At 67.7% G+C, this 56,214-nt stretch carries 53 protein-coding genes and 1 tRNA gene (2 of these 54 cut by a window edge); 38 read left to right on the plus strand and 16 right to left on the minus strand.

Translation table 11 applies throughout. The features are described 5' to 3' along the window. The 11 genes from ACIHA7_RS28325 to ACIHA7_RS28375 all read left to right on the plus strand — a co-directional run. Nucleotides 1–249 carry the 3' end of a 3-oxoacyl-ACP reductase gene (locus ACIHA7_RS28325; RefSeq protein WP_397293987.1) on the plus strand. The gene continues 654 nt to the left of window position 1, outside the view, so 249 of the gene's 903 nt are visible here — the last part of the coding sequence; its start codon lies off the left edge, out of view; the stop codon is at nucleotides 247–249. Between the two features lie 342 nt (nucleotides 250–591). Further along, the gene (locus tag ACIHA7_RS28330) at nucleotides 592–1,356 is read left to right on the plus strand and encodes an ABC transporter permease (RefSeq protein WP_107653933.1); all 765 of its coding nucleotides are present in this window, start codon (nucleotides 592–594) and stop codon (nucleotides 1,354–1,356) included. Nucleotides 1,357–1,360: 4 nt separating this feature from the next. Beyond that, complete coding sequence (locus ACIHA7_RS28335; protein ID WP_397293988.1) at nucleotides 1,361–2,212, plus strand: MlaE family ABC transporter permease; 852 nt, start codon at nucleotides 1,361–1,363, stop codon at nucleotides 2,210–2,212. A gap of 6 nt (nucleotides 2,213–2,218) precedes the next feature. Then, nucleotides 2,219–3,415: an MCE family protein gene (locus ACIHA7_RS28340; protein WP_397293989.1), complete on the plus strand. Its 1,197-nt coding sequence runs from the start codon at nucleotides 2,219–2,221 to the stop codon at nucleotides 3,413–3,415. Continuing rightward, nucleotides 3,412–4,434 carry an MCE family protein gene (locus ACIHA7_RS28345; RefSeq protein ID WP_397293990.1) on the plus strand — a complete coding sequence of 341 codons (1,023 nt, stop codon included), beginning with the start codon at nucleotides 3,412–3,414 and terminating at the stop codon, nucleotides 4,432–4,434. The genes ACIHA7_RS28340 and ACIHA7_RS28345 overlap by 4 nt, the downstream gene beginning before the upstream one ends. Next, entirely contained in the window at nucleotides 4,434–5,498 is a 1,065-nt protein-coding gene (locus tag ACIHA7_RS28350) for an MCE family protein (RefSeq protein ID WP_397293991.1), read from the plus strand. The genes ACIHA7_RS28345 and ACIHA7_RS28350 overlap by 1 nt, the downstream gene beginning before the upstream one ends. Continuing rightward, nucleotides 5,495–6,751 (plus strand): MCE family protein, encoded by a 1,257-nt coding sequence (locus tag ACIHA7_RS28355; protein WP_397293992.1) that lies wholly within the window; start codon nucleotides 5,495–5,497, stop codon nucleotides 6,749–6,751. The genes ACIHA7_RS28350 and ACIHA7_RS28355 overlap by 4 nt, the downstream gene beginning before the upstream one ends. A gap of 71 nt (nucleotides 6,752–6,822) precedes the next feature. Beyond that, on the plus strand, nucleotides 6,823–8,049 hold the full coding sequence (locus ACIHA7_RS28360) for an MCE family protein (RefSeq protein ID WP_397294539.1): 1,227 nt from the start codon (nucleotides 6,823–6,825) through the stop codon (nucleotides 8,047–8,049). Beyond that, nucleotides 8,046–9,473, plus strand: coding sequence for an MCE family protein (locus ACIHA7_RS28365; protein ID WP_397293993.1), 1,428 nt, complete (start codon nucleotides 8,046–8,048; stop codon nucleotides 9,471–9,473). The genes ACIHA7_RS28360 and ACIHA7_RS28365 overlap by 4 nt, the downstream gene beginning before the upstream one ends. After that, nucleotides 9,470–10,408 carry a hypothetical protein gene (locus ACIHA7_RS28370; RefSeq protein ID WP_397293994.1) on the plus strand — a complete coding sequence of 313 codons (939 nt, stop codon included), beginning with the start codon at nucleotides 9,470–9,472 and terminating at the stop codon, nucleotides 10,406–10,408. Before ACIHA7_RS28365 ends, ACIHA7_RS28370 begins: the two co-directional genes overlap by 4 nt. Then, complete coding sequence (locus ACIHA7_RS28375) at nucleotides 10,405–10,890, plus strand: h domain protein (protein ID WP_397293995.1); 486 nt, start codon at nucleotides 10,405–10,407, stop codon at nucleotides 10,888–10,890. Before ACIHA7_RS28370 ends, ACIHA7_RS28375 begins: the two co-directional genes overlap by 4 nt. Nucleotides 10,891–10,915: 25 nt before the next feature. On the opposite strand, the gene ACIHA7_RS28380 is transcribed toward ACIHA7_RS28375, so the two are convergent. From ACIHA7_RS28380 to ACIHA7_RS28395, 4 genes are all read right to left on the minus strand, one after another. Continuing rightward, a complete protein-coding gene (locus ACIHA7_RS28380) occupies nucleotides 10,916–12,283 on the minus strand; it encodes a sensor histidine kinase (protein ID WP_397294540.1) in 1,368 nt (455 codons plus the stop codon). A 121-nt stretch (nucleotides 12,284–12,404) separates the two neighbouring features. Then, complete coding sequence (locus tag ACIHA7_RS28385) at nucleotides 12,405–13,139, minus strand: response regulator transcription factor (protein WP_397293996.1); 735 nt, start codon at nucleotides 13,137–13,139, stop codon at nucleotides 12,405–12,407. Nucleotides 13,140–13,205: 66 nt separating this feature from the next. Further along, nucleotides 13,206–14,762 carry a trehalose-6-phosphate synthase gene (locus ACIHA7_RS28390; protein WP_397294541.1) on the minus strand — a complete coding sequence of 519 codons (1,557 nt, stop codon included), beginning with the start codon at nucleotides 14,760–14,762 and terminating at the stop codon, nucleotides 13,206–13,208. A gap of 91 nt (nucleotides 14,763–14,853) precedes the next feature. Beyond that, nucleotides 14,854–15,024: a hypothetical protein gene (locus tag ACIHA7_RS28395; protein ID WP_397293997.1), complete on the minus strand. Its 171-nt coding sequence runs from the start codon at nucleotides 15,022–15,024 to the stop codon at nucleotides 14,854–14,856. A 164-nt stretch (nucleotides 15,025–15,188) separates the two neighbouring features. Between ACIHA7_RS28395 and ACIHA7_RS28400 the strand changes: the two genes are divergently transcribed. From ACIHA7_RS28400 to ACIHA7_RS28410, 3 genes are all read left to right on the plus strand, one after another. Beyond that, a complete protein-coding gene (locus tag ACIHA7_RS28400; RefSeq protein ID WP_397293998.1) occupies nucleotides 15,189–16,022 on the plus strand; it encodes an alpha/beta fold hydrolase in 834 nt (277 codons plus the stop codon). A 171-nt stretch (nucleotides 16,023–16,193) separates the two neighbouring features. Next, nucleotides 16,194–16,436, plus strand: a complete 243-nt coding sequence (locus ACIHA7_RS28405; protein WP_011207082.1) for an MbtH family protein — start codon at nucleotides 16,194–16,196, stop codon at nucleotides 16,434–16,436. A 113-nt stretch (nucleotides 16,437–16,549) separates the two neighbouring features. Beyond that, nucleotides 16,550–16,621: transfer RNA gene (locus tag ACIHA7_RS28410), tRNA-Thr, on the plus strand. A gap of 35 nt (nucleotides 16,622–16,656) precedes the next feature. Here ACIHA7_RS28410 and ACIHA7_RS28415 read toward each other — a convergent pair. Continuing rightward, nucleotides 16,657–16,824, minus strand: coding sequence for a hypothetical protein (locus ACIHA7_RS28415; protein ID WP_397293999.1), 168 nt, complete (start codon nucleotides 16,822–16,824; stop codon nucleotides 16,657–16,659). Between the two features lie 363 nt (nucleotides 16,825–17,187). Here ACIHA7_RS28415 and ACIHA7_RS28420 point away from each other — a divergent pair, with 363 nt between their 5' ends. Further along, complete coding sequence (locus ACIHA7_RS28420) at nucleotides 17,188–17,880, plus strand: hypothetical protein (RefSeq protein WP_397294000.1); 693 nt, start codon at nucleotides 17,188–17,190, stop codon at nucleotides 17,878–17,880. Nucleotides 17,881–18,047: 167 nt separating this feature from the next. Here ACIHA7_RS28420 and ACIHA7_RS28425 read toward each other — a convergent pair whose 3' ends face one another. Then, nucleotides 18,048–18,473, minus strand: coding sequence for an HIT family protein (locus ACIHA7_RS28425; protein WP_397294001.1), 426 nt, complete (start codon nucleotides 18,471–18,473; stop codon nucleotides 18,048–18,050). A 45-nt stretch (nucleotides 18,474–18,518) separates the two neighbouring features. Continuing rightward, on the minus strand, nucleotides 18,519–18,896 hold the full coding sequence (locus ACIHA7_RS28430) for a PH domain-containing protein (RefSeq protein WP_107659982.1): 378 nt from the start codon (nucleotides 18,894–18,896) through the stop codon (nucleotides 18,519–18,521). A gap of 159 nt (nucleotides 18,897–19,055) precedes the next feature. Between ACIHA7_RS28430 and purD the strand changes: the two genes are divergently transcribed. Continuing rightward, nucleotides 19,056–20,369: a phosphoribosylamine--glycine ligase gene (gene purD / locus ACIHA7_RS28435; RefSeq protein ID WP_397294002.1), complete on the plus strand. Its 1,314-nt coding sequence runs from the start codon at nucleotides 19,056–19,058 to the stop codon at nucleotides 20,367–20,369. Nucleotides 20,370–20,465: 96 nt separating this feature from the next. On the opposite strand, the gene ACIHA7_RS28440 is transcribed toward purD, so the two are convergent. Continuing rightward, a complete protein-coding gene (locus ACIHA7_RS28440; RefSeq protein ID WP_397294003.1) occupies nucleotides 20,466–21,455 on the minus strand; it encodes a M23 family metallopeptidase in 990 nt (329 codons plus the stop codon). Nucleotides 21,456–21,569: 114 nt separating this feature from the next. On the opposite strand from ACIHA7_RS28440, the gene ACIHA7_RS28445 reads away from it, so the two are divergent. From ACIHA7_RS28445 to ACIHA7_RS28470, 6 genes are all read left to right on the plus strand, one after another. Then, nucleotides 21,570–22,691, plus strand: coding sequence for a pyridoxal phosphate-dependent aminotransferase (locus tag ACIHA7_RS28445; protein ID WP_397294004.1), 1,122 nt, complete (start codon nucleotides 21,570–21,572; stop codon nucleotides 22,689–22,691). Nucleotides 22,692–22,816: 125 nt separating this feature from the next. Next, nucleotides 22,817–23,461 (plus strand): TetR/AcrR family transcriptional regulator, encoded by a 645-nt coding sequence (locus ACIHA7_RS28450; RefSeq protein ID WP_107653948.1) that lies wholly within the window; start codon nucleotides 22,817–22,819, stop codon nucleotides 23,459–23,461. Between the two features lie 6 nt (nucleotides 23,462–23,467). Then, nucleotides 23,468–24,889 (plus strand): adenylosuccinate lyase, encoded by a 1,422-nt coding sequence (gene purB, locus ACIHA7_RS28455; protein ID WP_397294005.1) that lies wholly within the window; start codon nucleotides 23,468–23,470, stop codon nucleotides 24,887–24,889. Nucleotides 24,890–24,953: 64 nt separating this feature from the next. Further along, complete coding sequence (locus ACIHA7_RS28460) at nucleotides 24,954–25,487, plus strand: hypothetical protein (RefSeq protein WP_397294006.1); 534 nt, start codon at nucleotides 24,954–24,956, stop codon at nucleotides 25,485–25,487. Nucleotides 25,488–25,760: 273 nt separating this feature from the next. Beyond that, nucleotides 25,761–26,183, plus strand: a complete 423-nt coding sequence (locus ACIHA7_RS28465; RefSeq protein WP_397294007.1) for an HIT family protein — start codon at nucleotides 25,761–25,763, stop codon at nucleotides 26,181–26,183. Between the two features lie 127 nt (nucleotides 26,184–26,310). Next, nucleotides 26,311–27,270, plus strand: coding sequence for an alpha/beta hydrolase (locus tag ACIHA7_RS28470; protein WP_397294008.1), 960 nt, complete (start codon nucleotides 26,311–26,313; stop codon nucleotides 27,268–27,270). A gap of 4 nt (nucleotides 27,271–27,274) precedes the next feature. Here ACIHA7_RS28470 and ACIHA7_RS28475 read toward each other — a convergent pair whose 3' ends face one another. Further along, the gene (locus ACIHA7_RS28475; protein ID WP_397294009.1) at nucleotides 27,275–27,940 is read right to left on the minus strand and encodes a response regulator; all 666 of its coding nucleotides are present in this window, start codon (nucleotides 27,938–27,940) and stop codon (nucleotides 27,275–27,277) included. Then, nucleotides 27,937–29,142, minus strand: coding sequence for a sensor histidine kinase (locus ACIHA7_RS28480; RefSeq protein ID WP_397294010.1), 1,206 nt, complete (start codon nucleotides 29,140–29,142; stop codon nucleotides 27,937–27,939). Before ACIHA7_RS28480 ends, ACIHA7_RS28475 begins: the two co-directional genes overlap by 4 nt. Nucleotides 29,143–29,307: 165 nt before the next feature. Between ACIHA7_RS28480 and ACIHA7_RS28485 the strand changes: the two genes are divergently transcribed. Then, entirely contained in the window at nucleotides 29,308–29,541 is a 234-nt protein-coding gene (locus ACIHA7_RS28485; protein ID WP_397294011.1) for a hypothetical protein, read from the plus strand. A gap of 41 nt (nucleotides 29,542–29,582) precedes the next feature. Here ACIHA7_RS28485 and ACIHA7_RS28490 read toward each other — a convergent pair whose 3' ends face one another. Next, a complete protein-coding gene (locus ACIHA7_RS28490) occupies nucleotides 29,583–30,452 on the minus strand; it encodes an alpha/beta fold hydrolase (RefSeq protein WP_397294012.1) in 870 nt (289 codons plus the stop codon). Between the two features lie 146 nt (nucleotides 30,453–30,598). Between ACIHA7_RS28490 and ACIHA7_RS28495 the strand changes: the two genes are divergently transcribed. Both ACIHA7_RS28495 and ACIHA7_RS28500 read left to right on the plus strand, forming a co-directional pair. After that, nucleotides 30,599–32,773 (plus strand): S9 family peptidase, encoded by a 2,175-nt coding sequence (locus tag ACIHA7_RS28495; RefSeq protein ID WP_397294013.1) that lies wholly within the window; start codon nucleotides 30,599–30,601, stop codon nucleotides 32,771–32,773. A 90-nt stretch (nucleotides 32,774–32,863) separates the two neighbouring features. Beyond that, nucleotides 32,864–33,565, plus strand: coding sequence for a DUF2334 domain-containing protein (locus ACIHA7_RS28500; RefSeq protein ID WP_397294014.1), 702 nt, complete (start codon nucleotides 32,864–32,866; stop codon nucleotides 33,563–33,565). A 46-nt stretch (nucleotides 33,566–33,611) separates the two neighbouring features. Here the strand turns inward: ACIHA7_RS28500 and ACIHA7_RS28505 are convergent, their stop codons facing one another. Continuing rightward, nucleotides 33,612–35,009, minus strand: a complete 1,398-nt coding sequence (locus tag ACIHA7_RS28505; RefSeq protein WP_397294015.1) for a glutamate decarboxylase — start codon at nucleotides 35,007–35,009, stop codon at nucleotides 33,612–33,614. A 252-nt stretch (nucleotides 35,010–35,261) separates the two neighbouring features. On the opposite strand from ACIHA7_RS28505, the gene ACIHA7_RS28510 reads away from it, so the two are divergent. Continuing rightward, nucleotides 35,262–36,626, plus strand: coding sequence for a dipeptidase (locus ACIHA7_RS28510; protein WP_397294016.1), 1,365 nt, complete (start codon nucleotides 35,262–35,264; stop codon nucleotides 36,624–36,626). Nucleotides 36,627–36,686: 60 nt separating this feature from the next. On the opposite strand, the gene ACIHA7_RS28515 is transcribed toward ACIHA7_RS28510, so the two are convergent. Next, complete coding sequence (locus ACIHA7_RS28515; protein ID WP_397294017.1) at nucleotides 36,687–37,331, minus strand: MBL fold metallo-hydrolase; 645 nt, start codon at nucleotides 37,329–37,331, stop codon at nucleotides 36,687–36,689. 128 nt (nucleotides 37,332–37,459) lie between these two features. On the opposite strand from ACIHA7_RS28515, the gene purS reads away from it, so the two are divergent. Then, nucleotides 37,460–37,696 carry a phosphoribosylformylglycinamidine synthase subunit PurS gene (gene purS / locus ACIHA7_RS28520; protein ID WP_194833883.1) on the plus strand — a complete coding sequence of 79 codons (237 nt, stop codon included), beginning with the start codon at nucleotides 37,460–37,462 and terminating at the stop codon, nucleotides 37,694–37,696. Continuing rightward, entirely contained in the window at nucleotides 37,693–38,370 is a 678-nt protein-coding gene (purQ, locus tag ACIHA7_RS28525; protein ID WP_397294018.1) for a phosphoribosylformylglycinamidine synthase subunit PurQ, read from the plus strand. Before purS ends, purQ begins: the two co-directional genes overlap by 4 nt. Before the next feature lie 75 nt (nucleotides 38,371–38,445). Here the strand turns inward: purQ and ACIHA7_RS28530 are convergent, their stop codons facing one another. Next, entirely contained in the window at nucleotides 38,446–39,522 is a 1,077-nt protein-coding gene (locus tag ACIHA7_RS28530) for a substrate-binding domain-containing protein (RefSeq protein ID WP_397294019.1), read from the minus strand. Between the two features lie 52 nt (nucleotides 39,523–39,574). Here ACIHA7_RS28530 and ACIHA7_RS28535 point away from each other — a divergent pair, with 52 nt between their 5' ends. From ACIHA7_RS28535 to ACIHA7_RS28550, 4 genes are all read left to right on the plus strand, one after another. After that, nucleotides 39,575–40,006, plus strand: coding sequence for a MarR family winged helix-turn-helix transcriptional regulator (locus ACIHA7_RS28535; RefSeq protein WP_107653959.1), 432 nt, complete (start codon nucleotides 39,575–39,577; stop codon nucleotides 40,004–40,006). A gap of 324 nt (nucleotides 40,007–40,330) precedes the next feature. Then, entirely contained in the window at nucleotides 40,331–41,506 is a 1,176-nt protein-coding gene (locus tag ACIHA7_RS28540; RefSeq protein WP_397294020.1) for an alpha/beta fold hydrolase, read from the plus strand. A 309-nt stretch (nucleotides 41,507–41,815) separates the two neighbouring features. Continuing rightward, the gene (locus tag ACIHA7_RS28545; protein ID WP_397294542.1) at nucleotides 41,816–42,838 is read left to right on the plus strand and encodes an alpha/beta hydrolase; all 1,023 of its coding nucleotides are present in this window, start codon (nucleotides 41,816–41,818) and stop codon (nucleotides 42,836–42,838) included. Nucleotides 42,839–43,079: 241 nt separating this feature from the next. After that, nucleotides 43,080–43,928 (plus strand): class I SAM-dependent methyltransferase, encoded by an 849-nt coding sequence (locus tag ACIHA7_RS28550; RefSeq protein ID WP_397294021.1) that lies wholly within the window; start codon nucleotides 43,080–43,082, stop codon nucleotides 43,926–43,928. Nucleotides 43,929–44,807: 879 nt separating this feature from the next. Here the strand turns inward: ACIHA7_RS28550 and ACIHA7_RS28555 are convergent. After that, the gene (locus ACIHA7_RS28555) at nucleotides 44,808–45,242 is read right to left on the minus strand and encodes a hemophore-related protein (protein ID WP_135234614.1); all 435 of its coding nucleotides are present in this window, start codon (nucleotides 45,240–45,242) and stop codon (nucleotides 44,808–44,810) included. A 455-nt stretch (nucleotides 45,243–45,697) separates the two neighbouring features. Between ACIHA7_RS28555 and ACIHA7_RS28560 the strand changes: the two genes are divergently transcribed. From ACIHA7_RS28560 to ACIHA7_RS28575, 4 genes are all read left to right on the plus strand, one after another. Then, complete coding sequence (locus tag ACIHA7_RS28560) at nucleotides 45,698–46,549, plus strand: ABC transporter ATP-binding protein (protein WP_397294543.1); 852 nt, start codon at nucleotides 45,698–45,700, stop codon at nucleotides 46,547–46,549. Continuing rightward, nucleotides 46,546–47,766 (plus strand): ABC transporter permease, encoded by a 1,221-nt coding sequence (locus tag ACIHA7_RS28565; protein ID WP_397294022.1) that lies wholly within the window; start codon nucleotides 46,546–46,548, stop codon nucleotides 47,764–47,766. The genes ACIHA7_RS28560 and ACIHA7_RS28565 overlap by 4 nt, the downstream gene beginning before the upstream one ends. Nucleotides 47,767–47,872: 106 nt before the next feature. Continuing rightward, the gene (locus ACIHA7_RS28570; protein ID WP_397294023.1) at nucleotides 47,873–49,336 is read left to right on the plus strand and encodes a S1 family peptidase; all 1,464 of its coding nucleotides are present in this window, start codon (nucleotides 47,873–47,875) and stop codon (nucleotides 49,334–49,336) included. A 28-nt stretch (nucleotides 49,337–49,364) separates the two neighbouring features. Next, on the plus strand, nucleotides 49,365–50,660 hold the full coding sequence (locus ACIHA7_RS28575; protein ID WP_397294024.1) for a M18 family aminopeptidase: 1,296 nt from the start codon (nucleotides 49,365–49,367) through the stop codon (nucleotides 50,658–50,660). Here ACIHA7_RS28575 and ACIHA7_RS28580 read toward each other — a convergent pair. Beyond that, nucleotides 50,612–51,931 carry a glycosyltransferase 87 family protein gene (locus ACIHA7_RS28580; RefSeq protein ID WP_397294025.1) on the minus strand — a complete coding sequence of 440 codons (1,320 nt, stop codon included), beginning with the start codon at nucleotides 51,929–51,931 and terminating at the stop codon, nucleotides 50,612–50,614. The genes ACIHA7_RS28575 and ACIHA7_RS28580 overlap by 49 nt on opposite strands. A 274-nt stretch (nucleotides 51,932–52,205) precedes the next feature. Between ACIHA7_RS28580 and purL the strand changes: the two genes are divergently transcribed. Further along, on the plus strand, nucleotides 52,206–54,500 hold the full coding sequence (gene purL / locus ACIHA7_RS28585) for a phosphoribosylformylglycinamidine synthase subunit PurL (protein WP_397294026.1): 2,295 nt from the start codon (nucleotides 52,206–52,208) through the stop codon (nucleotides 54,498–54,500). Nucleotides 54,501–54,610: 110 nt separating this feature from the next. Further along, nucleotides 54,611–56,214: the 5' portion of an alpha/beta hydrolase gene (locus ACIHA7_RS28590; RefSeq protein ID WP_397294027.1), read on the plus strand. Its footprint extends 97 nt past the window's final position; the window shows 1,604 of its 1,701 coding nt (coding positions 1–1,604); it begins with the start codon at nucleotides 54,611–54,613; the stop codon falls past the right edge of the window.

Consider the following 56,214-nt stretch of genomic DNA (forward strand, 5'->3'; position numbering starts at 1 on the left):
TCGCCCGACCATGTGGCCAGGTTGGTCGCCTACCTCGCCTCGCCCGCCGCCGACGCGGTGAACGGTCAGCTGTTCGTGGTCTACGGCGCCATGGTGGCGCTCATGGCGGCCCCCGTCGTCGAGCAGCGGTTCGACGCGACCGGTGGCGCCTGGTCGGTCGGCGACCTGGCCGGCGCACTCGGCGGCTATTTCGCCGAACGCCCTGTGGGGCAGACTTTCTCGGCCTCTACCCTGCTGGATCTCGACTGAGTTCTGTGCGGTGGATCCGACACGGTGAAACAAGCGCAGCGGGGATCGGCTTCCGCAAGCCCCGCTGACAATAAACTGCTGATCAGCCGTCCAACTGTTGATCAGCGGTCGGGCAGTTGGTAGATATTGGGGGTCGAGACGTGGGCCACCGCACAAAGGTGGGATCAATCTCCTGACACTCGTTCCAAATTCATATGCCGATGCAAAGAAAAAGTGCAGTTCAAAAGTGGCAAACATCTACCGGCAGCGTAGTGAACGTGTTCTAATCGTGGAGGCGGTGCGGCCTCGGTGAAGAATCGTGCCGTGTGGGCGTACGCAGGTTCTGAGCAAGGAGGTTCATAGATGAACGAGGTCCTTGCTGTGCCATTGCGGGCAGTCGGCGGGTTCTTCGAACTGACGGCCGAAGTAGCGCGAGCCAGTGTGCGCAGGCCATTTCAATGGCGCGAGTTCATCGACCAGTCCTGGTTCATCGCCCGCGTCTCGATCGTGCCCACGCTGTTGGTCGCGATTCCATTCACCGTATTGGTGAGCTTCACCCTGAACATCTTGTTGCGCGAGATCGGCGCGGCCGATCTCAGCGGCGCAGGCGCGGCTTTCGGCGCGGTCACTCAGGTCGGGCCGATCGTCACCGTGCTGATCGTCGCGGGCGCGGGCGCCACCGCCATCTGTGCTGACCTGGGCGCCCGCACGATTCGCGAGGAAATCGACGCGATGCGGGTGCTCGGCATCAATCCGGTGCAACGACTGGTGGTGCCGAGGGTGCTCGCGTCGATGTTCGTCGCGCTGATGCTCAACAGTTTGGTGTGCACCATCGGTATCGTCGGCGGATTTCTGTTCTCGGTCTTTCTGCAGGATGTGAACCCGGGCGCGTTCGTCAACGGCATCACGCTGCTGACCCATTTGCCCGAATTGGTCATCTCGGAGGTGAAGGCCGGATTGTTCGGGCTGATCGCCGGGCTGGTGGCCTGTTATCTGGGTCTGAATGTCAAAGGTGGTCCCAAGAGTGTCGGTGATGCGGTGAATCAGACCGTCGTCTTCGCCTTTATGGCCTTGTTCGTAGTGAACGTGGTGGTCACCGCCGTTGGTATCAAGTTCACGGCGCGGTGACCGCATGGCCTTCGTGATCGAATCCCGCTTCCCGCGTACCGTGCGACGAGTGCGTCGGATGTCGGACTCGCTCGATTCAGTCGGTAAACAGGCTGTGTTCTTCGCACAGGCCCTGGGCGCTATTCCGCGTGCCTTGACGCACTATCGGACCGAAACCATTCGGCTCATCGCCGAAATCAGTATGGGCAGCGGCGCTTTGGCGGTGATCGGCGGCACCGTGGTGATCGTCGGCTTCCTTACGCTGTTCGCCGGCGGCACCATCGCCGTGCAGGGTTACAGCTCGCTCGGCAATATCGGCGTCGAGGCGCTCACCGGCTTCTTCGCGGCCTTCATCAATGTCCGCATCGCGGCGCCGGTGATCTCCGGCATCGGCCTGGCCGCCACCATCGGCGCAGGCTCGACCGCGCAGCTGGGCGCGATGCGGGTGGCCGAGGAGATCGACGCGCTGGAGTCGATGGCGATCCGGCCGGTGCCCTATCTGGTCGGCACCAGGGTGCTCGCCGGGATGATCGCGATCGTGCCGCTCTACGCGCTGGCGGTGATCGCGTCGTTCCTGGCCAGCCGGTTCGCGACGGTGGTCATCTACGGCCAGTCGGCCGGCGTGTACGACCACTACTTCTCCACCTTCCTGATCCCGAGCGACATTCTCTGGTCGTTCGCCCAGGCGATCTTCATGGCGCTGGCGGTCATGTTGATCCACACCTATTACGGCTTCAATGCCGCGGGCGGACCGGTCGGCGTCGGCGTCGCGGTCGGCAATGCGGTGCGGGCCTCGCTGGTCGCGGTGGTCACGGTGACCCTGCTGATCTCGCTGGCCATCTACGGCACCTCCGGCAACTTTCATCTCTCCGGGTAAAGCGATATGGCGGATTCGAAGCAATTGCGCGCTGCAGCGGGTTACAAGGTGGCCGGTGCCGCGATGGTGCTCGTGCTCGTCGCGATCGTGGCCGTCGCACTGGTGATGTTCGTAGGGGGGTTCACCCCGACGGCCACCGTCACGGTCGACGCGCCGCGCAGCGGCCTGGTGCTCGATCCCGACGCCAAGGTGAAGGTGCGCGGGGTGGAGATCGGCCGGGTGGTCGCGATCGATCAGACCTCCGACGGCGCCAGCCTGAAGCTCGCGCTCAATCCTGATCAGCTGAAGCTTGTTCCGGCCAACGCGGGCGTGGATATCCGCTCCACCACCGTGTTCGGCGCGAAGTACGTGAACTTCACTGTGCCCGAACAGCCTTCGTCGGCCTCGCTGCAGCCTGGCGCGCGGGTGGCGGTCCAGCATGTGACCGTCGAGTTCAACACGCTGTTCCAGCATCTTTCCGACGTGCTGGCCAAGGTGGAGCCGGAGAAGCTGAACGCGACCCTGTCCGCGCTCGGCACGGCGCTGCAGGGCCGCGGCGAGAAGCTGGGCGACCTGCTCGCCCGCAGCGACGCCTACCTACGCGACATCAACCCGTATCTGCCTACGCTGCAGGAGGATCTGGTGCGCACCGGCGCGGTGACCGACCTGTACGCCGACACCGTCCCCGACCTGCTGCGCACCGTCGACAACGCCACCGGCACCAGCCAGACGCTGGTCGACGAGCAGCAGAGCCTGGACACCATGCTCGCCAACCTGACCGGCCTCGCCGACACCACCGGCTCGGTATTGCGGGAGAACGAAGGCGATTTCAGCACTGCGCTGGATCTGCTGCGCCCCACCACGAGCCTGCTTTTCGAGTACGCCCCCGCGCTCGGCTGCATCATCAACGGCCTCGGCCCGATGATGCCGCTGGCCGAGGACGTGTTCGGCGGCAAGCTGCCGGGCATCGGGATGAATACCAACTTCATGTTCGGCGCCCAGCCGTACAAGTACCCGGACGACCTGCCGAAGGTGAACGCGACCGGCGGCCCGCAGTGTGCGGGCGTGCTGGATCGGGTGCCGGGCAGTCACGCCGACTACGTCGTCACCGACACGAACGAGGGAGCTCCGTACGTGCCGAACACGGGTTTCACGAAGCCCAACGAGGCGCCGAAGGTGTTCCAGCTGCTGTTCGCCGGGCTGCCGGGGGTGGGCAAGCTGTGAAGAACACCGCGACGACCGTCAAGCTGGTCATCTTCACGCTGGTGATGGCACTCGTCTTCGCCGGACTGGTGGTGGTGTTCAGCCAGATGCGCTTCGCCAGAGAGTACGGCTACCACGCCGTGTTCACCAGTTCGTCGGGCATGCTGCCCGGCTCGAAGGTCCGCATCGCCGGGGTGCCGGTCGGTTCGGTCTCCTCGGTGAAGGTGGGCAAGGACCACCTCGCGCACGTCGAGTTCGATGTCGACCGCAAGTACCGGCTGCTCACCAGCACCCGCGCCACCATCAGATACGAAAACCTGGTCGGTGACCGATATCTGGAGCTGCTGGAGGGCCCCGGCTCGACCGAGGTGCTGCGCGACGGCGGCACCATCGGCACGGACAAGACGGCGCCCGCGCTGGATCTGGACATGCTGCTCGGCGGGTTCCGGCCGCTGCTGCGCGGTCTGGATCCGGCGCAGGTGAACGACCTGACCAGCGCGCTGCTGCAGATCTTCCAGGGCCAGGGCGGCACGCTGGTCTCGCTGCTCAACAGCGGCGGCTCGTTCGCCAAGACGCTGGCCGACCGCGACGAGCTGATCGGCAACGTGATCAACAACCTGAACACGGTGCTGCAGACCATCGATCAGCGTGGCGATCAGTTCGCCACCACGCTCGACGAATTGCAGCGCCTCATCAGCGGTTTGGCCGCCGAGCGCGACCCGATCGGCGACGCGCTGCCGCGGATCGCCGGGGCGACCCGCGACCTGACCGGGCTGCTCCAACAGGCGCGGCCGGACCTGCGCTCCACCATCGAGCACACCGGGCGGCTGGCCACCAACCTCGACGAGGGCTCGGACACGCTGCAGTGGGTGTTCGACAAGCTGCCCGAGACCTACAAGAAGCTGATCCGCATCGGCGCCTACGGTTCGTTCCTGCAGCTCTACATCTGCGGGACCAACCTGGTCGTCGACGGTCCCGACGGACAGCCGATGCAAGTGAACCTGCCGGGTAAGCAGACGACCGGAAGGTGCACGCCCTGATGAACGAGCGATCACGTGTCGTCACCATCGGCATCGTCGGCCTGGTCGTCGCGGCGTGTGTTGCCTTGTCCGCCTTGCAGTTCGACCGGCTGCCGTTCATCCGCGGCGGGGCGAGCTACACCGCGTACTTCGCCGACGCGGGCGGGCTGGTGCCCGGCGACCCGGTCCAGGTGGCAGGCGTGCGAACAGGCCGGGTGGACGACGTGCAGTTGGCCGGGGCGAAGGTGCTGGTCCGGTTCACCCTCGACGAGTCGATCGTGCTCGGCCAGAAGTCTTCCGCCGCGATCAAGACCAATACCGTGCTCGGCCGTAAGTCGCTGGAGGTGACCCCGGTCGGGTCGGGCGCGCTGCGGCGCGACGACACGATCCCGCTGGACCGCACCACGTCGCCGTACTCGCTCAACGACGCGCTCGGCGATCTCGGCCGCACGGTGCAGGACCTGGATCTGGCGCAGGTGGACAAGACGCTGGACACCCTCTCGGCGACCTTCGCCGACACCCCGGCCCCACTGCGGGCGGCGCTGGACGGCGTTACCGCGTTGTCGCGCAGCATCAATGCTCGCGATCAGGCGCTGACCGAGCTGCTGGGCAGGGCACAGAACGTCACCAAGATCCTGGCCGACCGGAGCAACCAGATCAACGCGTTGCTGTTGGACGGCAACGACCTGCTCGGCGAGCTGGATCGGCGCCGCGCCGCGATCGGTCAGCTGATCGTCTACGTGAACGAGGTGTCCAAGCAGCTGTCCGGCCTGGTCTCCGACAATGAGCCGCTGCTGAAACCCGCACTGGACAAGCTGAATTCGGTGCTCGGCCTGTTGCAGCGCAACCGGCAGAACCTGAACGACGCGCTCGACGGCCTCGGCCCGTACGCCGCGGCGCTCGGTGAGCAGGTCGGCAACGGCCCGTGGTTCAACGCCTACGTCGTCAACGCCTCCAGCACGGAACTGCAGCCGCTCGTCGACGCGCTGGTGTGGCCGGAGCACCTGCCCGAAGACCTCCGCAACATCTTCACCAACCCGGCACCGCCGTCGATCGGGCCCGCCCTCCAGGAGCCACCGCGATGAACATGCTGGACAGAGCCCGCAACCTACCGCGATGGGCGCTGATCGCCGCGGGCGTACTGGTCGCCGCGCTCGTGCTGGCCGGTGCCTACACCGGCGTCACCCGGATCGGAAAGACCACGATCACCGCGTATTTCCCGTCGACCTCCGGGCTGTACGAGGGCGACGAGGTCCGGGTGCTCGGCGTCAATGTCGGCCGCATCGACTCGATCGAGCCGGGCAAGGACCAGGTCACGGTGCGGATGACGATTGATCGCGGGGTCGACATCCCGGTCGACGCGCGCGCGGTGATCATCTCGCCGTCGCTGGTCTCGGCGCGGTTCATCCAGGTGGCGCCCGCCTACGTCGGCGGCCCGAAAATGGGTGACGGCGCGCGGATTCCGCTCGAGCACACGGCCGTGCCGGTGGAATGGGACGACATCAAGGCCGAACTGTCCAAGCTGGCAACGACTCTCGGGCCGGTCGGCGACGACACGCAGGGTTCCTTCGGCCGCTTCGTCAATACCGCCGCCGACAACATGGACGGCAACGGCCAGAAACTGCGCGATACGCTGCGGGAACTGTCCGCCACGTTGAACACGCTGTCGGACGGGCGCACCGATCTGTTCGGCACCATCCGCAATCTGCAGAAGTTCGTCGACGTGCTGTCGGCGAGCAACGAGCAGATCGTGCAGTTCGGCGGCAGGCTCGCCTCGGTGTCGTCGGTGCTGGCCGGCACCTCTGCGGAACTCGGTGCGGGACTGGATAATCTGGATACCGCGCTCGGTGACGTCAAACGTTTCCTCGAGGGCAGCGGCGCCGAGCTCACCGAAGGCGTGCAGCGACTGGCCGACGTCACCCAGCAGCTGGTGGACAAGCGGCCCGAACTGGAGCGGGTGCTGCACTCCGGGCCGACGGCGCTGGTGAACTTCTACCAGATCTACAAACCCGCCCAGGGAACCTTGGCCGGTGCGGTGGCGCTCAACAACACCGCCGATCCGCTCAGCTTCCTGTGTGGTTCGGTGCGGGCGTTGGAGGCCAACGATTCCGATCGCTCCGCCGATCTGTGCGCGCAGTATCTGGCGCCGGTGATCAGCTCGCTCGCCATGAACTACGCGCCGATCATGCTCAATCCGGCCACCGGTGTGCACGCGTTCCCGGATCAGCTGAAGTACAGCCCGCCGAGTCTGGCCGGGCAGGTGGCGCCGCCGGGGCCGCCGCCGGTCACCGTGCCGGACGGCATTGCCGGACTTGCTATCCCAGGAGGAGGGCGATGAAGCGGCCTCGCGTATTCGCGGCGCGCTCGCGCTGCGCGCAGCCTCGGGAGACCGCTGTGCGACCGCGGCGGATGGCGACGGTGGTGGTGGGCCTCGCACTGGCGCTCGGCGTATCCGGCTGCGAGTGGGACGGTTTGAACTCGCTGCCGATGCCGGGCACCGAGGGCACCATGGACGGCGCGTACCAGGTGCGCATCCAGATGCCGAATGTGACCACGCTGACCAGGAATTCGCCGGTCCGGGTCGACGACGTGACCGTCGGGACGGTGTCGAACATCGAGGTGGAGGGCTGGCACGCGCTGGTCACCGTCACCCTGAATCCGAGCGTGCGGTTGCCCGCCAACGCCGTCGCCAAGATCGGGCAGACCAGTCTGCTCGGCAGCAACCACGTCGAACTCGCCGCGCCGAACGACACCGCGCCGCAAGGGCAATTGAAGGGTGGCGACGTCATCCCGCTGGAGCGGGCCGGCGCCTTCCCGACGACGGAGCAGGTGCTGTCGTCGCTGTCGGTGGTGCTCAACGGCGGTGGCATCTCGCAGCTGGAAACCATTACCCGCGAACTGAATTCGGCGCTGAGCGGGCGAGAGAACGACATCCGCGACCTGCTGCCGCAGCTCAACGAGCTCACCACGAACCTGGACAAGCAGCGCAACGACATCATCGCGGCGATGAGCGGCCTCGACCGGCTCGGCGGCCAACTGGCCCAGCAGCGTGCCGTGGTCGCCGCCGCGATCGAGCGGATCCACCCCGCGCTCACCGTGCTCGCCGACCGGACGGCGAACATCACCGCCACGATCAGCGCCCTCGGCGACCTGAGCGACGTCACCGACCGGCTCATCGCCAGCAGCGGCGACAACCTGAAGGCCAACCTGCGCAGCCTCGCGCCGGTGCTGGAGACGCTGGCCGACACCGGGGTGAACCTCGTCGAGGCGATGAAGATCATTCCGACCTTCCCGTTCCCGATGAAGAACCTCGACAAAGCGATCATGGGCGACTATTTGAACCTGTTCATCACGGTCGACCTGACCGGCAAGCGGTTGGACAGCAACTGGCTGACCGGCACACCGCTCGGCGGTCGGTTCGGCGGCGTGGAGGGCGTGATCGGCAGTTTCGCCCCCGATACCGCGACACAGAGCGGCAACCCGGCCACCGGGCCGCTGCAGCCCGCCCCCGATGCCGGTGCGCAGCCGACGCCGACCATTCCCGGCCTGCCGCCGATCCCCGGTCTGCCCGCCATCCCCGGGCTGACCGTGCCGTTGCCAGGAGCCACTGCGCCACAAGGGGGTCCGGGCCGATGACGCTCACCCGATTCGTCCGCGTCCAGCTGTCGATCTTCGCCGTGCTGACGGTGATCGGCCTGGTGGTGATGGGCGGGGTGTATGTGAAGGTGCCCGCGATGCTCGGCATCGGCCGCTACGACGTCACGGTGCAACTCGAGGCCACCGGCGGGCTCTACCCGACCGCCAACGTCGCCTACCGCGGCACGAATATCGGTGTGGTGCAGGATGTCCGGCTCACCTCCGGTGGCGTCGAGGCGCAGCTGTCGATCGACAGCGACTACAAGATCCCCGCCGATGTCACCGCGTGGGTGCGCAGCGTCTCCGCGGTGGGCGAGCAGTACGTCGACCTGATCCCGGCCGAGCGCCCCGCCGGCGGCAACCTGGCCGACGGTGCGGTGATCCCGGTGGGGCGCACCAAACTTCCGCAGGACGTCGGCTCGCTGCTCGATCAGTCCGACCGGCTGCTGTCCAGCGTCGCCGACACCCGGCTGCGCCAGGTGATCGACGAGGCGTTCCAAGCCTTCAACGGTGCCGGACCTGATCTGCAACGATTCATCGACTCGGCCTCGCTGCTGGTGCAGGAGGCGCAGAACAGCGCGGAACCGACGAAGAAGCTGATCGACCAGATCGGGCCGCTACTGGACACGCAGATCGAGTCCGACGCGGCGATCCGCTCGTGGACCAGCGACCTGGCCACGGTGACCGATCAACTGCGCGAACACGATCCGTCGCTGCGCAACGTGCTGCGCGACGGGCCCGCCGCGATGCAGCGGGTCACCGCGCAGTTCGAATCGCTGCGACCGACGCTGCCGCTGCTGCTGACCAATCTGGTCAGCGTGGGCCAGGTCGGTGTTACGTATCACGCTGGGCTGGAACAACTCCTGGTGGTCTTCCCGCCGTTGATCGCGGCGCTGAAGACGATCATCCGTGGTCCGGCGGAATACGGTGCGATGGTCGACTTCATGGTGGTGGTCAACGACCCGCCCGCCTGCACCACCGGCTTCCTGCCGCCCAACGAGCGGCGCTCACCCAGCGAGCTCGACTCGATCCCCTCGCCGCCCGGTCTGTACTGCAAAGTGCCGCAGGATTCACCGATCGCCGTGCGCGGCATTCGCAACACGCCGTGCGCGGAGTTCCCCGGCGTGCGAGCGCCGACCCCCGAGCTCTGCCGGACCGGCTTCGTCCCCCAGGGCAACAACCCTCCGTTCGGCCCGCCGCAACCGGTACCGTCGGCGTCCGCGCCGGTCGACCCGAGTACGGCACCGGTGGCACCCGCCGCGTACGGCACCGGAACGCCGGCTGCCGCGAGATCCTATGACCCGTCCACCGGCCAGTACATCGGCCCGGACGGCCGCACCTACCGACAGGGCGATATCGGACCGGGCGGTTCGGGCACGGTACCGTCGAGCTGGCAGGCGATGCTCGAGGAGCAGCAACGATGACTGAGAACAACGGAGATCGGCACCGTACGCGGCGACGCGCGGTGCGCTCGGTGGGTCCCCCCGCCGAGGAAATCGCGAGCACCGGCGTGACGTCGGTTCCGGTCGAGCATGCCGGTACAGCGGCGACGACCGCCGTGCCGCTGGGCAAGCAGGCGCCCGGTGATGCGGACAGTGCCGTGCCGTCGAGCGCCGGAAGTCCGGCCGCCGCAGCAGATTCCAAGACGGATGCGGCAACAGGCACCGCTCCGGTCGAGGCAGACGCCGCTGTGGCCGACGCTCGGACCGATGCGGACACTCCTGCCGCTGACACGGAGACCGCTGCCGCTGACACGGACACCGCGGTGATCGATGCTGACACTGCCGCCGATGCCGATGCTCCGGCGGGCAGTCAGCTTGTCGATCTCGACAAGGCACCCGCCGATGTCCAGAACGACGAGAAGCCGAAGAAACCTCCCCGCCGCCTGACCACCCTGGCCGCAGCCGCCGCCCTGGTACTCGCACTGCTTATCGCGGCCGCCCTGTCCACGGTGGTGCAGGCCCACTCGCTCGACACCCGCGACGCACGCCGCGCCGAGTACGTGCAGACCGCTCGGCAGGCCATCCTGAACCTCACCACCATCCGCGCCGACTCGGCGAAGGAGGACATCGACCGGATCCTCGCGGTGGCCTCCGGTCAGTTCAAGAACGAGTTCGATGGCCGGGTGGACCCGTTCATGAACATCGTGCAGCAGGCCAAGGTCGTCTCCAACGGCGAGATCGTGGAGGCGGCGATCGAGAGCGACGAGGAGGACTCCGCGAAGATTCTGGTCGCGGCCAAACAGACGTTGACCAACGCGGGGCAGGAGGGGCCGCAGACGCGGTTCTACCGCTTCCGGGTCACCGTGAGCGACGGCGACTCCGGTCTGACCGTATCCAAAGTGGAGTTCGTGGCATGACAACGCGGAGCAAGATTTTCCTGGCGGCAGCGAGCATCGTCGCGGTCGCGGCACTGATCGTGCTCGGCGTCAACGGATTACGGATCTGGAACGACCAGCAGGCCGAGCAGGCGCGCAAGGACGCGGTGGCCGCCGCCGACCGGACGGTCACCGCCATGTTCACCTACGACTATCAGACGGTGGACCGGGAACTGCCCAAGGCGGCCGACAACCTCTCGCCGAAGTTCCGCGAGGACTATTTGAAGCTGATCACGCAGGCCATCGCCCCGGGCGCCAAGGACAAGCAGCTCTCGGTGAAGGCGACTACTCAGGCGGCGGGCGTGGTCTCGGCCGACAAGTCACACGTCGAGGTCCTGCTGTTCCTGAATCAGGTGACCACCAGCAAGGATTCGCCGCAGGGCACCACCAGCGGCAGCCGGGTCCGGGCTACCGTGAACAAGGACGGCGACCGCTGGCTGGTCGACCAAGTCACCCCCGTCTGAGCGAAACCGATTGTCACGCAGCGGTTCAGCGAGGCAGCCGAACGATGAAGGTGCTGCCTTCGCCCTCGACGCTGCGCACGTCGACGGTGCCGCCGTGCGCGGTGACCAGCGCCTGCACGATGGACAACCCGAGGCCCGTGCCGCCGCTGGTGCGAGTGCGTGAACTGTCGGTGCGGTAGAAGCGTTCGAAGATGCGCTCGGCTTCGTCGGTGGGTAGGCCGGGGCCGGTGTCGGCGACCTCCAGCAAGACCTCGTCGGCGGCCGGCGTGAGGCGGACGACCACCGCGGCGTCCGGCGGGGTGTGCGTGAGCGCGTTGTTGAGCAGGTTGCTCAGCACCTGCCGGAGTCGGGTCTCGTCGCCGATCACCTCCAAAGTGCCCTCACCGGAATGTATTTCGAGTTCGATCGAGCGTCGGGGCGCGTCCGGATTCGCGGCCGCGGCCATGGCGCGCGCACTGTGCACGGCATCGCTGGCCACGGCGAGCAGGTCGACCTGGCGCCGCTCCAGTGGACGCTGTGCGTCGAGCCTGGCCAGCATCAGCAGGTCCTCGACCAGGATGCCCATGCGCTGGGACTCGCGTTCGATGCGGTCCATGAACAGGTCTGGATCGGTGGTCGCACCCTGCCGATAAAGCTCGGCGAAGCCACGGATGGTGGTGAGCGGGGTGCGCAGTTCGTGGCTCGCGTCGGCGACGAACTGGCGCATCTTCGCCTCCGAATGCTTGGCCGCGGCCTCCGACGCCTCGGTCTTCGCGAACGCCTGCTGGATCTGGGCGAGCATGCCGTTGAGCGACCTGGACAGCCGGTCCACCTCGGTGTTGTTGCCGCGCACCGGCACTCGGCGATACAGGTCGCCGCGGGCGATGGCGGCGGCGGTGTTCTCCACCCGAAGCAGCGGCCGCAGGCTGCGCCGGATCACGAAATACGCGGCGACGGCCAGCGCGCTCAGCACGAGCAACCCGACGACCAGCTCCAGCATGACCAGGCGTTGCACGATGTCGTAGTTCTGGTTGAGCGGCAGCGCCACCGTGGTGGTGCCGTCGGGCACGCGGACCGTCAAGATCCGCCACTCGGTCGGCCCGCCGCCGTACGAACCCACCGTCATCGGCCCGATCGGCGGCGACTCGGGCAGCGCGGGTTCGGCGTCGACGCCGAACGCCTTGATGAAGTAGATCCGTCCGTCGTCCTGCACCGAGCGGACGTAGAACTGGCTGGTGTGGCGCGGATCGCCGGGCAGGCTCGGCGGCGGCGGCACCCGGCGGCGCGACCATTCGATCGCGCCGTTGCGCAGCTGCTGGTCGGTGCGGTCGGTCAGCGAGCGTTCCAGGCCCGAGGTGACCACCATGCCGGAGATCAGCAGGCCGAGTCCCGCGGTGGCGACGAGAATCAGCATCAGCGTCACGCGCAGCGGGATCGCCGAGAGCGCGCCTGCGGCCTTGGCGCGGATCGCGGCGATCTTTCCCGCGCTTATGACCCCACCTCGCCGCCGCGTGGCAGTGTCACGACCCGGTCGATCATGTGGCCGACCGGGTGCGGCTCGGCGCGCGCATGACATAGCCGACCCCGCGCAGGGTGTGGATGAGGCGCTCCTCGCCGGTGTCGACCTTCTTGCGCAGATACGACACGTAGGTCTCGACCACCCCGACCTCGCCGCCGAAGTCGTAGCGCCACACGTGATCCAGGATGCGCGGCTTGCTCAGCACGGTGCCCGCGTTGACCATGAAATAGCGCAGCAGGGTGAACTCGGTGGGGGACAGCGCGACCGGCTCGCCCGCCTTCCACACCTCGTGCGTGTCGTCGTCGAGCTCGATGTCGGCGAACCGGAGCCGGGAACTCTCCGGGCGCGGTGCGGCGTGGCCCGCCCGGCGCAGGATCACCCGCAGCCGGGCCACCACCTCCTCCAGGCTGAACGGCTTGGTGACGTAGTCGTCCGCGCCGAGGGTGAGCCCGGTGATCTTGTCCTGCACCTCGTCGCGCGCGGTCAGGAACAGCACCGGCGCGTCGATGCCGTCGGCGCGCAGCCTGCGCAGCAGGCCGAAGCCGTCCATGCCCGGCATCATCACGTCGACGATCAGCGCCTGCGGCCGGAAGCTGCGCGCCTTGTCCAGCGCCTGCGCCCCGTCCGCCGCCGTGTCGACGGCGAAACCCTGGTACCGCAGGCTGACCGCGAGCAGCTCCACGATCATCGGCTCGTCGTCGACCACCAGCACCCGCGCCTCGGGTGCCTGCTCCGCAGGCGCACCACTCATGGCTTCATGGTCCGCTATGCACCTGCGAACTCGCTGGACGTTATCTGGGTGATTCCTGTGAACGATTTACCTGGATGGCTGGCGTTCCTCCGGATAGACGTCGTCGTCGGTGAGCAGGGCGCTGCCCGCGACCTGGTCCTGGGCGAGGGCCTCGAGGAAGGCGCGGGCCCAGCGGTCCACGTCGTGGGCGAGCACCTGGCGGCGCAGCGAGCGCATGCGGCGGCGCTTGGTGTCGCGATCGTCCTCCAGCGCGGAGACGATGGAGTCCTTGACGCTGTCCAGGTCGTGCGGGTTGCACAGGTAGGACTGACGCAATTCGGCTGCGGCGCCCGTGAATTCGCTGAGCACCAGGGCGCCGTTGAGACCGCTGTGGCAGGCGACGTACTCCTTGGCGACCAGGTTCATGCCGTCGCGCAGCGGCGTCACCAGCATGACGTCGGCGGCGACGAAGAAGGCGATCAGCTCGTCGCGCGGGATCGGCCGGTGCAGATAATGCACCACCGGGTGGCCCACCTGGGCGAACTCGCCGTTGATCCGGCCGACCTGACGCTCGATGTCGCCGCGCATCTGGATGTAGCTCTCCACCCGCTCGCGGCTCGGCGTGGCCAGCTGGATCATCACGGTCTCGGCCGGGTCTATCCGCTCTTCCAACAGCAGCTCTTCGAGCGCGTTGAGCCGGATGTCGATGCCCTTGGTGTAGTCCAGGCGGTCGACGCCGAGCAGGATATTCTTCGGATTGCCCAGTTCCGCACGGATTTTCGTGGCCCGCTCGCGGATGGAGCGGCGCCGGGAATGCTCGTCGAGCTCGGCCGAGGAGATCGAGATCGGGAACGCGCCGACTCGGACCGTCCGGAAGCCGACCTGGACGACACCAAGCTTGGACCGCACCCCGACGGTGCCGCGCGAGGTCGGCTGGCCGGCCAGCCTGCGCGCCAAGTACAGGAAGTTCTGCGCGCCGCCGGGCAGGTGGAAGCCGATCAGGTCGGCGCCGAGCAGGCCCTCCACGATCTCGGTGCGCCACGGCATCTGCATGAACAGCTCGACCGGCGGGAACGGGATGTGCAGGAAGAAGCCGATGGTCAGGTCGGGGCGCAACATCCGCAGCATCTTCGGCACCAGCTGCAGCTGGTAGTCCTGCACCCACACGGTGGCGCCCTCGGCGGCCACCTTCGCGGTCGCCTCGGCGAAGCGCCGGTTCACCGTGACGTAGGCGGCCCACCACTTGCGGTCGTACACCGGGCGCACGATCACGTCGTGGTAGAGCGGCCACAACGTGCCGTTGGAGAAGCCCTCGTAGTAGTCGGCCACTTCCTGGGCCGTCAGCGGCACCGGATGCAGCTCCAGGCCGTCCTCGATGATCGGGTCGACGTCGGCGTCGGGCACGCCCGCCCAGCCCACCCACGCGCCTTTGTTGTTGCGCAACACCGGTTCCAGCGCGGTGACCAGGCCGCCAGGGCTGCGTTTCCATCGGGTCGTGCCGTCGGGCAGGCGTTCCAGGTCGACCGGCAGCCGGTTGGCCACGACGACGAAGCCGGAGCCGGACTCGGCCGGACCGGTCCGCGCGGTCGTTGTCTCGTCAGGTGCTGGTTCTAGGGCGGGCTCGGAGTCGTCGGACGAAGTCATCTGGTCCACTCACGCATCCTTTGCGCGTCGCTGGGTCCCCCGGGGAATCGGGTAGGTCGACGTCGCCGTTGGCGTCGAAAGGGGTTGGGCTCTAGTCGACCCGGGAGCTCGGGCCGATGCCGAGCATCGACAACAGCATCCGGCACTCGTCGGCGTCTTCCGCGTAGGCCGCGACAACGCGCTGGGCCTGACGTGCGGTTTCATCGGCAAGTGGTTCCAGATCGTCGTCCGCGATGTCGTTCGCGCTGCCCTTCGCGGCCATCTTCAAGTCCTCCCGGTTCACTACGCTCGTACGTGCGAATAGTCAATGGTATCTGGCGCCGCCAGGCGCGGGTGGCACCCGCGTCACACCAGCCCCCGGCCGGTGTGCCGACCCCGTCCGCCCCTATACCGTGGACTGAGCATCAACTCCACGAAAGGGTCGATATGCCGCTGGCCACGGTGAACGGAATTTCCCTCAACTACCAGGTCAAAGGTGACCGCGCGCGGGGTACCGATGTCAAGGGGGCGGGGCCGCTTGTGGTCATGATCATGGGCACCGGCAGTCCGGGCCGGGTCTGGGAGCTGCATCAGGTCCCCGCGCTGGTCGCCGCGGGCTACCGGGTGTGCACCTTCGACAACCGCGGGATCGCCCCCTCCTTCGAGGCTGCCTCGGGCATGACCATCGACCAGTTGGTCGCCGACACCGCCGGGCTGATCGAGCTCCTCGACGAGGGCCCCGCGCTGGTGGTCGGCACCTCGATGGGGGCACGGGTGGCGCAGGAATTGGCGCTCGCCCGGCCCGAACTGGTGCGCAAAGCCGTCTTCATGGCCGGGCACGGGCGCCTCGACCAGTTTCAGAAGACGCTCTCGCTCGGCGAACACCAGCTCGACGCGAGCGGGGTGCGACTGCCGGAGAAGTACGAGGCCGCGGTGACCGCGGTGATGAACCTCTCGCCCGCCACGATGGCCGACACGAACGCGGCCCGCGACTGGCTCGACCTGTTCGAGTTCACCGGTGGGCCGGTGACCCCCGGCATCCGCGCGCAACGTCGGATGGATCACGATTTCGAGCGGGTGCAGGCCTACCGCGCCATCACGGTGCCCTGCCTGGCCGTCGGGTTCGCCGACGACCGGATGATCCCGCCCTATCTGACCAGGGAGATCGCCGAGGTCATCCCCGGTGCGCGCTACCAGGAAGTGCCCGACGCAGGGCACTTCGGTTACCTCGAACGCCCCGAGGCGGTGAACAAGATCCTGCTCGATTTTTTCGCGAGCTGAGTTTCCCGGCCCGAGGTAACCGCCCAGGCGTAACGTCTCCCTTGCTAGGGTCGAAACAACGCTCGGGACTCCAACGGCGCGCAAGTCCGTGGACCCCTCGGTTCGTCGGACCCGGCGCCGGGCGATCCAAGAGCGATCCCGTACATAGCGCGAGTATCCAGTGAGGTGAAATTGAGCACCAACCCCTTCGATGACGAGGACGGCCGCTTCTTCGTCCTGGTCAACGACGAAGAGCAGCATTCCCTGTGGCCTGCGTTCGCGGAGGTCCCGGCCGGATGGCGTGTCGTGTTCGGCGAGGACAGCCGCGCTGCCTGCGTCGAATACGTCGAAAAGAACTGGACCGACATGCGTCCGAAGAGCCTGCGCGACGCGATGGCCGCCGACGACGCGGCCCGTCAGGGCGCCCAGTCCTGACCCTCGGTAGCCGAATACCGCGCCGGGACAACTCGACTGCGTGACACCGTGAGCCGGTGTCACGCAGTCGGCCTGCCCGGCTATGATGGCAACCGCTTTCGTAGAAGGCACCCGCCTCCTTAGCTCAGTGGTAGAGCACTCGCCTTGTAAGCGAAAGGTCGTCAGTTCAATCCTGACAGGGGGCTCGAACGATCCGTGACCCTGCAATAGCACTGCGGGGTCACGGATTTCGGTCGAGCGAGCACACTCCGGCGTAGCTGCCCCACTGCACCTCGGCGATCTCGTCGGAGTCCGCGTTGTAGGTCGAATCAGCCGCACGCACGGCATCCGCCTCCCTTGGCGTGCAGTACAACTGGACAACCAGATAGCCACTCACTTTGCTGGTCACTTCCTCTCGTCAGATGCCATGGCAGTGCCGTTTGTGGTAGCCCGTCGACATCTTGCTGTCGACGTCCTTCTCCGCAAGTTTCCGGGCATCGGCCCCATTGAAGGCGCGGCCTGTCCCCTCGACCTGTTGGGTGGAATGCCCATTCGCCGATAGGCGTCGGGTGTTGCTCAAACGTCCCCGTCCCCATACTTATTGCCCTTCGCAGCTCCTTCGCCGACGGCGGGTCGGCCTGACCGATCTTCTGGGCGACGAGGTTCAGCACGAGTTGTTATCCATCCACGCCTCGGGTGGCAACGAAGGTTTTTTCGGAAGAAGCCATCGAGGAGTGGAGCGAATGTGGAAGCCAGGCGGTGGGGTGGATTGGTGGTCGCGGCGTTTGCCGCGGTGCTGTGGGGCGGGTCGGTCGCGGTCGGGTTCTGTCCGGTGGCGGTCGCGGGCGAACCCAGCAGGGAGATTGCGGACGGCAGGGACTTAGATGCCGCGAAACAAGAGTTGCGGGAGGAGATCGAGCGAGTCACCGACGCGGAGCTGAAAGCAGCGAACCTGTGTACGTCGGAGGAGGAGAAGCAGGAGGGCGCGGCCGAGAAGTGCGACAAGAAGCGTGCGGCCAGCGCCGAGAGACGACTCGACGCCATTGACCTCGACAGCAACCAACGGCCCAGTACGAATCCGGCGCCGTATGAGATGAGAGCCGACGTCGGCGTTGCACCGGCCCGGTCGTCGGCTGAGGCCGCGGCGCGAGATGTGTGTGTTTACATGACCCAGTACGGCGGGGCGTACTGCGGATCGTGCGACAAGGTTGCGAGCAAGTATCTGGATTGGTGCAACGTGGTAACCGGGCGCGCACTGGGGTCGAGTTCGAGCAAGCACGACGACCGCTATCTGGATGACTTGAAGCTCGACGTGAAGGCGGCCGCCTACCTCGCCTTCGAAGAGGACAAGATGGGCGACTCCGACGTTCGAACGAAGGCCGACAAAGCCGAGGCTTACGCGGTCTACATGTGGGAGCAGATCGGTTGGCCGGAAGAGGGTAATACGGGACGCTCGGAGGAGTAGCAGGTAATCGAGGTAGCGTTCCTCGATTTCCTGAGCGATGTCGGAGCGGAACTCCGATCGAGCACGCTCATGTCGGGCGCGCCCGCTCACGTTGTAGGGCTCATTGCAAAAGGGTGGTTGGGCCGGTGCTCGGTCCGACCACCCTTTCGTGTTGGGCTGGAACGGGTTCAGTCCGGGACGTTGGCTCCGTAACCGAGATCGCGCAGGGCTTGCTTGATCTTGGTTTGCGCCTCGTCCATGGATTCGGGGGTGGGGTCGGGGTCGGCGCCGGAGATGTCGAAGTCGCCCATGGTGAAGGCCGGGAAGACGTGCACGTGCAGGTGGGGGACCTCGAGGCCGGCGATGAGCAGGCCGGCTCGTGGGGCGTCCCAGGCCGCGCGCACGGCCTGACCGATCTTCTGGGCGACGAGGTTCAGCCGGGCGAAGGTGTCGGCGTCGACGTCCTGCCACTGGTCGATCTCCTTGCGGGGTACCACGAGGGTGTGGCCCTGGGTGACCGGTGCGATGGTGAGGAAACCGACGAATTCGTCGTCCTCCCAGACGAATCGACCTGGAAGCTGACCGGCGATGATCGCGCTGAAGACAGAAGCCATGTTTCGCAGGCTACGCGCTGCGGCTTCGGGCGGCGCTCGGCGCGACTACACCGCCGCGAAATGCGACAGGATGCCCTGCACCTCGTAGATGTCGACCTGGCGATTGAACCTCTTCTGCAGCGGCTCGCTGCTACCGGAGATCCAGATGCAGAGTTCGGCGTCGAGGTCGAAGGTCCCCGCGGTCTCCACCGAGAAGTGGGTGATCGCCCGGTAGGGGACGCTGTGGTAGCTCACCTTGCGGCCGGTCATGCCCTGCTTGTCGACCAGGATCAGGCGCCGGTTCGTGAACAGGATCGCGTCGCGCACCAGGAGATAGGCGGCGTAGATCTGTTCACCTTCGCCCATCAGTTTCGCGTATTCCTGTTGCGCCCTGGCGGGATCGATCCGCCCGGCATTGCCCATCAGTCCGTCGATCAGACCCATCGTGTGCACATCCTTCGCGCGGTGTGGGTGATGTGGTCCGGTCGCGGATGTCCGAACCATCCCTTTCCATCATCCACGTCGCGAGACCGATATTCGATGGTCGACTGCTGTTCATGAGTGAGCGCAGCGCGCCGGGGGCCTTCACCTAAGCTGTCTGCCGTGCGCGTACTCGTCATCGGTTCCGGAGCCCGTGAACATGCCCTCGTCCTGGCGCTGCGCCGCGACCCGGCGGTGAGCGGGATCGTCGCCGCTCCGGGCAATGCGGGTATCGCCCAGCACGCGCAGACCAGGCCGGTCGATCCGTGCTCCGCGGAGGCGGTGGTGGCGCTGGCCACCGAGTCGGCGGCCGATCTCGTGGTGATCGGACCCGAGGTGCCGCTGGTGCTCGGCGTCGCCGACGCCGTACGCGCGGCCGGGATCGCCTGTTTCGGGCCGTCGGCCGCGGCGGCGCGGATCGAGGGCTCGAAGGCCTTCGCCAAGGACGTGATGGCGGCGGCGGGCGTGCGGACCGCGCACAGCGAGATCGTGGACACCCCGGCCGACCTGGACGCCGCGCTGAGCCGGTTCGGCCCCACCTGGGTGGTGAAGGACGACGGTCTCGCCGCGGGCAAGGGTGTGGTGGTCACCACCGATCGGTCCGCGGCCCGCGATCACGGCGCCGAACTGCTCGAGCAGGGGCACCCGGTGCTGCTGGAATCGTTCCTGGACGGTCCGGAGGTTTCGCTGTTCTGTCTGGTCGACGGCGAGACGGTGGTGCCGCTGCTGCCCGCGCAGGATCACAAGCGAGTCGGGGACGGCGACACCGGACCGAACACCGGCGGCATGGGCGCCTACACGCCGCTGCCCTGGTTGCCCGAGGCCGCGGTCACCGCGATCGTCGACGATGTGGTGAAACCTGTTGCGGCGGAGCTGGTTCGTCGTGGCTGCGGATTCTCCGGGCTGCTCTACGCCGGCCTGGCGATGGGTGCCGCCGGTCCCGCGGTGGTCGAGTTCAATTGCCGCTTCGGCGATCCCGAAACCCAGGCCGTGCTCGCGCTGCTGGAGAGCCCGCTGGCCGAGCTGCTCAACGCCACCGCCACCGGCACGCTCGCCCAGGTCGAGCCGCCCCGCTGGCGCGACGGCGCCGCGGTCACCGTGGTGGTCGCGGCCGAGAACTACCCGGGCCGTCCGCGCATCGGCGACGTCATCTCCGGAGCTGGCGAGGGCGCCCTCGACGAGTCCGCCGCGGTGCTGCACGCGGGAACCGCGCTGCGTGAAGACGGCGCGCTGGTCTCCGCCGGCGGTCGGGTGCTCAACGTGGTCGGCGTCGGCGCCGATCTCGCCGAGGCCCGCGCGCACGCGTACGAGCGCATCGCCGCCATCAAACTGCCGGGCAGTCACTACCGCACCGACATCGGCCTCGCCGCAGTCGAAGATCGCATCGCTGTGCTGTCCCGCCTCTCCGCCGATTCAGGCCAGACTCGGGAGTCGTGACAGTGGCGTCGGCGGCCGGCGGAGACCTCGTTGGTCGAGTCAGCCGGTGCCCGGTGAGTTACCCATGTACCGGCGAAATCAGTCGTTGCGTCGGAACTAGCTGAAGTTGAGGCCGTGCAGGGCCAGCCACTGGCGGGGATCCACGTGCTGGCCGCCGACGATCACTTCGAAGTGCAGGTGGGGGCCGGTGGAGTCGCCGCGGTTGCCCATGCGGGCGATCTGCATGCCTGCGGGGACCCGCTCGCCGCGCGAGACGAAGAAGTCGTACATGTGGCCGTACACGGTGATGCTGCCGTCGTCGTGGCGGATGCGCACCCACAGTCCGAAGCCCTCGGCCGGGCCCGCGTCGATGACGGTGCCGTTGGCTACGGCGTAGATCGGGGTGCCGATCGGGCCCGCGATGTCGATGCCGTTGTGGAAAGTGCCCCAGCGGGAGCCGAATCCGGAGGTGAAGGCGCCGCGGGCGGGCATGACGAAGCCGCCGATGCCCGGCAGCACCGCACCCGGCATCGTCGTCGAGCCGCCACCCATCCACGGCTGCCACTCGCCCGCCGCCGCCGCGGCGGCCTCCGCCTTGGCGCGTTCCAGGGTCGCGCGTGCGGCGGCCGCGACGACGGCCTGTTCGCGCAGGCGTTCACCGTTGGCGATGGCGTTCAGGTACCGGCGCACCGAAGGTGGGGTGGATTGCACCTGTAGCGGGTAGGCCACGGCGACGCGTTGGGCGTGGGCCTGATCCGGGATGCGATCGCTGATCACACCGGTGTAGTAGGTGTCGCCCGCGGCGAATACGGCAACCGCGGCGAGCCCAGCCAGCAGCACCCGATGTTTGCGCAGCAGCGCGAGAAGTTCGTCGCGGTCGGGGCGTTTGTCGTCCCACGTGGCACGCAGCTCGGATCGCCGCCGCCACAGTTCCCGCGGATCGGGTCGCCGTCGCAGGATCTCTCCGACGTTGCGCCGATCGAGCAGGGCCCGTGGGCCGCGCGCCGGTCGTTCCCGGAGCCGGGCGCGCCAGTCCGGCGGAATGACCCCGATGCCACCCACTCCGCGCACCCGGTCGAGCCCAGCTCGTCGAGCATTCTCGAGCATCACGCCGACCATAACCCCGGTAGCAGGGGAGCGCACGACAGGCGCTGCGCACCGGCTACCGTCTGACAGGTGTGCAGAGAATCTCGCCGGTCGACCATTCCACCTTTCTACGTGATGGATGTCTGGAAAGCTGCTGCGCAACGGGCCCGAACCCATGGAGATGTGATCGTGCTGGCCGCGGGGCAGCCGTCGACCCCCGCGCCCGCGCCGGTGCTGCGCGCGACCAAAGCCGCGATCGAAGCCGAATTGCTCGGCTACACCGAGACTTTCGGCATCCTGCCGCTGCGTGAGGTGATCGCCGCACATCACACCGCCACCTACGGCTACGCCGTCGACCCGGACGACGTGGTGATCACGACCGGTTCGTCCGGTGCGTTCTCGCTGATCTTCCTGGCCGCTTTCGATCCAGGAGACACCGTGGTGGTGGCCCGCCCCGGCTACCCCGCATACCGCAACACCCTCACGGCGCTCGGCTGCCGCGTGATGGAGCTGGACTGCGGCGCGGAGACCAGATTCCAGCCGACCGTCGCCATGCTGGAGGCGCTGCCCGAACCCCCAGCGGGGCTGGTGGTCGCGAGCCCGGCCAATCCGACCGGCACCATGATCGCGCCCGCCGAACTGGCCGCGCTGGCGCGCTGGTGCGAGGCGCACGGCACCCTGCTGATCTCCGACGAGATCTACCACGGCATCACCTACGACAGCGGAGATGCCGAAACCTCGTCGGCCTGGGAAACCTCGCGGGAATCGGTCGTCATCGGGTCGGTGTCCAAGTACTTCTCGATGACGGGCTGGCGGCTCGGCTGGATGCTCGCGCCGAGCGGTTTACGCCCCGCCTTGCAACGGCTGGCCTCCAACCTCACCGTGTGCCCGCCCGCGATCTCGCAGTACGCGGCGCTGCACGCGTTCGGCGCCGAGGCCAAGGCCGAGCTCGACGGCCATGTGCGCCGCTACGCGATCAACCGGCGGATACTGCTGGAGGGCTTGCCGAAGATCGGCATCACCGACCTGGCTCCGGCGGACGGCGCCTTCTACGCCTACGCCGACATCGGCCACCTCACCAGCGATGCGCGCACCTGGTGTGCCGACGTGCTCGACCACACCGGTGTCGCGCTGGCGCCCGGCATCGACTTCGACACCGTGCACGGAAATCGGACAGTTCGCTTCTCCTTCGCCGGTGCCACCGCCGACATCGAGGAAGCGGTGGTTCGTCTAGGGCACTATCTCAGTATTCGATAGTCGTGTAAGACAACAACTTTCCGCAGTTCGGCACCGTAGCCGCGCGGATACGGTAGAACATCGATGGTTGCTTTTCCTCGCTGATTTCCCCTGGAAGAACTGATGACGACTGGCACGATGGCACGGTGATCACCGCGACGACCCCGAAAGGCGAACGGCGTCGCCAGGCTCTGGTAGCTGCCGCCGCCGAGTTGTTGCTCGAAGGCGGGTTCGAGGCGGTGCGACACCGGTCGGTCGCGACCCGCGCCGACCTTCCGCTCGCGTCGACCACCTACTACTTCGAATCGCTGGAAGATTTGATCGCGCGGGCGGTCGAGTTCAGCGGCAATGTGGAACTCGACGCGATGCGCCGCCGGGTCGGCGAGGTGAGCCACCGCCGCCGCGGCGCCGAGGCGACCGTCGACCTGGTCCTCGACCTGCTGGTCGGGGTCGACGGGCAGTGGCACGACGAGGGCGCGCGCGGGCAGTTGATCGCGCGGTACGAGCGGTCGGTGGCGTCCGCGCGGCACCCCGAGTTACGCGAGGTGCAGTTACGGCTGCGCGCGCAGCTCGACGAGTTGCTCGCCGATGTGCTGCGCCGCTCCGACCGGTTGGTGCGCCCCGAGCAACTGCGCAGACTGGTCGCCGTGGTCGACGGCGCGGTGGTCGCGGCGCTCACCGAATTGGAGCCCGAACCGCGCCGAATGGCCCGCGGGGCGCTGCTCGAGGTGATCGACATTGTCGCACCGCCGACGCCCCAGCAAGCGGACCGTTTCCGCGCATTAGACTGACAAGACGTGAGCCTCGTCCCGAACGTCCTTGCCACCCGTTATGCCAGTCCCGAACTGGTTCAGCTGTGGTCACCCGAGCACAAGATCGTGCTCGAGCGGCGACTCTGGCTGGAGGTGCTGCGGGCCCAGTCGGAACTCGGCATCGACCTGCCCCCTGGTGTGCTCGCCGATTACGAGCGGGTGATCGATCAGGTCGACCTCGCTTCCATCGCCGAGCGCGAGCGGGTCACCCGGCACGATGTGAAGGCGCGCATCGAGGAGTTCAACGCGCTGGCCGGGCACGAGCATGTGCACAAGGGCATGACCAGCCGCGACCTCACCGAGAACGTGGAGCAGCTGCAGATCCGGCTCTCGCTCGAGCATGTGCACGCGCACGGCATCGCGGTCGCGGCCCGGCTCACCGAGCGGGCCGCCGAGTATCAGACGTTGGTGATGGCGGGTCGCTCGCACAATGTCGCGGCGCAGGCCACCACGCTCGGCAAGCGGTTCGCCTCGGCCGCCGACGAGTTGCTGATCGCGCTCACCCGGGTGCGTGAGCTGATCGACCGGTATCCGCTGCGCGGCATCAAGGGTCCGATGGGCACCGCTCAGGACATGCTCGATCTGCTCGGCGGCGATCCGGCCAAGCTGTCGAAGCTGGAGCAGCAGGTGGCCCGGCACCTCGGGTTCGCGAACGTGCTCACCAGTGTCGGCCAGGTATACCCGCGCTCGCTCGACCACGACGTGCTGTCCGCGCTGGTCCAGGTCGGTGCGGGGCCGTCGTCGTTCGCGCACACCATCCGGCTGATGGCCGGGCACGAGCTGGTCACCGAGGGCTTCCAGCCCGGCCAGGTGGGCAGCTCGGCGATGCCGCACAAGATGAACACCCGCTCGTGTGAGCGCGTCAACGGACTCCAGGTGGTGCTGCGCGGTTACGCGTCGATGGCCGCCGAACTGGCCGGTGCGCAGTGGAACGAGGGTGATGTCTTCTGCTCGGTGGTGCGCCGCGTCGCGCTGCCGGACGCCTTCTTCGCCATCGACGGCATGATGGAAACCTTCCTCACCGTGCTCGCCGAGTTCGGCGCCTACCCCGCCGTCATCGCCCGCGAACTGGACCGCTACCTGCCCTTCCTCGCGACCACCCGCATTCTGATGGCCGCCGTCCGCGTCGGCGTCGGCCGCGAGACCGCGCACGAGGTCATCAAGGAACACGCGGTGGCGGTTGCCCTCGCCATGCGCGAGCAGGGCCGCGAACCCGACCTCCTCGACCGCCTCGCCGCCGACCCCCGCCTTCCCCTCGACCGCCCCGCCCTCGACGCTGCCCTGGCCGACAAGTCCGCCTTCGTCGGCGCCGCCGAGGCTCAGGTCTCCGACGTCGTCGCCGCCGTCCAGAAACTGGTCGACCAGTACCCCGCAGCCGCCAACTACACCCCTTCCCCAATCCTCTAGCGGGAGCGGTGATTTCGCCGCGAATTCGCTAGCAGGTGTCATAGCCGACCGGTATCGTCCCTCGGTGGCCATTCACGCGTTCGTGGACGAATCGATTCGCCGGGACCGGTACATCCTTTGTGCTGCCCTCATTCCCGCCGATCGGTTGGTCGCTGCCCGCGCCCTGGTCCGCGGTCTCTGCCTGCCCGGTCAGCGGCGGTGGCACTTCGCCAAGGAGCCGGACTCGAGACGCCGACACATTCTCACCGCGATGGCGGGTTGTGCGGGGGTGCGGGTCGCGGTCTTCGTCGGGCGAGGGATCGAGATGCACGCTCGCGCGGACTGCATGGCTCGACTGGTGACGTACCTGATGGATCTGCGGGCTGCCCGGCTGGTGATCGAGTCGCGGGAAGGCTTGGACCACCGCGATCGGCACTGCATCGCCGCTGTGCTCCGCAAAGCATCGGTCGATTTGCCGTACGCCCATCTCCCGCCGCATACCGAGCCGGGGCTGTGGTGGCCGGATGCCGTGGCGTGGGCTTTCGGCGCGGGTGGGAAATGGGAGGCGATGGTTGCGCCGCTGGTGCAGACGGTCTTCGAAGAGGTCGGCCGCGAATAGCGCGAAACCCGACTGCTCACCGTCCGGAGAGGAGCCGGGTCCACTTCTCCCAGCTAGTGCCAGGAGCTGGCTCAATGCTACTGCATCTGGTGCTCGGTGGCTACGCGATTGCGTAGCCACCCGCGCAATCCGACTTCCCATCGTCCGGTGACGAGCCGGGTCCACTTCTCCCAGCTAGTGCCGGGAGCTGCCGTCAGTATGGGCTTTGCCGCCCGGTCGCGGGTAGCGAATTTGTCGAGGGCCGGGAGCGGGGTGGAGCGTTAGGGTTTCGGGGTGAATCCGTACACGATTTTTGGGGACATCATCGCCGGTCGGGCGGAGGCCAGCCGGGTGTATGAGGACGATGATGTGTTGGCGTTCATGGATATTCGGCCGATGACGCCGGGGCATGTGCTGGTGGTGCCTAAGGTGGTGGCGCGGAGTCTGGCGGAGTTGGATCCGGTGGTCGGGGGGAAGTTGTTTCAGGTGGGGCAGCGGATCGCGGCGGCGCTGCGGACCAGTGAGGTGGGGTGTGATGGGGTGAATTTCTTTCTGGCGGACGGGGTGACGGCGGGGCAGGAGGTGTTCCATGTGCACCTGCATGTGATCCCGCGGACGCCGGGGGACGGGTTCGGGTTGCGGGGGCGGCCGACCAGTCCGCGGCGGGCCGATCTGGATTATCTGGCCGGGTCGATTCGTGGTGCGCTTAGCCGCTGAGCGGTTCGCAGGCCTGCGCCCGAACTGATGATTGCTGTCTGAACGCCAGCACGCGCCATCTCTTCCCCGATAACCTGCGGTGAGCTACCTTTAAAAGCCGTTGGGATGCGGTGATGGAGGTGTGAGCATGCGTCGAACACCAGTTGCTGCGGCAGTGCTGATCTTGGCGCTCGCGGTACTCGGCCCTGCGGCCATCGGTCCTGCCACGGCCTCGGCCGCACAAATCGAGCGGGTCGAGAACCTGAGCCCGACGCGCGCCGCGGTGTTCATCGACTCGCCCGCGATGGGGCGCACGGTGCAGGTGCAGGTGCTGCACCCGGCGGGCGGCGGCCCACGCCCGGCCTACTACCTGCTCGACGGCCTCGATCCGGGGCTCACCCAGAGCACCTGGACCAACGCCACCGACGCGGAGCGGTTCTTCGCGGGATCGAACGTCAATGTGGTGCTGCCGGTCGGCGGCCAGGCCAGCTACTACACCGATTGGGCGGCCGACGATCCCCGATTCGGGCGCTACCAGTGGGAGACGTTTCTGACCGAGGAGTTGCCGCCGCTGATCGACGGCTGGTTCAACGGCAACGGCGTCAACGCGATCGGTGGACTGTCGATGGGCGGCAACGCGGCGTTCATCCTGGCCGCCCGCAAGCCGTGGCTGTATCGCGCCGTCGCGGGTTACAGCGCCTGCCCCGACACCGGCCTGGCGACGGGCGGTGTGATGTTCTCGATCGCGAACCGTGGCGGCAACCCGCTCAATATGTGGGGCGCACCCGGCAGCCCGGCCTGGGCCGAACACGATCCGGCACTGTTGGCAGAACGCCTGCGCGGCAAGACAATCTACCTGTCCAGCGGCACCGGTATCCCCGGTCAACATGAGCTGGAGATCAAACCCCAACTGGCGGAAAACATTTTCCTCGGCGGCCCGGTCGAGGTCGGCATCAACACCTGTGTGGTCGCGTTCGAGCAGCGCCTGCGCGGCCTCGGCATCCCCGCCCGAATCGACTACAGCGCCACCGGGACTCACTCCTGGTCCTACTGGCAGGACACACTGCACGCGTCCTGGCCAACCATCGCCCCGGCAATCGGCGCTTGACGCCCTAGGGCCTGCCCGCGTTCAGCACGACAATCGCGATCTGTACCCGATTCTCGGCGTCGAGCTTGGCGAGCAGCCTGCTGGTGTAGGACTTCACCGTCGCCACGCTCAGCCGCAACTCCTTGGCGATATCGGAGTTGGACAGACCGCGGCCGATGGCTTCGGCGACGTCGCGTTCCCGTTCGGTCAACGAACTGAGTGCGTCCCGAGCCTGTCGGCGCGCCGTCTCGTCGGTACTCGGCCCGGCGGTGGCGACCGAGATCAGTTGCGCGGTAACGCTCGGCGAGAGCATCGGCCGACCCGCCGCGACCTGTTTGACGGCGGCGACGATCTCGGCGGGCGGCGTGTCCTTGAGCAGAAACCCGTGCGCTCCGATCCGCAACGCTCGCAACACCATGTCGTCGGCGTCGAAGGTGGTCAGCACCACCACCCGCGGCGGGTCGGTCAGGCGCAGTAGCTCGCGGGTGGCGTCGAGCCCGTCTCGGACCGGCATCCGGATATCCATCAGCACGAGGTCGGGCGACTGCGCGCGGACCAGCGCGACCGCCTGGGCACCGTCGGCGGCCTCGCCGACCAGTTCCAGCTCGGGATCGCCGCCGAGGATCAGCGTCAGCGCCGAGCGAGCCAGCGGCTCGTCGTCGACGACGAGCACCCGGATGCGGGCACTCACCGGTCGCTCGTCGCGACAGCCGCGGGCCACGGCAGCACCGCCCGCAGATGGAAGCCGCCGGCCGCGTCGTGACCGTAGTCCAATGTGCCGCCGACCAATTCGGCCCGCTCGGCGAGCCCGAGCAGGCCGTAGCCGGACGACGGTAGCGCGAGCCCGGGTCGCAGTGGCGCTGAGTTGCCGACATCGACGGTCAAGTCCTGGCCGGGCCCGCCGTCGATGCGCACCCGGACCGGGGCGCCGGGGGAGTGTTTGCGCGCGTTGGTCAGTCCCTCCTGGGCGATGCGATACGCGGTGCGCGCGCTGGTCGCCGGCAGATCGGCTGTGGTGGTGTCGATGATCGACACATCCATGCCCGCCGAGCGCGCCTCGTCGACCAGGCGGGTGAGATCGGCGAGCGTCGGCTGCGGCGGTTCCGGCGCGCCGGTCAGTGCCTCGTCGCTGGTGCGCAGCACGCCGAGTACTTCGCGCAATTCCTGCAACGCGAGATGCGCGTTCTCGGCAATGGTTTTCGCGGTGGCGGTCGTCTGCTCCTTGGTCAGATCGGTGCGGAAGCCGAGCGCGCCGGCGTGCATGGCCACCACCGAAATGCGATGTGCCAGCACATCATGCATCTCGCGGGCGATGCGGTGGCGCTCGAGCAGGCGTGCCTCGGCGGCCCGCGCGTGCTGTTCCCGCTCGGCGGTCTCCGCACGAGAGCGCAACGACCACACCAGATCTCGCCGCGCGCCGACCGCGAAGCCGACCGCGACAATGGCTGCGACGCCCGCCGTGAGCACCGACGGACCATACCAATCCGGCTGCACGTCCGGCTTTTTCGGGTAAATCAGGCTATTGGTGAGCAGACCGGTGCCGATGCAGACGATGGACAGCGCGATCGTCTCGGGGTAACGCCGCCGGGTGGCCAGGGAACACAGCACCAGTGCCGCCGCGCCGTTGGAACTCACCGAGGCGGTGGACAGCACCAGCACGATCGCCGCGATGGTCACCGGATATCTGCGTCGCAAAAAGGTGAGCAGCAGGCACACCACGCCGAGCAGCGGATCGCCGATCTGGAACCAGGTGAGCAGCGCCCCCTCGAGCGGCGCCGTCTCCGTCCTGGTCCCGGACCACGCCACCAGGCCGATGGCCACGACCGCCGTCGTCCGCCAGGCGTGCGACCAGAGCCGCAGCGGCGGCGCCGACGACGGAGGCGTGGTGGACATGCCGCGACTGTAGGTGGCGGCCGATCACCCGCGCATCGCCCTGCAGGGCGAATTCGGATCGACCAAAGGATGAATCACCCGTCGACCGCCGGCCGATGTGCGATGACCGAGGCCGTCACCACCATGGGACGCGCACTGCCAGCCAACCGAGAAACGGAGCACATCATGGGCAAGAACGCGTGGGTCGGACTGCAGATCGTCGGCATCGTGGTGATGGTCGCGTCCGCCCAAGCCGTGATCCGCCTCCTGATCGACCACAGCAAATCCCAGGTATGGGGCCTGCTCGACTGGGTCCCCGGCGGCTGGGGCGGTCAACTCACCGTGCTCGTCGTCCTCGCCGCCGCAGGCGCGCTGCTCGCCGGACGCGCGAACCACAAGGTGAAGCTGCTCGAAGCCTGACGCCGCGGCCCGTGTGCGCCGCAATGGGCATCCGGCGAGGGTCAGGCGCGCAGCCGCGCCAGCAGGGTGGTCAAAACCGCTTCGGCATGCGTCCACAGCAGCGCGCCGCCCGCATCGGGCACGAGGTGGCGGCGTGCGCCGGGGATCCGAGTGGTCAACAAGGCGCCATGGTCGGGGGAGTGGCCGGTGTCCAGCGCGCCGTACCAGATATCGACCGGCACCGTGATTCGGTCGAGCCGCAACGGCCACCTGCGCATGGCGAGCACGGTGTCGCGGGCATACCCGCCCGCGCCCGGCGCGAACGCCTCGGCCAGCGCACGGCGATAGGCCGCCGCGAACCTCGGCTGCCGGTACACGGCGACGTCGGACGGCGCGCTCGTCTCGATCACCATGTCCCACATGGCTGCTGCGGTGAATTCGGCGAAGAATCGCTCGGCCTCGTCTGCGTCACGGGCAGCCTTGTCGACGAGGTCGCGCAGCGTTTCCGGTAGGGCGGTCGCGAACTCCGGTGCGGCGATGTCGTCCGCACCAGAAACCACGGCCGACACGGTCGCAACGCCCGCCTGCGCGCACGCGAGCGCGAACGGTGCGCCCTGCGAATTCCCCACCACCGCCGGGCGACCCAGCTGCCGCGCGGTGGTGAAGGCGCGCATGTCCTCGGCGAAATCGAGCAACGTTCGCCCAGGCGCGGACGTCGAGACGCCCAGCCCGGGACGGTCGACCGAGATGAGACGAACCCCGAGCGGTGCGAGCAGATCGGTGCCGAACCCGAGCCAGCGGCTCGTCGCCGCACCCGGACACAACAGGACCGGCACGCCGTCGGCCGGCCCCCACTCCGACCATCCGAGCGCTCGCCCATCCGGCAGCCTGGTCGTACCGAGTCGAGCCGGGTCATCGACGGACACGTTCATGCCGCCATCATGATCAACTCATCGACCCTGGCGCACCGGATTTTCGGCGCGCACCGATCGCCGGTGCGGCGCGGCGACCGGCTCGAGCAGCGGCGGTGCCGGGTCCTGCCGGGACGGGCGGTGGTCACGCCGCTACGGTGGAGCGCATGGCTCTCGACAGCGGTACCGGAACGATCTCAGACCTCGACGGGGCGGCGCCGCCGATCGCCAAGACGGTGCCCACCGAACGCGTGCACCACGGCGATGTGTTCATCGACGAGTACGAGTGGCTGCGGGACAAGGACAACCCGGAGGTCATCGCGCACCTCGAGGCGGAGAACGCCTATACCGAGGCGCAGACCGCGCACCTGGCGCGGCTGCGCGACTCGATCTTCGACGAGATCAAGGGGCGCACCCAGGAGACGGACCTGTCCGTGCCGACCAGGATGGGCGACTACTGGTACTACTCGCGCAGCTTCGAGGGCAAGCAGTACGGCGTGCACTGCCGGTGTCCGATCGCGGCCGACGCCGAGGGCATCGACGCCTGGACCCCGCCGCAGCTGGAGGCGGGCACCGAGGTGCCGGGCGAAGAGGTGCTGCTGGATAGCAATGTGGTGGCCGAGGGCCACGATTTCTTCGCGCTCGGCGCGTTCTCGCTCAGCCACGACGGCAACCTGCTGGCCTACTCGGTGGACACCGTAGGCGACGAGCGTTACGTGCTGCGCTTCAAGGACCTGCGCACCGGCGAGATGCTGCCCGACGCGATCGCCGAGACGGCGCCCGGCGCGACCTGGTCGCTGGACGGCACGCACGTCTTCTACCAGACCGTCGACGAGTCCTGGCGGCCCGACACCGTGTGGCGGCACCGCCTCGGCAGCCCGACGGCGGCCGATGTGAAGGTGTTCCACGAGCCCGACGAGCGCTACTGGGTGAGCATCACCTCGACCCGCTCGGAGAAGTACCTGATGATCTGGGTCGGTTCCAAGATCACCACCGAGGGCTGGGTGCTCGAGTCCGACGACCCCGAGGGTGAGTTCCGGGTCATCCTGCCGCGCCGCGAGGGCGTCGAGTACTCCGCCGAGCACGCGGTGGTCGGCGGCGAGGACCGCTTCCTGATCCTGCACAACGACGTGGTCGACGGCGTGAAGGCGGAGAACTTCGTGCTCGCCGACGCCCCGGTCGCCGACCCGGCGAACCTGCGGCTGTTGATCGAGCACCGCGACGACGTGCGGCTCGAGGATATCGACGCCTACGCCGATCACCTGGTGCTGAGCTACCGGCGCGAGGCCCTGACCAGGGTTGCGGTCTGGCCGCTGACCGAGAGCGGGTACGGCGAGCGGCGTGAGCTGGAGTTCGACCTGGAGCTGTTCGCGGTGGGCGCGGGCGCCAACCCGGAGTGGGCGCAGCCGACCCTGCGCATCGGGCTGACCTCGTTCATCACCCCGGTGCAGGTGTTCGACTACGTGCCTGCCACCGGCGATCTGCTGCTGCGCAAGGAGCAGCCGGTGCTGGGCGGCTACGACGCGAACGACTATGAGCAGCACCGGGATTGGGCGGTCGCCGAGGACGGCACCCGGGTGCCGATCTCGCTGGTGTGGAAGAAGGGGCTGCCGGAGGATGCGCCGAAGCCCTTGCTGCTGTACGGGTACGGCTCCTACGAGGCCAGCATGGATCCGTCCTTCTCCGTCTCGCGCCTGTCGCTGCTGGACCGTGGCATGGTGTTCGCGGTCGCGCACGTGCGCGGCGGCGGCGAGATGGGCAGGCTCTGGTACGAGCACGGCAAGACCCTCACCAAGAAGAACACCTTCACCGACTTCGTCGCTTGCGCACGGCATCTGATCGACACCGGTGTGACCGCGGCGGACCGGATGATCGCCGACGGTGGTAGCGCGGGCGGGCTGCTGATGGGCGCGGTGGCGAACCTGGCGCCGGAGCTGTTCACCGGCATCCTGGCGAATGTTCCGTTCGTCGACCCGCTCACCTCCATCCTCGACCCGTCGCTGCCGCTGACCGTCATCGAATGGGACGAGTGGGGTAACCCGTTGGCGGACAAGGACGTCTACGACTACATGAAGTCCTACGCCCCGTACGAGAACGTCGAGGCCAAGGACTACCCGGCCATCCTGGCGATCACCAGCCTCAACGACACCCGCGTGCTCTACGTCGAACCGGCCAAGTGGGTCGCGAAGCTGCGCGCCACCAAGACCGGTGACGCGCCACTGCTGCTGAAGACCGAGATGAGCGCGGGTCACGGCGGGGTGAGCGGGCGCTACGAGAAGTGGAAGGAAGTCGCCTTCGAGTACGCCTGGGTGCTGGACCGGGTCGGTCTGGCCGACGCGTAGGCCGAACCGAAGAGAACGTGTGTCAGGGAGTTCGTCGCACGGTCATCCGGCCTGCACGTTCAGTACATCTGCCCCTGGCACCGTGGGTTCATGAACGCTGAGCTGATCGTCTCGATTTCCGGAATCAGGGACACCACTCGGGATGCGGCGATCGAGTTCGCCGCCGAGATGGATCAGCGGGGGGTGCCACTGTCGCTGCTGGTGGCGCCCCGGTTGAAGGGCAAGTACAAGCTGGTCGAGGATCCCGCGACGCAGGCGTGGCTGCGCGGGCGCCGGGCGCGCGGCGATGCGATCGTGCTGCACGGTTACGACCAGGCGGCGACCAAGCGCCGCCGCGCCGAATTCGCCACGCTGCCACGGCACGAGGCGCGGCTGCGGCTCACCGCCGCGGACCGGGTGATGGAGCGGGTGGAGCTGCGCACCCGCCTGTTCGCCGCGCCGCGCTGGGACGCCTCCGCGGGCGCGATCGAGGCACTGCCCGAGGTCGGCTTCCGGGTCGCGCTCGGGCTCACCTCGATCCTTGACCTGGAACACAATGTGGCGCAGAAGGTTCGGGTGTACGGCATCGGCGAGGGTTTCCGCGCCGAACCGTGGTGGTGTCGGGCCATGGTGATGGGTGCCGCGCGGATCGCGCGTCGCGGCGGTTTGCTGCGCCTCGCGGTCTCGGCCGCTCAGCTGGAGCGGTCCGGGCCGCGCCAGGCGATGCTCGACGCCGTCGACCTCGCCCTGTTCCACGGCGCCGCGGGCGCGGTCTACCGCTGGGAGCCGCCCGCCATCGCGCGCGCGGCCTGAACGATGGTGCGACGCCGCGCGTCGACAACGTCGCGCACAGGCACGATCAGGCAGGCTCGATCTGCTCGTCGGGCACCACCGCCGTCGCGCTGTGCGTGAAGCCTCCCGCTTCCCGCCTGGTGAGCGAGGTCGAAAACGGATGCCGCGCCAGCTGTTTCACACATCGGTCGAAGTCGGCCAGCAACAGATCGGCCATGTCGACGGTGAAGCCGTGCCGGATCACCGCCCGCATGATCGTCTCGTGCTCCCGGTTTGCGGGCAGCGGGTAGGCGGCGATCAGCCAGCCCCGGCTGCGCAACCGATCCGACAAGTCGTACAGGTTGAACCCGGGATCGCCGCTCGACCGCCACGCCACGGCGGCAATGCCCCGGTGTGGATCGCCGTCGTGGATCATCTCGAACACCCCGAGCTCCCGCAGACCCGCCGCCAGGTGCCGGGCCGCACGGTAGATCGCGGACTGCACGCGGGTGTATCCGGTGCGGCCGAGCCGGATGAACTCGTAGTACTGCGCGATCGCCTGACCGCCGGGGCGGGAAAAATTGAGATTGAAGGTGCCGATGCTGCCGCCGAGATAATCCACCTCGAAGACCAGCTCGGCGGGCAGATCGGCGGCCTCGCGCCAGATCGCCCAGCCGACACCGAGTGGCGCGAGCCCGGTTTTGTGGCCGGAGGCGTTGATCGACTTCACTCGCGGCAGCCGGAAGTCCCACACCAGGTCCGGGGCGGTGAACGGGGCGAGGAAGCCGCCGCTGGCCGCGTCCACATGGATCGGGATGTCCAGGCCGCTCGCCGCTTGTAGCCGATCCAGCGCGCCGCTGATGCCCGCCACGTCCTCGAACAGCCCCGTGAACGTCTGCCCGAAGGTCGGCACCACCATGATGGTTCGCTCGTCGCAGTAGGCGGCCACGTCGTCCGGGTGCATGGTCAGGCGGTCCCCGCGCAGCGGAACGCGGCGGATCTCGACGTCGAAATACCGCGCGAACTTCTCCCAGCAGACTTGCACCGGCCCGCACACGAAATTGGGTGTGCCGGTGCCGCCGCGCTGCCGCCAGCGGAACTTGGCCGCGAGCCCGCCGAGCATCGCGGCCTCGCTGGACCCGGTGGTCGAGGTGCCGTGCGTGGTAGACGGATCGGGACAATGCCACAGGTCGGCGATCATCCGGACGCAGCGGCGCTCGAGCTCCGCGGTCTGCGGATATTCGTCCTTGTCGACGATGTTCTTGTCCAGCGACTCGGCCATCAGCCTGCGCGCCTGGTCGTCCACCCAGGTGCTGCAGAAGGTCGCCAGGTTCATCCGGGAGACGCCGTCGAGCATGAGTTCGTCGTGCACGATTTCGTAGGCGACCTCGGCGAACAACTCGTGCTGTGGGAAGCCGGCCTTGGGGGCGACCCGGCTCATGCCGGGTAGGGCGAACAGGTCCTCGGAGTCTGCGCTGTAGGACATCGGATGGCCTCCGGAGTGTCGGCGTGCGGGTACCGAACTGCAGTCGCTCTCCACCATCACACACCTCTCGCCCCCGGCGGCCGATGCCTGCGCCGGTAAGTCGGGCGACACGGACTGCTCGGTCGACTACCTTCAACCTTCGAGCTGAGCGGTTCGTGCCACAGTGCGGCAGCGGCGCTGCCGTGGGGGGACCGTTTCCGTATCCGGGTGCGCGACGAGAGCGCGACGACACGAAGAAGTGAGGCGCTGGCCATGACCGACGATTCCCGCACCGCCGAGCTGCGCAGCAAGGTGGCCGCGCTCATGCCGCAGGCGAAAACCGATCTGACGCAGCTTGTTTCGTTCAAGTCGGTGGCGGATCCGCGCCAGTTCCCGCCGGAGGAGTGTGAGCGCGCCGCGCAGTGGGTGGCCGACGCGTTCGCCGCAGCGGGGCTGACCAGGGTGGGGTTGCACGAAACACCGGACGGCAGCAAGGCCGTCATCGCCGGCCGCCCCGGCCCGCCCGACGCTCCGACGGTGCTGCTGTACTGCCACTACGACGTGCAGCCGCCACTGGACACCGCCGCCTGGCGCACGCCGGTCTGGGAGCTGACCGAGAAGAACGGCCGCTGGTACGGCCGTGGCGCCGCCGACTGCAAGGGCAACATCGTCATGCACCTCACGGCGCTGCGCGCGCTGGGGCCCGACCTGCCGCTCGGTGTGCTGATGGTCGCCGAGGGCTCCGAGGAGCAGGGCACCGGCGGGCTGGAGCGGTTCGTCGAGGCCAACCCGGAGCTGTTGCGGGCGGACACGATTCTGATCGGCGACTGCGGCAACTTCGCCGCGGGCGTGCCGACGCTGACCGAAACCCTGCGTGGCGGCGTGAGCGTGATCGTCACCGTCCGAACCATGGCGGGCCCTTTGCATTCCGGCATGTTCGGCGGTGCCGCCCCGGACGCGCTCACCGCGCTGATCCACCTGCTCGCCTCGCTGCGCGACGCCCACGGCAACACCACGGTGGCCGGGCTGCCGAACGATCAGCGTTGGTCCGGCGTCCAGTACGGGGAGGACCAGTTCCGCACCGACGCGGGTGTGCTGCGCGGTGTCGAGCTGATCGGTGACGGCTCGGTCTCCGACATGCTCTGGGCGCGACCGGCTTTGACGGTGCTCGGGATCGACGTCCCGCCGGTGGTCGGTTCGACCGCCGCCATCCAGCCCTCGGCGCGCGCCAGGCTCAGTCTGCGTATCCCGCCGGGCACCGACCCGGAGGAGGCGCGCAAGGCCCTCGTCGCACACCTCGAGGCGAACACACCGTGGAACGCCGAACTCACCATCGAACTGGACGGCATCGGCGCACCGTTCCGGTCCGGGAACGGCGGTCCGGCCCGCGAGGCGATGGAGGCGGCGCTGGCCGCGTCGTACGGCCGCGCCGCCACCACGCAGGGGCAGGGTGGCTCGATTCCGCTGTGCAACGTCTTCGCCGACACCTACCCCGAGGCCGAGATCATGCTGCTCGGAGTCGAGGAACCGAAGTGCCTGATCCACGCCCCCAATGAGAGCGTGGACCCCTCCGAGATCGAGCACATGGCGTTGGCCGAGGCGCTGTTCCTGCTGAACTACGCCGAGCGATCCCGCTAGCAACGGCGGCCACCTGTCGTCCCGGCGGAATCCGAGAGGGCAGGTGGCGCAACCGAAGTGCTAGAACTCGCGCTGGTCTTCCGGCTCCACCACCGTGAATTCCGTACCGGCTGGGCCCATTTCGGAGAGCCTGCCGAAGTAGATGCCCTGTGCCTCCTGCGCGATGATGCCGTAGTGGATGGGCAGCGCGGTGCGCGGCGCGACCGCGCGCAGGTAGTCCACCGCCTCGCTGAGCTTCATCCACGGCGCGGCCGCCGGGATCGCGAGCACGCCGACCGGGACCGGCGGCACCCACAGCGAGTCGCCGGGGTGCACCAGCTGCGCCGGATCGTCGGGGGTACCCAACTGGAACACGGTGTTGTCGACGACCGGGATGTCCGGGTGAATCACCGCGTGCCTGCCGCCACCGCCGGTGATCCGCAGGTCGCCGAGGGTGAGCACGTTGCCCGCGTGCACCGCCTCCCACCGCTCGCCGCGCTGCTGGGCGGTCTGCGGATCGGCCAGCAACCGGGCGCCGGGGTTGGCGTCGACCAGGGCCTCGATCCGGTTCGGGTCGATGTGGTCGGGGTGCTGGTGGGTGATCGCGATGGCGTCCAGCTCGGTGAGCCCTTCGAAACCGTGCGAGAAGGTGCCTGGGTCGAACAGCACCTTCTTGCCGTGTAGCTCGACGAGCAGGCAGGAGTGGCCGAAGTGAGCTATGCGCATCCCGCCATGTTATTGCCGGACCGCGACCGCGGCACCCCGCCGATTTTGGCCGACCCCGAGGATGCCGCGAGCAACCAGCACAACTACGCTGCTCAGGTAACCCCCCACCACCACATGAGGAGCAACGCGTGGCACGAGTCGTGGTCGAGGTGATGCCGAAGGCTGAGATCCTGGACCCCCAGGGACAGGCCATCGTCGGTGCGCTCCCGCGCCTGGGATTCGAGGGCATCTCGGATGTACGGCAGGGCAAGCGATTCGAACTCGATGTCGACGACACCGTCGGTGACGCCGAGCTCGAGCAGATCGCGGAGTCGCTGTTGTGCAACACCGTGATCGAGGAGTGGAAGGTCACCCGCCTGTCATGACGGCGCGCATCGGAGTCATCACCTTTCCTGGCACGCTCGATGATGTCGACGCGGCCAGGGCGGTGCGCCTGGCGGGCGCCGAGGCGGTCAGCCTGTGGCACGCCGACGCCGACCTGAAGCAGGTCGACGCGGTGGTCGTGCCCGGCGGTTTCTCCTACGGTGACTACCTGCGCGCGGGTGCCATCGCCCGGTTCGCGCCGGTGATGGGCGAGGTCGTGCGGGCCGCCAAGGCCGGCCTGCCGGTGCTCGGCATCTGCAACGGCTTCCAGGTGCTGTGCGAAGCGGGCCTGTTGCCCGGCGCGCTGACCCGCAACGAGGGGCTGCACTTCATCTGCCGGGACGAGTGGCTGCGGGTGGAATCGGCGTCCACGGTGTGGACCTCGCGCTACGAGGCAGGCGCGCAGATTTTGATCCCGCTGAAGTCCGGTGAGGGGCGTTTCCAGGCCGCGCCCGCCGTGCTCGACGAGCTGGAGGGTGAGGGCCGGGTGGTCTTCCGCTACGCGGGCGACAACCCGAACGGTTCGCAGCGCGGCATCGCGGGCATCGCCTCGGCCGACGGCCGCGTCGTCGGCCTGATGCCGCACCCGGAGCACGCGACCGAGGCACTGACCGGCCCGAGCGACGACGGCCTCGGCCTGTTCCTCTCGGTGCTGGACGCCCTGGTCTCCGCGTAACCACCCAGAGCCGCACACCTTTTCGAGCCATCACGCACCGTATGAATGCGTGGTGCGCTCGATAGGGAGTGCGGCTCAGGTGATTCTGGCGACGATGTCGAACTCGACCCCGTTCGCACGGGCGATATAACCGTGCTGGATGGCCTGGTTGCCCTGGAAAGCGCGCAGCCCGCCGGGGGTTTCGAGCAGTACACCGTGATCGATCGCGCCGAGCACATCGGGCACCCGCAGCGAGCCCACCGCGTGCGCGAGTCCGGCGAGGGTGTGGATGGCCTCGTAGGTCATGTTGCTGAAACTGGTGAGCGCCGGCGCGAACTCACCGTGCAGTTTGCGGTAGCGGCCGACCCGCTCCCGCCCGTCCGCGGTGCGCTCGTCGATGAAGAAACTGGACGCGGCATAGAAGTTCTGGTTGGCGCCCGGGCCGCCCGCCAGCAACACGTTCTCGTCCGCCGCGGGGCTGATCCGCAGCTGGGTCGCCGCGCGCCCGGTCGCGGCGAACTGCCGGTTGAACCGGGACACGTCCGCGCCGACCATCAGGATCACCACGCCGTCGGCCCGGTCCAGCGCCGGATGGCCGAGGAAGTCGCCGAAGTCGGGAGCGCCGAGCGGCACGAAGCGCTCCAGCACGATGGCGCCGGGGTCGGTCAGGCTGTTGCGGATCGCCTTGGCCGATTCACGCGGCCAGATGTAGTCGTTGCCGATGATGGCCCAGCGGCGCACGCCGTGCTCGCGTTCGAGCCACTGCAGCGCGGGCAGTGTCTGCCCCGCCGGGTGCTCGCCGAGCATCAACACCCCGGGCAGCTCGTCCGGCAGCCCCTCGTGCCCGGTGGCGAATAAATAGGGCACCCGGCTGTCGGTCGCGCGGGCCACCACCCGGCGCACAGCGGAGGTGTGCCAACCGGTGATCGCATCCACCATGCCGGTCGCCAGCAGTGCGGAAACTTCGCTGGCCACCTCGTGCGGCGCCCGCCCGCCATCGATATTCGTAGTACGAATTTCTCGGCCGAGAATTCCTGTGCCCCGGTTGATTTCGTCGACGGCAAGGGAAATCGCCGCATCGCAGGAGGGTGCCACGATCCCGCCCGGTCCCTGCATGGGGACTATGTTCAGGATCTCGATAGTGCCCTCTGGGCTCTCGCCGAACGCTGACATTCGGTACTCTTCTTCTCGTTCGAGCGAAATTCATGGCAGGCAGGAAATAACAATGACGACCATTGTAAGCGGATATTCGACGCTGCATGGTGCGCTGCGTGCCGCAGAACGCGGTTGGCTGCGTCACTTGGACGCCGCACTGTGCGCTAGGCAGCTCACGGCCGATCAGTGGTCGATGTTGTCGAATCTCTCCAGTGAGACCGGCATCACCATGAGCGAGCTGGCGGCCAGGTCGCAGCTGGCGCCGTCCTCGGCGACCCGGCACGCGGACTACCTGGCCGAGCGCGGTCTGATCTTCCGGCTGGCGGCCCAGGACGACCGCAGGCGGATCCTGATCGGGCTGAGCCGACTCGGTGCGGAGCTGGTCGCGTCGGTGCGGGCCGAGGAGTCGCGGGCCGAGCAAGAACTGCGGACGCGAATGGGTGCGCGGCGCTATGCCGAACTCATGCGTTTATTGGAACTTGTTTCCGCGAACCCCGAGTAGGGCTAATTCGTCCGACGAATTCCGCGCGGTCTGATCCGTCGTCGGACGCACCCGCGGCCGTCCTTGCGCGCCATCTTTCTGCGGTGCCGAATGGAATTAATGTGGCCGCTCGTCATAGCAAAATTTGAAGTGTCGGCAATCCTGAAGTTTGCCTGCCGTGGACGCCGGTAGCGGTTCACGTGCGCGAGGTTGCGATCCCCTTGCTCGACACGCCGGGCGGCGCGCGCCGGGGACTTCTCCCGCGTACTACCGTTTCACTTGGACCAAGATCTCGATCTGCACCATCGCGTACGTTCTCTCCGCCGAAACGGAAAGTGGTGTCCGATGCGGTTGTTCGGTTCATGGCGACGCGGGGCCCTGGCTGCCGCTGTGGCGGCCTGTTTCGCCGCCGGGGTGGTCTCGGTACCCGCGCACGCGGCGACCGCGGGAACGGTGATCTCCGTGCTGCCCCAGCCGGCGGGTTGGCGCAACGTCGCCAACGGGTCGGTCGTCGAGTACTGGATGGCCGGTTCGGACGGTACCCCGAAACCCGCCAGCGGTGCGGTACTCATTCCGCCCGATCCGGCGCCGGCGGGCGGCTGGCCGATTCTCGCCTTCGCCCACGGCAGCTTCGGCCTCGGTCCTGGCTGCGGCGCGCAGTCCGATCCGGCCAGCGGGCCATGGCCCGAGTTGCGCGTCGCCGAGGACAAGTTCGTGGCGAGCTTCCTGTCCAAGGGGTTCGCCGTGGTGGCGCCGGACTATCTCGGGCTCGGCCGGTTCGACACCGGCCCGCACCCGTACCTCGAGCTGAAGACCGAGGCGACCGCGACCATCGGCCTGATCAAGGCGGCACGGTCGCACTTCGCCGAACTGTCGCGCACCTGGGTGGTCCTCGGCGGTTCGCAGGGCGGGCATGCCGCGCTGGGAGTCGCGCACCTGCACCGGAACTACGCCCCCGAGTTGGACTTCCGCGGCGCGATCGCGATCGACCCGGCCTCCGACGCGGAGAGCCTGCTGCCGATGGCCGGGCCGTGGGGACCCGACCTGCCCAGCGAGGTCGGTCAGGCGCTCACCGTGTTCGTCGCCAGCGTGCTCGCCGGACTGCGCACCGCTCGGCCGGACGCGAACATGGACAGCTACCTGACCCCGCGCGGCCGGGAGGTGCTCGACACCGTCGGCCGGCTGTGCCAGGACCGGATGGTCGAGGGGATCGGCGGTACCGGAATCAGTCAACTGCTGTCGAAGCCGTTGACCAACAAGCACTTCCAGCACGTCCTCGCCGACTATCTCGGCGTGCCGACCAGTGGCTACGATGCGCCGATCCTGTTGTTGATCAACGCGACCGACATCTCGGTACCCTCGCCGCTGCACGCGGCATTGGCAGCCCGATTCACCGCGAATCGAGTGGACTATAAGATGGTGGTCGGTACGGGCCGACACCTCCAGATCAATCGGGAGATGCACGCGGCCATCGATGCCTTTCTTGCTCGGATCCAACCCGTTTCGACGGGTCAGAACTAGCGTCTCCAGACGGTGGTGCGAGATGTGCTGCGCACCGCCGAGTTTCTTTGCGACAACCATGTTTGGGCAAACGAGATGTCGGCCGAAAGCGCGGTGCCTGGCGCGCGCTGAATCGGCGAAACCTGTAGAAACAGAAGGGTTCCGGTTATGCATGGTCAGTGCGACAAGAAGGTGTGTCGTTGCCTCGATAAGCAACCGCGATGGTCGATGCTGGTGCCCATGAAATCGACTTTCCCAGGCGTAGAAAGGCGTAGGTCCCGGTGCGCCTTCGTGGCCGGTACCGCAGTAGCAGGACTGCTTGTCGGTGTTATGGCCGGTTTCGGCGCGGTGTCGGCTTCAGCGGAGCCGGGCGTCGCCCGGATTCCCACCGGCGCGGTAGCCCCGGATGGCTCGCGCATTACCGGTGTCGAACAAATTGATGACCACAGCATCCGGCTGCAGGTGCACTCCGCGGCGATGGACAAGACGTTTCCGGTCGATGTCGTCCGCCCGGCGGATACCTCCCGGCCGCGGCCGGTGCTGTATCTGCTGAACGGCGCCGACGGCGGCGAAGGTCTGGCATCGTGGCAGGCGCAGACCGACATTCCGAAGTTCATGGCGGACAAGAATGCCAACCTGGTGATCCCGGTTGGCGGGCCGTTCAGCTATTACGCGGACTGGATCAAGGATGATCCGGCGCTCGGTCGCAACAAGTGGAAGACCTATTTGACCGAAGAGCTGCCGCCGCTGATCGACGCGGCACTGGGCACCAATGGCGTCAACGCCATCGCGGGAATCTCCACCGCGGGCACCACTGTGCTCACGATGCCCATGGCGAAGCCGGGTCTCTACAAGGCCGTTGCCGCCTATAGTGGCTGCGCGCAGACCAGCGACAAACTCGGCACGGCTTTCGTCAAATCCGTGGTCGGCATGGGCGGCGGCGACGTGGAGAACATGTGGGGCCCACCCGGCTCGCCCGAATGGCTGGAAAACGATGCCTACATCAACGCCGAGAAATTGCGCGGGCTCGATCTGTACCTCTCGTCGGGCGACGGCAGCCCGGGCAAATATGACACGGTCGACGGGCGGGCCGAGCAGCTCGGTGGCGGCCGCACCCAAATCGATGGCGACGACAACCAGCTCGGCGTCGAGACGCTGATCAATCAGATCGCGGTCGGCGGCGCGATCGAGGCCGTCACCAACTTCTGCACGCGCAATATGCAGCAGCGGCTGGAGTCGCTCGGAATTCCGGCGACCTTTCGGTACACCTCGGGAACGCATTCGTGGGGCTACTGGCAGGACGAGTTCAAGCAGTCCTGGCCGTTCCTTTCCCGCGGGCTCGGCCTCTCGTAGTACCGACGCTCGATCGAGCTGAATTCGAGCAAGTTCACAAGTGGGGCCGACGGCTGTCGTTCGATAGCCGTCGGCCTCGTTTGCTATTCGACTCCCGATATCGGTGAGATTCACCGGCCGGCACGCCCGAAATGTGCGTCTCGTCGTACTTCGAAGCTAATTCACCACCCGCCGCTATTCGCCCGGTGGGACACGCCGCGCCGCTCGTGGACCGGCGGTATCGGCCGTATATCCTGCCTGCATGGTATCTACAGAGACCCTGATCAACGATGTTTCGGACACGGCGCGATGGGCAGCTGCATATCGGGCCATTGAATCTTCCCGAAAAGACGCACTAATCTGTGATCCATTCGCCGATCGCATGGCAGGAACCAGTGGCTACGAGATCATCCAGGCGGCGCCGAAGAAAGTGCGCAGCGGACTGGGTGTCGTAGTTCGTACCAAGATTATCGATGACCTGATTCAGGATTCACTGGCCCATGGTTGCACCAGGGTGCTGAATCTCGCGGCGGGCCTGGACACGCGCCCGTACCGGCTCGACCTGCCCGCCGAACTCACCTGGATCGAAGCCGACCTGCCCCGCTTGGTCATCGAGAAGGAGCAGTTGCTCGCCGACGAAACACCCAAGTGCCGGTTGGAGCGGCATCAGGTGGATCTCTCGGATGCGGCGACCCTGCGTTCGTTCCTGAAGTCCGCTGTGGTGGATCCGGCCAAGACGCTGGTCATCACCGAGGGGCTCATCCAGTACCTCGAGGATGAGCAGGTGAGCGAGCTGGCCGACGCGCTGCGCGCCGCGAACGTCCAGTGGTGGATCGTGGACGTGATGAATACGACCATGCAGAACGGCATGGAGAAGTCGTACGGAACCATGTTCGAGAACGCGCCGTTCCGATTCGCCTCCGACGATCCGATCGCCTATCTGGAAGAACGCGGCTGGACGGCAACGGATCTGGAATCGGTGTACACGCACGCGCGCCGGGCCGGTCGTCTCCCGCTGAAGATGCGCCTGCTTTCTTCACTGCTGGAGTCGGACCCGCGCAATACCGGCGGTCGGCCGTGGGCCGGTGTGCTTCGCATGTCTCCCGCGTGAGTTAGCGGCGCGGCTTTCGAAAACAACAAAATGCGGGGCCGAGCGTCTGCAGTCGCTCGGCCCCGCATTTAGGTTTAGCTCAGAGATGGTTTAGAGCAGGCCCAGCGCAGACACGGCAATCGCGACGACGCCGGCGAGGCCCAGGCCCAGGGGAACGGTCACGGACAGCAGCATGAGTGTGCTCCTTCTCGGTTCAGGTGAGCGGTCGACCCGGTGAATCTCGAAGGGGTTCGACAAAACTCGGGAATTAGAGTGGACCGAGCTCTTCTGGGTCCACTGTGCTCAATGGGCTGAGATTCTCAGATCAAGCCCAGAGCGGCGACCACCAGGCCGACAGCAGCAGCGACACCGAGGCCCAGCGGGACGGTAACAGACAACAGCATGAGTAACTCCTTCATTGGCAGATGAGTGTTGGTCTAACGCGCGAGATTCTGATTCCGACTCGAACAGATCTCGGAAAATCGGGAGCAGGACCGAGGCTCCCCTCTGGAAGCACTCGGCCCCGCCTTCTCAATTAGCTGCTTTTGCTCAGAGCAGCCCGAGAGCGGCCACAACCAGGCCGAGAGCAGCAGCAACACCGAGACCGAGCGGGACGGTAACAGACAACAGCACGAGTTACTCCTTCGTTGGACGGTTTATTGTGGTGTAGCAGAAGAGATCATGCCAAGTGTGGCGTTGTTAATGCTGAACTGACCCGGCGTGTCGGAAATTTCGCGCCGACCTGTCTACCAGGACCAACGGCCTATAGCAGCTTTTTCCGCGCTGTGTGTCCGAATGAATAATCCGAACAAAAGGTCTGAAATATTCGCGTTCGAGCGGCGTTCGGTCCGCGGAAGTGGTCGTCGATCCGACTCTGGGGTCAGCTGTCGGCGCTATGCCTCAGTAGCGGTCGCAGGAGGCCGTGACTTTGCGGATCGCCGCACGCGCGTCGGCGTTCGCATCGGCACTCGCATCGGTGGTGGTGGTGTTGTTCGCGTGCATTGCCGTCATCTGGCCGAAGCTCTTGTTGAACATCTCGAATGCCGCTTGGCGCTGGGAAACCGGCTGCGAGAGTGTGGTTTGCAGAACGGCCTTCTGGATCGGGTCCGCATCGAACTTCGCCGCGACAGCGGGTTCCATGTCGCGCATCGCCGCATCGAACTGGCTGAACGAGCATTTCGTCGTCATCAGGGGCGCCAGGTCGGTGGCCAGATCGGCGGACGCCGCTCCTGATCCGAACAATGCAGTGGCGGCGGAGAATCCGCTGAAGGCGAGTGCGGCGATCGTGTATCGGGCTTTGCGCATCGTCATGTAGTCACCCTTCGTAGAGTTCATCTGACTGTCGGGTCGGTGACCCGGCGGTGATGGTACTCAACAAACTCGGTGGTACGAGCGGGCAACGCGCGCATCGCGGCCGAAAGTTCTTGCGCCATGCGCGAACCGAAGGCGTCACCGTGACGAAAGAATGGTAGATCGAGGAAACGGCCGATCGTGTATCCATGGACCGACCCGGCGCAGTCGTATTTAAATGGAAGAGCGTGCGGTATAAGCGGATGTGCTGTGCCGTCACGAGAAAACCGGCCTATTCGGTGTGTTATGCGGCGGGGCAGGTTGTTTCCTGGCATGGTGGCGCCGTGCCGCTAGCGGCGTCCGCCTGCGGAACGGTGCGGCGAATCGAGCCGCCTCGTGGACGCGAAGACGATCGTGCGACGAGTGGAAGGTGCGAATTCTACGTGTTGGAAATTTCGAGCTTGGTCAAGCGCTACGGGGACGTTGTCGCGTTGTCCGACATGACGTTCGACGTGCGGCCCGGTGAGTTGTTCGGGTTCGTCGGATCCAATGGCGCGGGGAAGACGACAACGATGCGGATCATCATGGGGGTGATGGCCGCCGACGCCGGTGCAGTTCGATGGAACGGCAGGCCGGTGGATCTGGCGACGCGGCGGCGCATCGGCTACATGCCGGAGGAGCGGGGCCTGTACCCGCGCATGAAGGTGGGCGCGCAGTTGCAGTACTTCGCTCGGCTGCACGGTCTTTCGGATTTCGAGGCGTCCACCGCAGCGCAGCTGTGGATGTTGCGCCTCGGGATCGAGCAGCGCGCCCAGGACGACGTGCTGAAACTCAGTCTCGGCAATCAGCAGCGGGTGCAGTTGGCGACCGCGCTGGTGCACAATCCCGACGTTCTGGTGCTGGATGAGCCGTTCTCCGGGCTGGATCCCGTTGCGGTCGAGGTGATGAGCTCGGTGTTGCGCGAACGCAGCGCGGAGAAGGGCAGCCCGGTGCTGTTCTCCTCGCACCAGCTCGATCTGGTCGAACGGCTGTGTGACCGTGTCGGAATCGTCCGGAACGGGACCATGGTGGCCTGTGGGACAGTTGATGAATTGCGCGGTCGGGCACCGGCGTTGGTCGCGATCGACGCGCCGGGCCTGGACGACGACTGGATCACCCGCATGCCCGGGGTGTCGGTGAGCGGGCGCGAAGCGTCCCGATGGATCCTGCGCCTCGAGGACCACGTCGACGACCATTTAGTGCTGACCACCGCGCTGGCCGCCGGGCCGGTGCGTGAATTCGGCAGGGTGCAGCCCACTTTGACCGATTTGTTCCGGGACGCGACCGTCGACTCGGCGGAGGTGGCGGCATGAGTGAGCGCCTCAGTGACCCGAAGCTGTCTCCGATCCAAGCGATTCGCATCGTCGCCGGCCGCGAGATCAACGTGCGGGTGCGGTCGAAAGCCTTCGTCGCGATCACCGCCATCCTGGTCCTCGCCGTCGCGGGCACGGTGTTGCTGTTCCACTTCATCGATCGCGGCACGACCGTCGCGGTGGAAAAGGTTGGCCTGACGGCGGATACCGTTCAGTTCCAGCCATTGCTGGTCGCCGCGGGCGCGGCCGCCGGTCAGTCGATCGAGACCACCGTGGTCGACCGGAACGCCGGTGAGGAGCAGATCCGTGCCGACGATCTCGCGGCCCTGCTGGTCGGTGCGGCGGATGGGCAGTTGCAGGTGGTGGTGAAATCGGCACTGCCGGACGGGCTGCGCACGGCGTTCGGTCTGGTGGCCAGGCAGGCCGCGCTGCATCAGGAGATCAGTTGGCTCGGCGGGGATCCGGCCGCCGTGGAGACCGCGATCGCCGAGGCGAAGATCGCCGTGCAGCCGCTGCAACCGGCCGACGATCACCGCGGCGCGCGCATCGGCATGGCGGCCGTGATCGGCGTGCTCACCTACGTGATGCTGCTGATCAGTATTCAGCTGACCGGGCAGGGGGTCGTCGAGGAGAAGGCCAATCGCATTGTCGAGCTGCTGCTCGCGACGATCCGTCCGTGGGAGCTGTTGGCGGGCAAGGTGATCGGTATCGGCCTCGTGACGATCATCCAGGTGGCGTTGATCGCCGCGGTGGGGATGGCCACCGCTTTTGCCACCGGGGTGCTGGCGCTGTCGACCACGATGGTCGGCAGCGTGGTCGGCTGGGCGGTGGTGTGGTACCTGCTCGGCTACTTCCTCTACGCCCTTGTCGTCGCGGCGGCCGCCTCGCTGGTGTCGCGGCAGGAGGATCTCGCGTCGGTGGCGGTCCCGGTGTCGGTGGTACTGATCGCGGCGTATCTGATCGGGCAGTCGATCGTGCCCGCGGATCCGCACGGGACCTCCGCGACCGTGCTGTCGATGATTCCGCTGCTCTCACCGGTGGTGATGCCCATGCGGGCGGCCTACGAGGTGCCCGGCTGGCAGATGACGGGCGCGCTGGTGGCCATGGTGCTGACCATCGCGCTGGTGGCTCGGTTGGCAGGCCGGATCTACGGCAACGCCGTCCTGCTCACCGGCAGCCGAGTGTCGCTGCGCACCGCGCTCCGGGCGCACGCATAGTGAAACGGCAATGACACGCGACTGGACCGGATAGTCCGTTTTGTGACTGGTGTGACTAATAGCATCGGGCCACACCCACTGTCAGGTTCGGTCAGGAGGCTTCTCGATGTCGTTCGGTCCCCGTCTACGCGACAAGGCGCTAGGTCGCGGCACAGCCCTACGTCGCTGCCGACAGGCAGCGCTGATGTGCTGTGCCGCACTGGCCGCGGGATCGGCCGCCGTCCCCGTCTCGGCCGCCCCGCCGCCCGCGGCAATCTCCCTGCCGCCGAGCCTGATCGACGCGTTGCGGCGCGACCTCGGCATCGACGCCGCGGAGTACGCGCGCCGCGTCGCGCTGACGAATAGCCTGTCCGAGTACGCCAGGTCGGCCCGGATCGCCCACCCGGCCGCCTTCGCCGGCGTCCGGATGGACGGTGGTCGCCCGATCGTCGCGCTCACCGACGGGGTGAGTTCCCGGCACGCACGGGCGGCCGCCGAGGCGGCGGGGTTCACCGTGGAAACGGTGTCGGCCAGCGAGGCCACCCTGCGGGAGCGGCGCGCCGCGTTCGAACGCTGGCTGGCCGCGCAGACCGGCGCGGTCGCCGAGTCGATCTTCGGGTACGGAATCGACATGGCGGACAACAGTTTCGCGGTACGGGTCGCCAAGGACACGCAGCTGCCCGCGGAGGCGGGACCGGTTCGCGCGATCGCGGCGACGATGCCGGAAGCCCGGCCCGACAACACCGTGGACGAGGTGCGCCCCATCGCGGCCGAGGGACCCGACGGCACCATCGTCGGCGGCCAGTCCTACGCCTTCGAGGTCGACGGCGAGGTCCACCGATGCTCGTTCGGCTTCCACGCCACCGACGCGAAAGGCCGCGCGGTCAACATCACCGCGGGCCACTGCGACCCCAACAACCTTGTCGCGCAGGCGAAGCGCAAGCGGGAACCCCAGCGCGTCTTCAGCGTGCGTGGCACGTCGGACAAGGAGTACGTGCCCGGCGAGAAGCCGAAGCTCGGCACCGAACTCGGCCACTTCGATGTGTCCAGCTTCAGCCCCTACGACTACGGAATCCTGCGGATCAACGAGGCGGCCGCGCCCCGGTTCCGGAACAACCTGGTCTCGGCGGGCGAGCTGTCGCCGCCGACCCAGTCGGTGGTGCCGCCCAGGCTGGATACCGGCAGCAACACCAGCCAGGTGCCGGACTCGTCGATGCGCGACAGTGGGGTCGTGCCCATCGACGGCACCGCGGATCCGATCGACGGCGCCGTGGTGTGCAAGGCCGGATTCCGGTCCGGCTACTCCTGCGGCGTGGTGCTCGCGTCCGGCCAGGTCGCCCGGCTGAAAGGCGTGCCGGGCCACAGTGATCCGGTCCAGTTCGAGGACATGTTCATCACCACCCTGTGCGGTCATCAGGGCGACAGCGGCGGCCCGATCATGGCCGGTACCAAGGCGGTCGGCATCACCAGCTCCATCGTCACCACCGCCACACCGTTCGACGGCACCTGTGGTCACCTCCCGGTGCTGCTCGGTCAGCCGCTGAGCACGGTGCTGCGCGACCATCCCGGCTTGAAAGTCCGCACCAGCTGATCCGGCGGTGCCCCCTAAGATCGCGAACATGCCCGTTTCCACGACCGCCGCTACGGCCACCGGATTGTGCGCGTTCATCGACGCGTCGCCCTCGCCCTTCCACGTCTGCGCGACGGTGGCCGAGGAGCTGGACGCCAACGGCTTCACCCGGCTGGACGAGTCGGCGCCGTGGCCCGCGGACGGCCCGAGCAAGCATTACGTGGTGCGCGGCGGCTCGCTGATCGCGTGGGCGACGGCGGACGCCACCGGGGTGACACCGTTCCGAGTGGTCGGCGCGCACACCGACAGTCCGAACCTGCGGGTCAAGCAGCACCCCGATCTGACGTCGGCGGGCTGGCAGCTGGTCGGCCTCGAACCCTACGGCGGCGCCTGGCTCAATTCCTGGCTGGATCGCGAGCTCGGCCTGTCCGGGCGGCTCAGCGTGCGGGACGGAAACACCGTGCGCGAGCAGCTGGTTCGCATCGATGAACCGATCCTGCGGGTGCCCCAGCTTGCCATCCATCTCTCCGACGACCGCAAGGGCGTCACGCTCGACCCGCAGCGGCACGTGAACGCGGTGTGGGGTGTCGGTCACGAACCGCGGTCCTTCCTCGCGTTCGTCGCGGAGCAGGCCGGCCTCGACCCGGACGCGCTGCTCGGCTGGGAACTGATGACCCACGACCTGGCCCCGAGCCGGCTCGTCGGCCGCGACCAAGATCTGGTCAGCGCGCCCCGGCTGGACAATCAGGGCACCTGCTACGCGGGCCTGCAGGCCTTCCTCGCCGCGGCCGCCGAGCCGGGCGCGGCCATCCCCGTGTTCGCCACCTTCGACCACGAGGAGGTCGGCAGCCAGTCCGATCGCGGCGCGCAGTCCGATCTGCTGCCGACGGTGCTGGAGCGGATCGTGCTGTCCCGCGGCGGCGATCGCGGCGAATTCTTCGCCGCCCTGGCCGGTTCGGTCTGCGCCTCCGGCGATATGGCCCATGCGACGCACCCCAACTACCCGGAGCGGCACGAGCCCGCGCACCGCATCCAGGTGAACGGCGGACCGGTGCTCAAGGTCAACCAGAACCTGCGCTACGCCACCGACGCGGCGGGCGCGGGCGCGTTCGCGCTGGCCTGTGAGCAGGCGGGAGTTCCGTTGCAGCGCTACGTGCATCGCGCCGATCTGCCGTGCGGATCGACCATCGGCCCGATGACGGCGGCGGGCACCGGCATGACGACGGTCGACGTCGGCGCGGCCCAGCTGGCGATGCATTCGGCGCGCGAAATAATGGGCGCCGCCGACGTTCCGGCCTACGCCGCGGCGCTGGCCGCCTTCCTGACACCCGCCGTCACCGGGTGATAGGCCGCCACCGCGACGACGAACACCGCGAGGGTGGCGAGCACGTAACTGCTGCCGATGAGCTGCTGCCACCAGGCCCAGCCGAGTTCTTTGTCTTGGGAGTGCGGCAGCAGCCACTGCGGTCCGATGAGGAACATGACGCTCATGGCGCCGACGGAACCGAGGAACAGCGGGCTGCGGGTGTTCCAGGTGCCGCGCGCGGATCCGTCGCCGCTGCCGCGCGCGATCGCGTCCGCGGTCACCACCAGTGCGGGCGCGATCCACACCCAGTGGTGCGACCAGGAGACCGGCGAAACCAGTAGTACCACCGCGGCATTCACCATCAGTGCGGCGACGGTCGCGCCGGTGTCGATCAGCCTGCGCATCCAGACCGCGGCCAGCACGACCGCCACCAATGACAGGGTGATCCACAGCAGCGTGGCCACCGAGTCGGCGACGCCGAGCCGGAACACCATGCCCTTGATCGATTGGTTGCCGGCGAAATACGGCGGGCCGATCCGGCCGGTGTCGGCGAGCGTGTGGAACCAGTACTCGGCCGAATCACTCGGGAACAGCAGGAAACCCAGCCCGACCGCCCCGATCGCGGAGACGACCAGCGTGCCCGCCGCCTTCCAGTCCTTGCGCAGCAGGAAGTACAGCAGGTATCCGCCGGGGATCAGCTTCACCGACACCGCGATGCCGATGAGCATGCCGCGCGGCCAGAATGGCTTGCGCACCAGGCAATCCAGCGTGATCGCGGCCATCAGCACCAGGTTGATCTGGCCGAAGCCGAAGGTCTGGCGCAGCGGCTCGAACGTCTGCAGCAGGGCCACCGCGCCGATGACGAGCGTCCAGGCGGTGATTCGGGACAGCTCGGGCCGGATCCGCGCGAGCACCACCCGCAGCGTGACGGCGAGGCTCGCCAGCGACGTCACCAGGACGAGCACCTCGGCCACCGGCAGCGGCAGCAGCGCCAGCGGGGCGAAGAACAGCGCGGCCAGCGGGGGATAGGTGAACGGCAGGCCGATACCGGCGACCGGCGGCATCGGCCCGTACAGCTCGCCGTCGTCGAGCCAGACCCTGGCACCGTTGCGGTACACCTGCAGATCGATGTAGCCGGACCACCAGTGCACCACGAGCGACAGCGCCGACGACGCGGCGAAAAGGCCGACCGCGATCAGCAGCCAGCGCAGCTGCGCACGCGACAAAGGCACGCGCGCCGTCGAGGTGGCGTTCGGGTTGTTCGAGGCAACCGGCTCAGCGGAATCCGCAACCCCCGATCGTTCGTTCACGGGCCCCAGCGTATCCGTGGCCGGTGTGTGACCCTCGTCGGCGCGCACGGTGGCGCCGACGACCTGTGACCTGGCGCACAGGAATCCGGCGAACCGGGCGTGGGGCCCATGCGGCCCGGTGCCCGCCGACGGTCACGGCTAAACTTCCAGGCGAATCCCCAGCTTCGCGCTCCCGGCCCGAAAGGTCCCCTGACATGGTCGGGTCAAGCGCGGAGGAGGTAGCGCAGCGTAACCGCGCAGCGCGCCCGATCATGTCGAAAGGACGCTGCACACCGTGACTTCGCAGGTCGACACCGTCAGCGCAGCCGCAGCAACTCCTGACGTGCCGCAACCCTATAAAGAGCTGGGTTTGAAGGACGACGAGTACGCGCGCATCAAGGAAATCCTCGGCCGTCGGCCGACCGACGCCGAACTGGCGATGTACTCGGTGATGTGGAGCGAGCACTGCTCCTACAAGTCGTCGAAGGTGCATCTGCGCTATTTCGGCGAGACCACCACCGAGCAGATGCGGGCCTCGATGCTCGCGGGCATCGGCGAGAACGCGGGCGTCGTCGACGTCGGCGACGGCTGGGCCGTCACCTTCAAGGTCGAGAGCCACAACCACCCGTCCTATGTCGAGCCGTATCAGGGCGCGGCGACCGGCGTCGGCGGCATCGTGCGCGACATCATGGCGATGGGCGCGCGCCCGATCGCGGTGATGGATCAGCTGCGCTTCGGCGCGGCGGACGCGGCCGACACCCGGCGCGTGGTCGACGGTGTGGTGCGCGGCGTCGGTGGCTACGGCAACTCGCTCGGCCTGCCCAATGTCGGCGGCGAGACCGTGTTCGACCCGTCCTACCAGGGCAATCCGCTGGTGAACGCGCTGTGCGCTGGCGTGATGCGGGTCGAGGACCTGCACCTGGCCTTCGCCTCCGGCACCGGCAACAAGATCATTCTGTTCGGCGCGCGCACCGGCCTCGACGGCATCGGCGGTGTCTCCGTGCTCGCCTCGGACACCTTCTCCGGTGACGAGTCGGGTACCGGCCGCAAGAAGCTGCCCAGCGTCCAGGTCGGCGATCCGTTCACCGAGAAGGTGCTCATCGAGTGCTGTCTCGAGTTGTACGCGGCCAAGCTGGTGGTCGGCATCCAGGACCTCGGCGGTGCCGGACTGTCCTGTGCCACCTCCGAACTGGCGGCCGCCGGTGACGGCGGCATGCGCATCGAGCTGGACCGGGTGCCGATGCGGGCCACCGGGATGACCCCGGCCGAGGTGCTCTCCAGCGAATCGCAGGAGCGCATGTGCGCGGTGGTCACCCCCGAGAACGTGGATGCGTTCATGGCGGTGTGCCGCAAGTGGGACACCCTGGCCACGGTGATCGGCGAGGTCACCGACGGTGACCGGCTCGTCGTCACCTGGCACGGCGAGACCGTGGTGGACGTGCCGCCGCGCACCGTCGCGCACGAGGGCCCGGTCTACGAGCGCCCGGTGCGGCGCCCGGACGAGCAGGACGCGCTGATCGCCGACAGCACCGACAAGCTGACCCGTCCGAAGACCGGCGACGAACTGCGCGCGACGCTGCTGCGGATGCTGGCCAGCCCGCAGCTGTGCAGCCGCAAGTGGATCACCGAGCAGTACGACCGGTACGTGCGCGGCAACACGGTGCTCGCCGAGCACGCCGACGCAGGCGTCATCCGGATCGACGAGCAGACCGGCCGCGGTATCGCGCTGGCCACCGACGCGTCCGGGCGCTACACCAAGCTGGACCCCTACACGGGCGCGCAGCTCGCGCTGGCCGAGGCCTACCGCAATGTCGCCACCACCGGCGCCACCCCGAAGGCCGTCACCAACTGTCTCAACTTCGGCTCGCCGGAGGATCCCGGCGTGATGTGGCAGTTCCAGCAGGCCGTCCGCGGTCTCGCGGACGGCTGTGTGGCGCTCGGCATTCCGGTCACCGGCGGCAACGTGAGCTTCTACAACCAGACCGGGCAGACCGCCATCCTGCCGACCCCGGTGGTCGGCGTGCTCGGCGTGATCGACGACGTGCACCGGCGCATTCCGACCGGGCTCGGCCTGGAGCCGGGGGAGACGCTGATCCTGCTCGGCGAGACCCGCGACGAATTCGGCGGCTCCATCTGGTCCCAGGTCGTGCACGACCACCTGGGCGGCGTGCCGCCCAAGGTAGATTTCGCCCGCGAGCAGTTGCTGGCCGAGGTGCTCACCGCGGGTTCGCGCGACGGCATGATCAGTGCCGCGCACGACCTTTCGGAGGGTGGGCTCATCCAGACCGTCGTCGAGGCCGCGCTGGCGGGTGAAACCGGTTGCCGCATCCTGCTTCCCGAGGATGCCGATCCGTTCGTGACGCTGTTCTCCGAGTCGGCGGGCCGTGTGCTCGTCGCGGTGCCGCGCTCGGAGGAGACCCGGTTCACCAAGATGTGCACCGCCCGCGAACTGCCGTGGGTGCGCATCGGTGTGGTCGACCAGGGCGCGGACTCGGTTGAGGTGCAAGGACAGTTCACCGTCCCCATGGACGAGCTGCGGGCCGCGCACGAGGGCACGCTGCCGAAGTTGTTCGGAGCAAGCGCCATCTGATGCTCCCCCGCCTCTCCGAGTATTCAGGCCAGGCCTAGGTGCGGGGCGAGGAGCGTCGGCGTCCGGCGGTTGGGATTCGGCTGGGTCAGCTGGTACCCGGCGAATTACCCATGTTCGTGCGAGATCAGTTGTCCTTCTCGCTGTTCGGGGTCGTCGTTGCCACGCTGTTCTTCGCGCTGTCGCTGACACCGTCGCTGCTGCCGCGGGATTGGCTGTTCGAAGGGCTGATCGGCGGGGTCAACGCGGCCATCGGCTACGGCGTCGGGTGCCTGCTGGAGTGGGCGTACCGCAGGTGGATTCGGCCGCGGGTGCGGCTACCCGCTTCCGTGACAAAGGTATTGGCGGATCTGCCCACCTGGTTGCCCGGTGCGATCAAGCTGGCGGTGCTGCTCGGCTGCGTGGTCGTCGCGATCGTGATGCTGGTGCAGTCGGCCCGGTGGCAGCGCGAGATCACCGCGCTGATGGGCATGGACGACATCACCACCACCGGATTCCTGCGGACCGGCGCGCTGAGCGCCGCCGTGATCGCGCTCGTGATCGGGGTGTTCCGCGCCGTCCGATGGCTGATCAGGTGGGTGGCGGGTGAGTTGACCGCGCGGGTGCACATCCCGCGCCAGTTCGCGTTGCCGATCGGCGCGCTGATCGTCACCATCCTCGCCGTCACGCTGTTCAACGGCGTGCTCGCCAAAGCCTTTTTCGCGGCGGCCAACTCGGCGTTCAGCGTGCGCAACAGCCACACCTCGCCCAACGCCGCCCAGCCGCAGCTGCCGGAACGGTCCGGCAGTCCGAGCTCGCTGGCCAAGTGGGAGACCCTCGGCTCGGAGGGTCGCTGGTTCGTCTCCTATGTGCCGAGCGCCGACGACATCGCCAGGGTCACCGGCAAACCCGCGCGCGAACCCATCCGGGTGTACACCGGCTTGGAATCGGCGGACGGGCCTGCGGCGCAGGCCGAGTTGGCCGCCGCCGAGCTGGAGCGCACCGGTGCCTTCGACCGCAAAGCGCTGGTCGTGGTGACCACGACGGGCACCGGCTGGGTCGACTCGACCAGCGCCGAATCCGTCGAGCTGATGTACGGCGGCGACACCGCGATCGTCGCCACCCAGTACTCGTATCTGCCCAGCGTGCTGTCGTTCCTCTCGGACAAGGAGAAGGCGACGCGGATGGGAAAGCTGGTGTTCGACAAGGTGTATGAGCACTGGTCGGCGCGTCCGGCGAACGCCCGTCCGAAACTGCTCGTCTACGGAGAGAGCCTCGGCTCGCAGGGCTCGGAGGGCGCGTTCACCGGCCTGTCCGACCTGCGGACCAAGTCCGACGGGGTGCTGTGGGTCGGACCGCCCAACTCGAACCGGTTGTGGAGCGAGTTCGTGGCCCGCCGCGATCCGGGCTCGCCCGAGGTGTTGCCTACTTACGCCGACGGTCTGGTGGTGCGGTTCGCCGACGGCCGCGGCGACCTGTGGCGGCCGTCGAGCACCTGGCTCACCCCGCGCATCGCCTACCTGCAACACGCCTCCGACCCGGTGGTCTGGTGGTCGCCGGATCTGCTGTTCACCGAACCGGATTGGCTGCGCGAGCCGCGCGGCTCGGACGTGTCGCCGACCATGGCGTGGTATCCGATCGTCACCTTCTGGCAGGTGGCCGCGGATCTGCCGAACGCGCAGGGCGTCAACGACGGGCACGGGCATCGCTACGGCACGCTGGTGCTCGATGCCTGGGC

The sequence above is a fragment of the Nocardia sp. NPDC052316 genome (assembly GCF_044547795.1).
Classification (GTDB): Bacteria; Actinomycetota; Actinomycetes; order Mycobacteriales; family Mycobacteriaceae; genus Nocardia.

Excerpts from the sequence above, each read along its gene's own strand:
- ACIHA7_RS28330 (WP_107653933.1), top strand. The coding sequence starts at position 592 with ATGAACGAGGTCCTTGCTGTGCCATTGCGGGCAGTCGGCGGGTTCTTC.
- ACIHA7_RS28335 (WP_397293988.1), top strand. The coding sequence starts at position 1,361 with ATGGCCTTCGTGATCGAATCCCGCTTCCCGCGTACCGTGCGACGAGTG.
- ACIHA7_RS28340 (WP_397293989.1), top strand. The coding sequence starts at position 2,219 with ATGGCGGATTCGAAGCAATTGCGCGCTGCAGCGGGTTACAAGGTGGCC.
- ACIHA7_RS28350 (WP_397293991.1), top strand. The coding sequence starts at position 4,434 with ATGAACGAGCGATCACGTGTCGTCACCATCGGCATCGTCGGCCTGGTC.
- ACIHA7_RS28355 (WP_397293992.1), top strand. The coding sequence starts at position 5,495 with ATGAACATGCTGGACAGAGCCCGCAACCTACCGCGATGGGCGCTGATC.
- ACIHA7_RS28360 (WP_397294539.1), top strand. The coding sequence starts at position 6,823 with ATGGCGACGGTGGTGGTGGGCCTCGCACTGGCGCTCGGCGTATCCGGC.
- ACIHA7_RS28365 (WP_397293993.1), top strand. The coding sequence starts at position 8,046 with ATGACGCTCACCCGATTCGTCCGCGTCCAGCTGTCGATCTTCGCCGTG.
- ACIHA7_RS28370 (WP_397293994.1), top strand. The coding sequence starts at position 9,470 with ATGACTGAGAACAACGGAGATCGGCACCGTACGCGGCGACGCGCGGTG.
- ACIHA7_RS28375 (WP_397293995.1), top strand. The coding sequence starts at position 10,405 with ATGACAACGCGGAGCAAGATTTTCCTGGCGGCAGCGAGCATCGTCGCG.
- ACIHA7_RS28380 (WP_397294540.1), bottom strand. The coding sequence starts at position 12,283 with ATGCTGATTCTCGTCGCCACCGCGGGACTCGGCCTGCTGATCTCCGGC.
- ACIHA7_RS28385 (WP_397293996.1), bottom strand. The coding sequence starts at position 13,139 with ATGAGTGGTGCGCCTGCGGAGCAGGCACCCGAGGCGCGGGTGCTGGTG.
- ACIHA7_RS28390 (WP_397294541.1), bottom strand. The coding sequence starts at position 14,762 with ATGACTTCGTCCGACGACTCCGAGCCCGCCCTAGAACCAGCACCTGAC.
- ACIHA7_RS28395 (WP_397293997.1), bottom strand. The coding sequence starts at position 15,024 with ATGGCCGCGAAGGGCAGCGCGAACGACATCGCGGACGACGATCTGGAA.
- ACIHA7_RS28400 (WP_397293998.1), top strand. The coding sequence starts at position 15,189 with ATGCCGCTGGCCACGGTGAACGGAATTTCCCTCAACTACCAGGTCAAA.
- ACIHA7_RS28425 (WP_397294001.1), bottom strand. The coding sequence starts at position 18,473 with ATGGCTTCTGTCTTCAGCGCGATCATCGCCGGTCAGCTTCCAGGTCGA.
- ACIHA7_RS28430 (WP_107659982.1), bottom strand. The coding sequence starts at position 18,896 with ATGGGTCTGATCGACGGACTGATGGGCAATGCCGGGCGGATCGATCCC.
- ACIHA7_RS28440 (WP_397294003.1), bottom strand. The coding sequence starts at position 21,455 with ATGCTCGAGAATGCTCGACGAGCTGGGCTCGACCGGGTGCGCGGAGTG.
- ACIHA7_RS28445 (WP_397294004.1), top strand. The coding sequence starts at position 21,570 with ATGGATGTCTGGAAAGCTGCTGCGCAACGGGCCCGAACCCATGGAGAT.
- ACIHA7_RS28470 (WP_397294008.1), top strand. The coding sequence starts at position 26,311 with ATGCGTCGAACACCAGTTGCTGCGGCAGTGCTGATCTTGGCGCTCGCG.
- ACIHA7_RS28480 (WP_397294010.1), bottom strand. The coding sequence starts at position 29,142 with ATGTCCACCACGCCTCCGTCGTCGGCGCCGCCGCTGCGGCTCTGGTCG.
- ACIHA7_RS28485 (WP_397294011.1), top strand. The coding sequence starts at position 29,308 with ATGGGCAAGAACGCGTGGGTCGGACTGCAGATCGTCGGCATCGTGGTG.
- ACIHA7_RS28490 (WP_397294012.1), bottom strand. The coding sequence starts at position 30,452 with ATGAACGTGTCCGTCGATGACCCGGCTCGACTCGGTACGACCAGGCTG.
- ACIHA7_RS28495 (WP_397294013.1), top strand. The coding sequence starts at position 30,599 with ATGGCTCTCGACAGCGGTACCGGAACGATCTCAGACCTCGACGGGGCG.
- ACIHA7_RS28500 (WP_397294014.1), top strand. The coding sequence starts at position 32,864 with ATGAACGCTGAGCTGATCGTCTCGATTTCCGGAATCAGGGACACCACT.
- ACIHA7_RS28505 (WP_397294015.1), bottom strand. The coding sequence starts at position 35,009 with ATGTCCTACAGCGCAGACTCCGAGGACCTGTTCGCCCTACCCGGCATG.
- ACIHA7_RS28510 (WP_397294016.1), top strand. The coding sequence starts at position 35,262 with ATGACCGACGATTCCCGCACCGCCGAGCTGCGCAGCAAGGTGGCCGCG.
- ACIHA7_RS28515 (WP_397294017.1), bottom strand. The coding sequence starts at position 37,331 with ATGCGCATAGCTCACTTCGGCCACTCCTGCCTGCTCGTCGAGCTACAC.
- purQ (WP_397294018.1), top strand. The coding sequence starts at position 37,693 with ATGACGGCGCGCATCGGAGTCATCACCTTTCCTGGCACGCTCGATGAT.
- ACIHA7_RS28530 (WP_397294019.1), bottom strand. The coding sequence starts at position 39,522 with ATGTCAGCGTTCGGCGAGAGCCCAGAGGGCACTATCGAGATCCTGAAC.
- ACIHA7_RS28535 (WP_107653959.1), top strand. The coding sequence starts at position 39,575 with ATGACGACCATTGTAAGCGGATATTCGACGCTGCATGGTGCGCTGCGT.
- ACIHA7_RS28540 (WP_397294020.1), top strand. The coding sequence starts at position 40,331 with ATGCGGTTGTTCGGTTCATGGCGACGCGGGGCCCTGGCTGCCGCTGTG.
- ACIHA7_RS28545 (WP_397294542.1), top strand. The coding sequence starts at position 41,816 with ATGGCCGGTTTCGGCGCGGTGTCGGCTTCAGCGGAGCCGGGCGTCGCC.
- ACIHA7_RS28550 (WP_397294021.1), top strand. The coding sequence starts at position 43,080 with ATGGTATCTACAGAGACCCTGATCAACGATGTTTCGGACACGGCGCGA.
- ACIHA7_RS28555 (WP_135234614.1), bottom strand. The coding sequence starts at position 45,242 with ATGAACTCTACGAAGGGTGACTACATGACGATGCGCAAAGCCCGATAC.
- ACIHA7_RS28560 (WP_397294543.1), top strand. The coding sequence starts at position 45,698 with ATGACGTTCGACGTGCGGCCCGGTGAGTTGTTCGGGTTCGTCGGATCC.
- ACIHA7_RS28565 (WP_397294022.1), top strand. The coding sequence starts at position 46,546 with ATGAGTGAGCGCCTCAGTGACCCGAAGCTGTCTCCGATCCAAGCGATT.
- ACIHA7_RS28570 (WP_397294023.1), top strand. The coding sequence starts at position 47,873 with ATGTCGTTCGGTCCCCGTCTACGCGACAAGGCGCTAGGTCGCGGCACA.
- ACIHA7_RS28575 (WP_397294024.1), top strand. The coding sequence starts at position 49,365 with ATGCCCGTTTCCACGACCGCCGCTACGGCCACCGGATTGTGCGCGTTC.